The sequence below is a fragment of the Streptomyces musisoli genome, assembly GCF_016741855.1.
In the GTDB taxonomy this organism is placed as follows: Bacteria; Actinomycetota; Actinomycetes; order Streptomycetales; family Streptomycetaceae; genus Streptomyces; species Streptomyces musisoli.
On the sequence record NZ_JAERRH010000007.1, the window covers coordinates 286,229 to 343,899 of the forward strand.

Sequence of the window (57,671 nt, forward strand, 5' to 3'; positions counted from 1 at the left end):
GACGGCACGCTGAGCGCGGGCCGCATCCTGGACGCCATCGCGCAGCTCGTCGGCGAGGACCCGGTCCGGCTTCGCGACCGCACCCCCGCACAGATCCGGCTGCTGGTGGAGCAGGGCTTCCTGGAGCCGGTGCGCTGACGCCGGGCGCCCGTGCCGTCCTGGGCGGGCACCCGGTCATCCGTGGGTACGCGGGCATGGACGCGGGCATGGATGTGAGCGTGCTCGCGGACGCGGATGTGGACGTGCCTGCGAGCGTGCACGTGCCCATGGCCGCGGATGTGGACGTGCCTGCGGACACGCACGTGATCACCTGCCGCTCCGCACGTGATCACCTGCCGCTCCGGGCCCGGGCATCTTCCGACTCCGAAGCGATCATCTTCCTGCATCTTCCCGTCGTGCAGCGGACACTTTCCGCCCCAGCGCGGGCATTTCCGGCCCAGGGCGGGCGTCCTCCGATCGCGCGTGGGCGGCCCCGGGCCCCGGCCGCGAGCGGCGGCCGTATGCCGGAGGCACGAGCCCGGAGCGGATGCCGCCGGAGACGGGTGCGGGCCCGTCTCCGGAAAACGGCCGGAAAAATATGACCGACGAATCCCGGGCGTGCCCGTTCGGGCATGAGTTCGAATATGTGAGGACCTTCCGTTCACCCCGATGTCGCCCGCCCGTCTCCCGCGCGTGTCACCCTCCCGGCGCTGGGTGGAGCCGACGGCAGGGAAGGGCGGGCGGGTGATGGAGAGCGCACCGGCGATCTTCGCGGGAGTGGTGTTCGCCCTGTTCGGGGCCGGTCTGCTCGCCTGGACCGGGACGCGTCTCAGGCGCCGGGAACCGGTCGCCGTCGGTGTGAGCCGGATCGCATCGGCCACCGCCGCGAGCGTCGCCGGGACGGTCGCGCTGGCCCTCGGTGTGTACTGCCTGACCCGGCTCTGAGGCCGGCGGACGTCGTGTCCGGGGGGTAAGGGGAGCGTCACGCTCCGGACAGGGGTACGGGCGCGGTCGGGCAGTCCGGGCGGCAGGAATGCCGGTAGTCGGGTTACCGTTCGAGTGGCCGTTGTGGGCTTTTCCCGTTTGACACGGGGGCGGGATGTAGCGTCACACTCCGCAGCGTCACACGAGCCAGCAGCACGCCGCGACCCCGGGACCAAGGCCTGGGGAGGCCCCCCAGCGTCGACCGGAGAGAAGAGCGAAGTTGTCCCCGACCAGCGAGACCGCACAGGGCGGTCGCCGACTCGTCATCGTCGAGTCGCCTGCCAAGGCGAAGACGATCAAGGGCTACCTCGGCCCCGGCTACACCGTCGAGGCGAGCGTCGGGCACATCCGCGACCTTCCCACCGGCGCCGCGGAGGTGCCGGACAAGTACACCGGTGAGGTCCGCCGCCTCGGTGTGGACGTCGAGCACGACTTCCAGCCGATCTATGTGATCAACGCTGACAAGAAGGCGCAGGTCAAGAAGCTCAAGGACCTGCTGAAGGACTCCGACGAGCTCTTCCTCGCCACCGATGAGGACCGGGAGGGCGAGGCGATCGCCTGGCACCTCCAGGAGGTCCTGAAGCCGAAGATCCCGGTCAAGCGGATGGTGTTCCACGAGATCACCAAGGACGCGATCCGCGAGGCCGTCGCCAACCCGCGTCAGCTCAATCAGAAGCTGGTCGACGCGCAGGAGACCCGCCGCATCCTCGACCGCCTCTACGGCTACGAGGTCTCCCCCGTGCTGTGGAAGAAGGTCATGCCCCGGCTGTCGGCCGGCCGCGTGCAGTCCGTCGCCACGCGACTCGTGGTGGAGCGGGAACGCGAGCGCATCGCCTTCCGCTCCGCCGAGTACTGGGACCTGACGGGCGCCTTCGCGACCGGCCGCGCGGGGGACCCGTCCGACCCGTCGTCGCTGGTCGCCCGGCTTCAGACCGTCGACGGCAGGCGCGTCGCGCAGGGCCGCGACTTCGACTCCCTGGGCCGGATCAAGAGCGAGAACACCCTCCACCTCGACGAGGCGAACGCCCGCGCCCTCGCCGCCGCCCTGGAGAGCACCCGCTTCTCCGTGCGCTCCGTCGAGTCCAAGCCGTACCGCCGCTCGCCGTACGCCCCGTTCCGTACGACGACGCTCCAGCAGGAGGCCAGCCGCAAGCTCGGCTTCGGCGCGAAGGCGACCATGCAGGTCGCGCAGAAGCTGTACGAGAACGGCTACATCACGTACATGCGTACGGACTCCACGACGCTGAGCGACACCGCCGTCGCGGCCGCCCGTGCGCAGGTCACGCAGCTGTACGGCGCCGACTACCTGCCGCCGCAGCCGCGCACCTACGCCGGCAAGGTCAAGAACGCCCAGGAGGCGCACGAGGCGATCCGCCCGTCGGGTGATCGTTTCCGCACGCCCGCGGAGACCGGCCTGACCGGCGACCAGTTCAAGCTCTACGAACTGATCTGGAAGCGGACCGTCGCCTCCCAGATGAAGGACGCGACCGGCAACTCCGTCACCGTGAAGATCGGCGGCACCGCCGCCGACGGCCGGGACGTCGAGTTCAGCGCCTCCGGCAAGACGATCACCTTCCACGGCTTCCTGAAGGCCTACGTCGAGGGTGCCGACGACCCGAACGCCGAGCTGGACGACCGTGAGCGCCGGCTGCCGCAGGTCGCCGAGGGCGACGCGCTGTCCGCCGAGGAGATCACGGTCGACGGCCACGCCACCAAGCCCCCGGCCCGCTACACCGAGGCCTCGCTGGTCAAGGAGCTGGAAGAGCGCGAGATCGGCCGCCCGTCGACGTACGCGTCGATCATCGGCACGATCCTCGACCGCGGCTACGTCTTCAAGAAGGGCACGGCCCTGGTGCCGTCCTTCCTGTCCTTCGCCGTGGTGAACCTCCTGGAGAAGCACTTCGGGCGGCTCGTCGACTACGACTTCACCGCCAGGATGGAGGACGACCTCGACCGGATCGCGGCCGGTGAGGCCCAGGCCGTGCCGTGGCTGAAGCGCTTCTACTTCGGTGAGGGCACGGCGACGGGCGGCGCGGCCGAGGCCGGCAACGGCGACGGGGACCACCTCGGCGGCCTCAAGGAGCTGGTGACCGACCTGGGCGCGATCGACGCGCGCGAGGTGTCGTCGTTCCCGGTGGGCAACGGGATCGTGCTCCGCGTCGGCCGCTACGGCCCGTACATCGAGCGTGGCGAGAAGGACACCGAGCAGCACCAGCGCGCCGACATCCCGGACGACCTGGCGCCGGACGAGCTGACCGTCGAGCTGGCCGAGGAGCTGCTGGCCAAGCCCAGCGGCGACTTCGAGCTGGGTGCCGACCCGGAGACGGGCCACCAGATCGTCGCCAAGGCCGGCCGCTACGGCCCGTACGTCACCGAAGTGCTCCCCGAGGGCACCCCGAAGACCGGCAAGAACGCGGTCAAGCCGCGGACGGCCTCGCTCTTCAAGTCGATGTCACTCGACACGGTGACGCTCGAGGAAGCGCTGAAGCTGATGTCGCTGCCGCGGGTCGTCGGCACGGACGCCGACGGCGTGGAGATCACGGCACAGAACGGCCGCTACGGCCCGTACCTGAAGAAGGGCACGGACTCGCGCTCGCTTCAGGCCGAGGACCAGCTCTTCACGATCACGCTGGAGGAGGCGCAGGCGATCTACGCCCAGCCGAAGCAGCGTGGCCGGGCCGCCGCCAAGCCGCCGCTGAAGGAGCTGGGCCAGGACCCGGTCTCCGGCAAGCCGGTCGTGGTCAAGGACGGCCGCTTCGGCCCGTACGTCACCGACGGCGAGACCAACGCCACCCTGCGCTCCGGCGACAGCGTCGAAACGATCACTCCTGAGCGTGGTTTCGAGCTGCTCGCCGAGAAGCGCGCGAAGGGCCCGGCCAAGAAGACGGCGAAGAAGGCGGCGGCCAAGAAGACCGCTCCGGCGAAGAAGACCGCCGCCAAGAAGACGGCCGCGAAGAAGACGACGGCCGCCGCGAAGAAGACGACCGCCAAGAAGACCACCGCGAAGAAGGCGACGGCTTCGAAGACGGCGGCTTCCGGCGCGGAGGACTGACGCCCCGCCGGACCGGAGCACCCACCGCGGCTTCACCGAACGCACGCCCCGGCATCACTTTGATGTCGGGGCGTGCGCATGCCAGGACGGCGAGGTGTGGTGTCACCGGCTGCGGATAGGCTGAACGCATGACGCGAGCCGAGCAGCCAACGGCCCACCCCACCCCCCCGGACGACGCCCTGGTCGCGGATTCCCGCGAGCGCGCCGTCCGTTCCCTGCTGCGCCGACCGCAGCTGAGGCGCTTGTGGAGCGCGCAGCTGGTGAGCGGTGTCGGTGACGTTCTCTCCCTACTCGTCCTGGTCGTCCTGGTCCTCCAGGCGGCGATCGTCGAGGGGTCCTTCGGCGGTGGCTACCGGGGCGTCGCGTTCGCGGTGGCGACGGTCTTCGGCGCGCGCATCCTCGCCACCCTGCTCTTCGGGGCCGTCCTCCTCGGCCCGCTGACCTCGCTCACCGCGCAGGAGGGGCCGCTCGACCGTCGCTGGACCATGGTCGGCGCCGACGGCCTGCGCGCCGCGCTGCTGATCGTCGCGCCCCTGTGGATCGACTGGACCCCGGACGACGCGCTCGCCGTCCTGCTCGTCACCGCGTTCGTCACCGGTGTCGCCGAACGGCTGTGGACGGTGTGCCGGGAGAGCGCCGCCCCCGCCCTGCTGCCGGGCCCGCCGCCGGAGGGGGCGACCGTACGGCCGCTGCCCGACCACCTGGACGCCCTGCGCCGCCTCGCGCTGCGCACCGGATTCCTCGCGGTCCCGCTGGCCGCCGCCACCCTGGTCGTCGCCGCCCTGCTGAACAACCTGCTGGGCACCGGCGTGGCCTGGTTCGACCAGCACCAGGCGGCCCTCGCCTCGTACGTGGCGGCGGGCCTGTTCGCCGCCTCCCTGTCCGTGCTGACGTACCTGGAACTGCCCGACCCGCGCACCCCGCGCCCGCGGTCCCCGCTGGAGGGCCTGCGCCGCCCGCGCACCGGCGACGGCGTCGACAAGGGCCGTACGGGCGCCGTCCCGCTGCTGGTCCCGGCCTGTGCCGGGGTCGCCGGGGCGATCGCGGCGGCCGTCTCCGTGTGCGTGCTGCACGCCAAGGACCTGGGCGGCGGCCCGGTGCTCTACGGCCTGCTGGTGCTGGGCCTGACCGGCGGAGTCGCCGTCGGCATCCGCACCGCCCCCGCGCTGCTGCCCTCGCTGTCCCGCCGCCGACTGCTCGCCCTGGCGATCGCCGTCACCGGCATCGCGCTGCTGGCCGCCGGACTGGTGCCGGACGTCACCACGGTCCTGCTGATCGTCACGCTGGCCGGCGCCGCCGCGGGCGTGGCCGCCAACACCGGGCACACCCTGCTCGACCAGGAGACCGAGGAATACCGCCGGGTGCGCACCACCGAGCACCTGCACGCCGTGGTCCGCGTCTTCATAGCGCTCGGCGTCCTGGTCGCGCCCCTGGTCGCGGCGCTGATCGGCCCGCACCGGCTGGAGAACGGCAAGTTCGTCTTCGCGCACGGCGGCGCGGCCTTCACGCTGATGCTGGTCGGCGCGCTGCTGCTGCCGGTCGCCGCGCTGGTGCTCGCCAAGGTCGACGACCGTTCGGGTGTGCCGCTGCGCCGGGACCTCAGGGACGCGCTGCTCGGCGGCGACGACCCGGTCACCATCCCGGCGACGAACGGCTTCTTCATCGCCCTGGAGGGCGGTGACGGCGCCGGCAAGTCCACCCAGGCCGAGGCACTCGCCGAGTGGATCCGCGCCAAGGGTCACGAGGTCGTGCTCACCCGTGAGCCGGGGGCCACCCCGGTCGGCAAGCGACTGCGCTCGATCCTGCTGGACGTGTCCTCGGCGGGCCTGTCGCACCGCGCGGAGGCGCTGCTGTACGCCGCCGACCGCGCCGAACACGTGGACACCGTCGTACGCCCCGCCCTGGAGCGCGGCGCGGTGGTGATCTCCGACCGCTACATCGACTCCTCCGTCGCCTACCAGGGCGCCGGCCGCGATCTGTCCCCGACCGAGATCGCCCGCATCAACCGCTGGGCCACCAACGGGCTCGTCCCGCACCTCACCGTCCTGCTGGACGTCTCCCCGGAGACCGCCCGCGAGCGGTTCACCGAGGCGCCGGACCGGCTGGAGTCGGAGCCGGCGGAGTTCCACGCGCGCGTGCGGGCCGGATTCCTCACGCTGGCCGCCGCGGACCCCGGCCGCTACCTGATCGTGGACGCGGGCCAGGAGCCCGAGGCCGTCACCACCGTGATCCGGCACCGGCTGGACACCGTGCTGCCGCTGTCCGAGGCCGAGATCAAGGCCCAGGAGGAGGCGCGCAGGAAGGCCGAGGAGGAGGCCCGCCGCAAGGCCGAGGAAGAGGCCGCCCGCAAGGCCGAGGAGGAGCGCCTGGAGCGCGAGCGCCAGGAGCAGCTCGCGCGCCTGCGCGCCGAGGAGGAGGAGCGCAAGCGGCGCGAACTCGAGGAGGCGCAGCGGCGCGAGGCCGAACGGCAGGCGGAGGAGGCCCGGCAGCGGGCCGAGGAAGCGGCCCGGCGCGCGGAGGAGGAGCGGCAGCGGCTGCTCGCCGAGGAGAAGGCGCGCGCCGAGGAGGAGGCTCGCCGCAAGGCCGAGGAGGAGCGGCGCCGCAGGCAGGCCGAGGAGGAGGCCCGGATCCGCGCCGAGGAGGAGGCCCGGCAGGCCAGGCTGCGTGCCGAGGAGGAGACCCGGCGCCTGGAGGCGCAGCGCAAGGCCGAGGAGGCGTTGCTGCGCGCCGAGGAGGCCCGCCGGCAGGCCGCCGAGGCCGCGGCGGCTGCCGACGCGGCGGCCCGCAGGCCCAGTACGCCCCGGCCGTCGGCACCGGGCGTGGTCCCCGACGCCGCCACGGTCGCCACGCCGGTCGTCGCGCCGGACACGCCCCGGGGCGTCGAGGAGACCGTCCCGACGCCGGTGGTGTCGCCGGACGAGCAGGCGCCGGACGCACCGGCACCGGGCGCGGCGGAGCGCGGCACGGACGGGCCGGGCACGGACACGCGGGGGACGGACACGCGGGGCACGGACGAGACGACGGTGCTGCGGCCGGTGCGCGAGGAGCGCGGCGGGCGGGGGCGCCAGCCGGACTCCGAGGTGACCACCGAGCTGCCGCAGCCGCAGGTGCCTCCGGGCGCGGCGGACGAGACGGCCGTACTGCCGCAGGTGCCTCCGGGCGCGGCGGACGAGACGGCCGTGCTGCCTCCGGTCTCGGCGGAGCGTACGGCCGGGGCGCCGCAGGCTCCGGGTGCGGCCGACGAGACCGCCGTGCTGCCGCCCGTACGGGGTGACGATCCGGTGGACCGGGTGCCGCCCGGCTTCTTCCGGGACGAGCGGCCCGCCGCGGGCCCCGACGGATCCGAACCGCGCACGCGTGAGATGCCCCAGGTCGACGCCGACGGCACGCCCCGCCGCCGGCCGCGCTCCGACTGGGCCGAGGAGACCCCGCTGGACGACCTGCCGACGCTGGCCGACGAACTGCTGGGGTCGTACGACGAGCCGGAGTACGGCGACCAGGGCGACGGTGAGGAGCAGCAGGGCCGCAGGGGACGCGGCCGGGGCCGGCGCGGCTGACCGGCACGCGCCTTTCCGGCGGCCGTCCTGGACAGCCGCTTCGGACGGCCGTTCCGGACAGCCGCTTTGGACCGTTGTTCCGGACAGTCGCTTCGCACAGCGTTCCGGACGGCCGTTCCGGACAGTCGCTTCGGACAGCCGTTGCGGACAATCGCTTCGGACGGGGGCGCCCGCGGGCATCGGCGAGAGGCCGCCGCTCGGGGGCGCCCCCCTTTTTTCCGGTGAGGCATCCCTTCTGAGGGGTCGGGTCCTGCGAGAGCCCTCTTGCCGGTAGCCGCGCCGGTGGGGACTTCCCCGAGGTGCCCTTGCGAGCGAGGCCTCCTGCAAGGACCGTCTCGCCCGTGACGCTCACCGCGAGATCCCTTGCCGGTGAGCCTCCGTGCCCCTTGCCGGTGAGCTTTGTGAGGCTCCGTTTCAGTGGGGCCTCCGTGACGCCACCTGCCCGTGAGGCCCTCGTGTCGCGGAGGTGTCGCCGTCGGTGAGCCTCGTTGCCGCCGGGGCCTCGTCGTCCGCGGCATTCGTTGTCAGTGGCCACCCGCACAATGGATGGCGGTACGTGGAGTGTGACGGAAGGGCGGCGTGACCCATGACCGTGTGGGACGACCTCGTCGGACAGGAGAAGGTGAGCGCGGTGCTCGACGCCGCCGCGCGGGACGCCGACGCCCTCGTCACGGCCGCCGCAGCCCAGGAGCCACCGCCCGAGGCGTCGAAGATGACCCATGCCTGGCTGTTCACGGGCCCGCCCGGTGCGGGCCGGAACCAGGCGGCGCGGGCCTTCGCCGCGGCCCTTCAGTGCGTGAGCCCGGACCGCGCCCTCGGCGGCTCCCCCGGCTGCGGCTTCTGCGACGGCTGCCACACCGCGCTGCTCGGCACCCACGCGGACGTCACGACGGTCGCCGCGGTCGGCTCCGAGATCCTGGTCAAGGACATGCGGGACACGGTCCGCAAGTCGTTCACCGCCCCGGCGAACGGCCGCTGGCAGATCATCCTGGTCGAGGACGCCGAGCGGCTGAACGAGAAGTCGGCCAACGCCGTCCTCAAGGCCGTCGAGGAGCCCGCCCCCCGCACGGTGTGGCTGCTGTGCGCCCCCTCCGTCGAGGACGTCCTGCCGACCATCCGCTCCCGCTGCCGCCACCTGACCCTGCGCACGCCGTCCGTCGAGGCGGTCGCCGACATGCTCGTACGGCGCGACGGCATCGAGCCCGAGGCCGCCGCGTACGCCGCCCGCGCCACCCAGGGCCACGTCGACCGGGCCCGCCGCCTGGCCACCGACCCGGCGGCCCGCGAGCGCCGCGCCACCGTGCTGAAGCTGCCGCTGCGGCTGGACGAGGTCGGCGCCTGCCTCAAGGCCGCCCAGGAACTCGTCGACGCGGCGGCGGAGGACGCCAAACAGCTCGCCGAGGAGATGGACGGCAAGGAGACCGAGGAGCTGAAGGCGGCCCTCGGCGCCGCCCAGGGCGGCCGGCTGCCGCGCGGCACCGCGGGGGTGATGAAGGACCTGGAGGACATGCAGAAGCGCCGTAGAACCCGCACGCAGCGCGACAGTCTGGACGTCGCCCTCGGCGACCTCATCGCCTTCTACCGCGACGTCCTCGCCCTCCAGCTCGGCACGCGCGTGGCGATCGCCAACGCCGACGCGGGGGAGGCCCTGGAGCGGCTGGCCCGCGGCAGCGCCCCCGAGTCCACACTCCGCCGCATCGAGGCGATCTCCGCCTGCCGCGAGGCCCTGGACCGCAATGTGGCCCCGCTGCTGGCGGTGGAGGCGATGACGATGGCGCTGCGGGCCGGCTGAGAACAGCGACGGCCTCGGACCCGTATGACCCGTGCGGCGACCGGCCGAGGAGGAGGGCCCGTGAGGCAAGGAGCGAGAAGGAAGAGCCCGTGACGAGACGGGCCGGCCTCGTCGAGACCCGTGAGGGCGACGGGTCGAGCCGGCCGGGGACGCTGCCGTGTCCCTCGTAGGAGGCACCCATGTCCACGCACCGCACTCGATCCTTCGCGCAGCGTTACTCTCGCCTGATGCACACCAGGCCAGCTCCCCGCTCCCGCCCGACCCGGGTCCCCCGCGCCCGGACGACGGGCCGTCTCACGGCCACCCTCCTCACCGCCACCGCCCTGCTCGTGTCCGCCTGCTCCTCCGGCACCTCGACCACATCGGCCGGCGGGACCGTGGAGGCGGCGCTCGCCGCGCTGCCGCGTTCGACGCCGTCGGCACTCGCGTCGTACTACGACCAGCAGCTGCGCTGGCGCGACTGCGGTGTCCCCGGATTCCAGTGCGCGACGATGAAGGCCCCGCTGGACTACGCGAAGCCCGACGCGGGCGCCGTCCGGCTCGCCGTCGCCCGCAAGAAGGCCACCGGCAAGAGCAGGCCGCTCGGCTCGCTGCTGGTCAACCCCGGTGGCCCGGGCGGTTCGGCCGTCGGGTACCTCCAGGACTACGCGGGCCTCGGCTACCCGGCACAGGTCCGCGCCCGCTACGACATGGTGGCGATGGACCCACGGGGTGTCGCCCGCAGCGAGCCCGTCGAATGCCTCGACGGACGGCAGATGGACACGTACACGCAGACGGACCTGACGCCCGACGACCGCCAGGAGCGGAACGCGGTGGTCGCGGCGCAGCGGAAGTTCGCGGAGAGCTGCGGGGCCCACTCGGCGCGACTGCTGCGGCACGTCTCCACCGTGGAGGCGGCACGGGACATGGACATCCTCCGGGCGGTGCTCGGGGACCGGAAGCTGAACTACGTCGGAGCGTCGTACGGCACGCTCCTCGGGGCGACGTACGCCGGGCTGTTCCCCGAACGGGTCGGCCGGATGGTGCTGGACGGAGCGATGGACCCGTCCCTGGACGCCCGCAGGCTGAACCAGGACCAGACGGCGGGCTTCGAGACGGCGTTCCGGGCGTTCGCGGAGGACTGCGTCCGGCACACCGACTGCCCGCTCGGCGGGAAGGGCACGACGCCCGCACAGGTCGGCGACCACTTGCAGGCGTTCTTCCGCAAGCTGGACGCCCACCCCGTCCCGGCGGGCGACGCGAGCGGCCGCAAGCTCGGGGAGGCGCTGGCCACCAACGGGGTGATCGCGTCGATGTACGACGAGGGGTCCTGGGAGGCGCTGCGTGAGGCGCTGACCTCGGCGATGAAGGAGCACGACGGCTCCGGCCTGCTGTCCCTCTCCGACAGCTACTACGAGCGGGACGCGAGCGGCCACTACAGCAACCTGATGATGGCCAACGCCGCGGTGAACTGCCTGGACCTGCCGCCCGCCTTCAACGGCGCCGAAGCGGTCGAAAAGGGCCTGCCCGCGTTCGAGAAGGCGTCCCCGGTCTTCGGCTCCGGGCTGGCCTGGGCGTCGCTGAACTGCGCGTTCTGGCCGGTACGGGCCACAGGTGAGCCGCACCGCATCGAGGCGAAGGGGGCGGCGCCGATCGTGGTGGTCGGCACGGTCCGCGACCCGGCGACGCCGTACCGCTGGGCCCGGTCGCTGGCCGGCCAGCTCTCCTCGGCCCGCCTGCTGACCTACGACGGCGACGGGCACACGGCGTACGGCCGGGGCAGCGCCTGCATCGACACCGCGATCGACACCTACCTCCTCCGGGGCACCCCGCCGACCGCCGGAAAACGCTGCTCATAGCCCCTGCCACCCACCCCGGGGCCGCCCGCTCCGGGGTGGGTACGAAGCACCCCGGGAAACTGTGTAGACTTACCGACGTTGCTGATCGCACCATGGTGCGGACAGCGCGCCGCTTTAGCTCAGATGGCCAGAGCAACGCACTCGTAATGCGTAGGTCTCGGGTTCGAATCCCGAAAGCGGCTCCACTGAAACCCCGCGTCGGTCCCTTCCGGCGTGGGGTTTTCTCGTGCGGGGCACACGGCGGCGGATGCGGGCGCGGGCCGCGCGGCCGTCCGTCCGTGGTGTCGGCAAGGCTGGAGCGTGCCCGGTCGCCTCGGCGACGCCGGGACGGTCCCGGCCGCGGGCCGTGTCGCCGCTCGTTCCTCCACCGTCCGCTACCGCCCGCCCGGTCCCGGTGGTCCCTTCGGATGCCGGGAGCGCGGTGTGGAGGGGCGGCGGAGGCGGGCCGCGAGGAGGGCGATGTCGTCCTCGCACATGCCGTGGGTCAGCCGGCTCAGCAGGGTGTCCAGCAGGTGATCCAGCGAGTCGTCGGCCGACAGGCCCATCTCGCTGAGCGCGCGCACCGAGTCGTCGATGTCCACGCCCCGCTGCTCCACCAGGCCGTCCGTGTAGAGCAGCAGCACGGAGCCCGGCTCGAATGCGAACGTTGTCATCTCGTACTCGCCGAGTTCCGTGCCGATCGGGGGGCCTGCCGGCAGGTGCATCAGGCCGGTGCTGCCGTTGGGCCGGATGACGAGGGGCGGCAGGTGCCCGGCCGTGGCCGCCGTGCAGGTCCCGGCCTCGGGGTCCATCAGGACCAGCAGGCAGGTGGCGACCCGGTCGAGGCCGATGCGTGCCGCCCTGCGGTCCGCCTCGGAGAGCATGGCGTCCACGGGCAGCCCGGCGGCGGCGACCGTGCGCAGGACGGAGCGGTACTGGCTCATGGCCACGGCGGCCTGGAAGCCGTGGCCCATCACGTCGCCCATGACCAGCAGCGTGCGGCAGTCCGGGAGCGCGATGGAGTCGTACCAGTCGCCGCCGACGAGGGCGCTGCGGCCGGACGGCAGGTAGCGGGTGGCCACCTCGACGGTGGGGTGCGGGCTGTCGGGCTCGGACAGCAGGGCGCGCTGGAGTTCCAGCGTCATCGTGTGCTCATGGCTGTACCGGTGGGCGCTGTCGATGGAGACGGCCGCCCGCGCGGCGACGCCCTGCGCGGTCAGGATGTCGTCGTTGCTGAAGGAGGGAGACGCCCCCATCCGCATGAGGAGGACGACGCCGACGCTGCGGCCGGCCGTGGGCAGGGGGACGATGAGCACCGAGTGGACCCCGGCCGCCCGGTAGATCCTCAGCCGGTCGGGATCCGCGACGACCTTCTCGAACAACTCGTCGGAGGTCAGGTTGCCCAGCCACGGCCGTCCGCTGTCGATGCAGCGCCGGGGGGCCGAGCCGCGCGGGAGATCGATGTACGGCTTCGGCCCGCCGAGCTCGCTCAGGTGCCGTTGCAGTTCCGCCGGCACCGTCAGCTCCATCTTGCGCAGGCGCAGCATGCCGGGCGGCGGCGGGGGCACACCGAAGAACTCCTCCTCCACGATCCCGACCGCGGCGATGTCGGCGAGGGAGGGGGCGAGGAAGTGCGCCAGCTCGGCGCAGGTGGCCTCCACGTCGAGGGTCGTGCCGACCCGGGTGGTCGCGGCGTCCAGGAGGGCGAGCCGCTGGTGGGCGTTCTCCAGGTCGTCCAGGTACTGGCGCAGGTTGCTGACCTCGACGGCGATCCCGCACACGCCGACCACCTGACCCTGCACCTCCAGCCGGTGGAAGACGGCGCGCCAGAGCCGTCGCCCCACGGGTGAGGGGACGCGCGTGGTCCCGGACAGGGTGACCTCCCGGGGCCGGCCGTCGGCGAGCACCTCGATCAGCACGTCGTCCGGTCTCTGCACGTCGGGCAGCACCTCGGCGAGCGTCCGGCCGAGGAACGTGGTGGCCGGTACCCCAGTGACCCGGGACCAGGCCGGATTGACGTAGAGGTGGCGCAGATGACGGTCCAGGATGATCACGGGGGCGGAGGTGCCTTCGATGATCCCGCGCAGGAATCCGCACTCACAGACCGACTGGACGCCGTCGACCAGCCGGAGGAACGGGTCGGCTCCCATGGTTCTCGGCACGTGGGCGGCCTGGGCCGGGGGAAAGAGCCACGGCGGCGGGAGTTGTTCAGCGTTCACCGTCTTCTCCAGCGGTCCGGGCAGGTCGGCCCCTCTCCCATCGTGTGGGGGCGGCGAATCCGTCGCATCTTGGCCGCCATGCCGGTTGCGCCTTCAACAAGCTCGGGGGGAGGGGGACCGGGAAACGTGGTCATAAAACCGGATCAAAGACGCGGCAAAGTGAATCCGCGTCAGGTGAACCCACGGCCCTGAGGCAACATCTTGGTGAACGGCGGGCAGCGCGCGATCGGGCGGCGCTGCCGCCGTCGGCCGGATGGGAAGAGGGACATGGTGGAGCCGAGGATCGCCGTCGCCGTGGTGACGATGGGCAACCGGCCCGCCGAGGTCGACGCCCTGCTGGAGTCCGTGGCCAAGCAGGATCTCGCCCCCGCCCGCATCGTGATCGTCGGCAACGGCTGCCGACTGCCCGAGTTCGCCCGCCGGCTCTCCCTGCCCGGTGAGGTCACCACCATCGACGTCGAGGAGAACCTCGGCTGCCCCGGTGGCCGGAACGTCGCCCTGGCCCGGCTGCGGGCATTCGGTGACGTCGACGTCGTCGTGGAACTGGACGACGACGGGCTGCTCGTCGACCCCGACGTGCTGCGCCGGGTGCGCGACCTGTACGCCGCCGATCCCCGCCTCGGCATCGTCGGCTTCCGCATCGCCGACGAGCACGGCCGGACCCAGCAGCGGCACGTGCCCCGGGTGGGCAAGTCCGACCCGATGCGCGGCGGTTACGTCACCGGATTCCTCGGCGGCGGACACGCCCTGCGGACGGCGATGCTGGCCGAGACCGGGGACTGGCCCGCCGAGTTCTTCTTCGCGCACGAGGAGACCGACCTCGCCTGGCGGGCCCTCGACGCCGGCTGGAAGATCCTGTACGCCCCCGAGCTGCTCCTCCAGCACCCCTGGACCTCGCCGGCCCGGCACGCCATCTACTACCGGGTCAACGCCCGCAACCGCGTCTGGCTGGTCCGGCGCCGGCTGCCGCTGCCGCTGGTCCCGGTGCACCTCGGTGTGTGGACGCTCCTCACCCTCCTCCGCACCCGTTCCGTGGCCGGGCTCAAGGCGTGGTTCGGCGGCTTCGCCGAGGGGTTGCGGGAGCCGGCCGGCGAGCGGCGGCCGATGCGCTGGCGGACGGTGTGGCGGCTCACCCGGCTGGGACGTCCGCCGGTGATCTGAGCGGGATGCGAGGCCGGCGCCAGGATGCGAGGCCGGGCGCGACCAGGGTCGGGGACCGGCGCCGGGACGCGAAAAAACGGGACGGGGCCCCGGTCGTTCACCTCCGCCGGCCGGGGCCCTTGTCGTCCCCGGATCTGGCCTGCGGCGACACTCCCCCGAGTTACGCGACATACGCGCGCGCCGTCGGGCCGGATCCGATGGAATGATCACATCAGGATTCGCCAACGGATCGCTAACATGTGGCCAACGGTTCGTCGGTGGGGCGTGAGCCCGATGGCTGGAAATCGTTCAGCAGGGACGACAACAGCCCATCGGAGTAGCGGATTCCGGTGCCGGACCGGCAGGCGGAAGGTGGCGGGAAACCGTTGTGTACAGGGCGGGATTCCGCCAGGCGGCGGCGGGCACACGCCCGCCACGGAGCGCGGTCGGCGCTGATCGCGTGGGAAGGCTGTGGAGCGGCGTGATGCGGCGGTGCGAGCTGCGCTTCGGACTGCTGGGACCGCCGGTCCTCTACGACCGGCCGCCGTACGGACTCTCGTACGAAACCCCGTCCAGGACCGCAGGCGACCCGGCATCCGGGACCTTTGGCGACATGGCCGTCGGGCCCTCCGGCGACCCGGCGGCCGGTGTTCTCGGTGACACGGCTGCAGGGCCCTTCGGCGACCCGGCACCCGGACCGTCCGGTGACCCGGCACCCGGGGTCTCCAGCGACCCGGCACCCGGCGTCTCCGGCGACCCGGCCCCCGGGCTCTTCGGTGACAAGGCGCCCGGTTCCTCCGGTGACACGGTTTCAGGTTCCCTCGGCGGCACCGCGCGTGGCGCCCACGGTGGCACCTCTCCCGGTTCCCCCTCCCCGGGAGGCGCCGGCGCGCACTCCCCGGCGGCCCCGGGCGTTACCGCGCACGACGGTTCCGGCGCCGTCCCGCCGGGGACGTCCGGTGCCCGCTCTCCCGGCCGCTCCGCCGAGTGGGCCGGCGACGACGGCGCCGACAACTGCGTCCGCGCCATCGGCAGTCCCAAGGTCCGCGCCCTGCTCGCCGCGCTGCTGCTGGAGTCCGGCCGGGTCGTGTCCGTCGAGTCGCTGAAGGACGCGCTGTGGGGCGGCGCGCCGCCCGTCTCCGCGCAGGCCTCCCTGCACAACCACGTCACCCGGCTGCGCCGGCTCCTGGACGACCCCGAGCGCCTGAGGGCCGTACCACCGGGCTACGTGCTGCGGGTCGACCACGGTGAGCTGGACGTGCACGTCTTCGACGCCCGGGTCGCCGACGCGCGGGCCGCGCACGCCCGGCGGGACTGGGCGGGCGTGGTGCGGTCGTGCGCCGCCGCGCTGGCGCTGTGGCGCGGCACCCCGCTCAGCGGGCTCCCCGCCGACATCGGCGGCTACGCCCTCGTGCAGCGCCTGGAGCAGGCCCGGCTGTTTCTGCTGGAGTGGCGTTACGACGCCGAACTCGCCCTCGGCGGCGCCCGCCTGGCCGCCCTGGTCCCCGAGCTGTCGGCCCTGATCGCCGAGTATCCGCTGCGCGAGGCGTACCACCGTCAGCTGATGCTCGCCCTGCACCGCACCGGCCGCCGGGCCGAGGCCCTCGCCGTCCACCGTGACCTGCGTGCCCGCCTGGTGGAGGAACTCGGCATCGAACCCGGCGCGGCGGTCCGCGCGGCGCACGTCGAGGTGCTGCGGGGGAGCGGCGGGGGACAGCGGCGGGGCGAGACGCACGGTGTTCCGTGGCCGGCGGGCCGGAACGGTCGGCCGCTGCGGGAGGGCGGGTCGCCCGCCGGCGCCGTCGGGGATGCCTCGTCCCCGGTGGCCTCCGAAGGGTCCGCGTCCGCTACGGCTCCGACGGCCTCCGCGGATTCCGCGGCCCCGGCGTCCCCCGCGCTGTCCGACTCCCCGCAGGACGGTGCCGCCGCGGCCCCGCGGCCGGCCCCGCGCCCCGCCCAGTTGCCGGCCCCGCCTGCCCATTTCACCGGCCGGGCCGACGTGTGCGGCGAGCTGGCCCGGGCGCTGACCGAGCCGCCCGCCCCGGCCCCCGCCGTCGCGGTGATCAGCGGCATGGCCGGCGTCGGCAAGAGCGCCCTGGCCCTGCATGTCGCCCATGACCTGCGGGAACGCTTCATCGACGGCCAGCTCTACGTCAACCTGCACGGCGCCACCCCCGGCGTGACCCCGCTCACCGTCACACAGGCGCTCGCCGCGCTGCTGCGCGACCTCGGCGTCGACTCCCGCAGCATCCCGGAACACCCGGACGCTGCCTCCGCGTTGCTCCGCTCGCTGCTCGCGCCCGCCCGCATCCTGCTGGTGCTGGACGACGCGGCGAACGCGGCCCAGGTACGGCCCCTGCTGCCGGCCGGGCCCGGCTGCGCGGTGATCGTCACCAGCCGCTCGCCCCTCACCGCGCTCGACGGTGCCCGCCGCTTCCCGCTCTCCCCGCTGACCGGCGAGGACAGCGCGGCCCTGCTCCGTGCCGTGAGCGGACGCGCGGGACTGGACGCCGGTCACGCGCTGGTCGAGCTGACCGGCCGGCTCCCGCTGGCCCTGCGGGTGGTCGCCGCCCGGCTCGCCGCCCGCCGCGCGCTCACTCCGGACGTCCTGGCCGGCCAACTGGCCGCCACCGGGGGACGGCTGCACCACCTGGAGTACGACGACCTGAGCGTCCGCCGCTCCCTCGCCGTCGCCCACGACGCGCTCGCCGCCGCCGAGCGCGAGGCCGACCGGGATGCAGCCCTCGCGCTGTGCCGCATCGGCGCGCTCGACCTGCCGACGTACGGTGCCCCGCTGATCGCCCGCCTCACCGGCACCGACGAGCGGCGGGCCGAGGCCGCCCTGGACCGCCTGGTCGACGTCGCCCTGCTGGAGGAGACGGCGTTCGGCCGCTACGCACCCCACGACCTGGTCCGCGACTTCGCCCGGGAACTGGCGGACGCCGCCCCGAGGGCCTGTGCCGCATCCACGGCCGCCGACGGGCCTTCCGGCACCACCGGGACATCCACTGCCGCCGAGGCTTCCGGCAACCCGGGGACATCCGTGACCGCCGAGGTCTCCGGCACCACGGGGGCGCACGGCTCCGTCGTGCCCGCCGGCACGCCCACCCCCTCCGACCTCGTCGCCCTGCGCTGGTACGCCGCCGTCGCCGCGCGCATGCTCACGGCGGTGGTGGAGCCGGGGATCGACCAGGACGACCGGCGGCGGCCGACCGCCGCGCAGCCGGCCGGGCACGCGGCGGACGTGGCCGCCCTGGCGTCCTTCGAGTCGGCCGAGCAGGCCTTCGCCTGGGGCGAGGTCGAGCTGGAGAACGTCGTCGCCCTGGTGGAGCGGAACGCGGACACCGACGACCCGCGCGCGGCAGCCCACCTGTCGCTGCTCGCACGGCTGCTCTTCCCCTATGTGCAGCGCGGCGGCCGGGTCGCCGAGATGGAGGTGCTGGGGCAGGCCGCGCTCGGGGCGGCGCGCCGGCTCGGGGACGCGGCGGCCGAGGCGTACGCGCTGGGTGACCTCGCCGGACTGTACTTCCTGACGGGCCGGCAGAACGACGCCCTCGCCCTCACGGACGAGGCCCTGGAGATCTGGGTACGGCTGGGCACGGCCTCCAGGATCCGGCGCTGTCTGAACAACCGCGGGCTGCTGCTGGAGGGGCTCGGGCGGTTCGAGGAGTCGGGGGAGGCGCTGCGGCAGAGCCTCGCCTACTCGCGGTTGCTGAAGGATCCCTACGGCGAGGCCGTCACCCGCAGCCACCTCGGCAACCTCTACGAGCACACCGACCCGCGCGCCGCCATCGAGCAGCACCGGCGCTCGCTGGCGATCGGGGACCGGATCGGTGCGGTCATCGTGCGGCACTCGGCCCACTGCAACATCGGCTACGCCCATCTCACCCTCGGCGAACCGGAGGCGGCCGCCCGGCATTTCGAGGAGAGCCTGCGCATCCTCGGCGGCCACGGCGACTGGCACGGGGAGGCCCAGACCCGGCTCGGCCTGGTCCGCGCGCTGCGGCAGCTGGGGGAGACCGGGCGGGCGGCCGGCGAGTGCGTGGAGCTGCTGCGCCGCGCCGACGCCCGCGCCGACCGCTACATGGGCGGAAAGGCCCTGCACCAGCAAGGGTTCCTGCTGCGGGAGCAGGGGCGGCGGGCGGAGGCGTACGACGCCTGGCGCGCGGCACGGGCGGCGCTGGACGGCACGGACGAGCAGGCGGTGCTGGCGGAGCTGCGGGAGCTTCTCGAGGACTGACCCGGGCGTGCTGAACAGCTCACTTGGCGTCCGCGTAGCACTCCACCACCGCCGTCGTGAACGGGAACCGCACCGGGGTTTCGCCGAAGGTCAGCCGGCCGGCGAGGGCGGCGGCCTCGTCGATGGCCCGGACGACGGCGTCGGCCTCCTCGGCGGGGCAGTGCACGATCACCTCGTCGTGCTGGAAGAAGACCAGCTCGGCCCGCAGGTCCGCGCAGGCCCGGCGCAGCGCGGCGAGCAGCAGCAGGGCCCAGTCGGCGGCACTGCCCTGGACGACGAAGTTCCGCGCGAAGCGGCCTCGCGCGCGGGAGTTGGTGGAGGCGTACCCGGGGGCCCAGGCGGCCTGGCCGTCCGGCTCCGGCTCGCCGACCGGGATGCCCGCCTCCTCCGCCGCGTCCTCGCCCGCCCCGGCGGCCGGCGGGCAGGTGCGGCCCAGCCACGTGCGCACCAGCCGGCCCTCCTCGCCCGCGCGGGCCGCCTCGTCGACGTAGGCGACGGCCTTCGGGAAGCGGCGGCGGAGCGCGGCGAGGTTCTTCAGGCCGTCGCCGGAGGTCTGGCCGTAGACCGCGCCGAGCACCGCGATCTTGGCCTGGTCCCGGTCGCCGGAGAAGGCGCGGTCGGAGACGGACTGGTACAGGTCGCTCTCGCGGCCGGCCACCTCCATCAGGCCGGGGTCGCGGGAGATGGCGGCCAGCACGCGCGGCTCCATCTGGTCGGCGTCGGCCACCACCAGCCGCCAGCCGGGGTCGGCGACCACGGCCCGGCGGATCACCTTGGGGATCTGGAGGCCGCCCCCGCCGTTCGTCACCCAGCGACCGGTGACCGTGCCGCCGGCGAGGAACTCGGGGCGGAAGCGGCCGTCGCGCACCCAGTCCTGCAGCCAGGACCAGCCGTGCGCCACCCAGATGCGGTACAGCTTCTTGTACTCCAGCAGGGGTTCGACGGCCGGGTGGTCGACGGACCGGATCTCCCAGCGGCGGGTGGACTTCACCTTGATCCCGGCCTGCGCGAAGGCCTTGACCACGTCGGCGGGCAGGTCGGGGCGCACCCGGCGGCCGAAGGCGGCGGACACCTGGTCGGCCAGCTCGGCTAGGCGGCGCGGCTCGCCGCCGCCCGCGTACCGCTCGCCGAGCAGGGTGTGCAGCAGCTCGCGGTGGACCTCGGCGCTCCAGGGCAGACCCGCCTGGTTCATCTCGGCGGCCACCAGCATTCCGGCCGACTCGGCGGCGGTGAGCAGCCGCATCCGGTCGGGGTGGGCGGTCTTCTCGTGCCGCCGCAGCTGGTCGGCGTGGACCGCGAGCAGGTCCGGCAGGGGCAGCCGGGCGCCCGCGGGCTCGAACAGCGGGGACTGGGCGCCGGGTTCGGCCGCGCGCTGCGGCGGGTCGGGCGGGACGGGGCCGCCCCGGAGGCGGGCCAGGGCGGCGGCGGCCGAGCGCGGCTCGCCGTACCGGCCCTCGTGGCCCAGCAGGAGTGTCTCGGCGTCCTCGATGTCGTAGCACCGCTCCACTCGCACCCCCGTGGCGAGCAGACGCGGATAGACCTCGGCGGTCGACCGCCACACCCAGCGCGTCACCTCCGGGCGGCTCCGCACCGCCCCGGCGAGATCGCTCTCCCGCCGCACCGGCCCGGCGGGCAGCCCGTCCGGGCCGAGGGGGGCGACGTCCGCGCCTCCGTCCTCGGCCGGTGCGAGCGCCCACCGGTCGGTCATGGGTGCGAGTGTGGCAGGGGGGTCTGACAATGGGCCCGACCTGCGGCTCTACTCCTGCGCGCCGCCGGTGCCCGGCTTCCCTTCCAGCAGCAGCGCGAGCATTGCGGTCAGCTGCTGCTCGGTGGACTCCTTGGTGATGCCGAGGCCGTTGAGGACGCCCTGGCCGTGCTCGTGCTCCAGCAGGGCCAGCAGCAGGTGTTCCGTGCCGATGTAGTTGTGACCGAGCCGGAGGGCCTCGCGGAAGGTGAGTTCCAGGACCTTCTTGGCCTCGGGGCCGTAGGGGACGAGTTCGGGGACCTCGTCCGCGGCGGGCGGCAGGGCGGCGGTCGCGGCCTGGCGCACGGCGTCCAGGAGGACGCCCTGCGTGGTGATCGCCTTCGCGGCCAGTCCCTCGGGCTCGGCCAGCAGGCCGAGGACCAGGTGCTCGGGGCGGCCCTCGGTGTTGCGGGCGGCCACCGCCTCGTTGTGCGCGGCCATGACCACGTTCCGCGCGCGCGGGGTGTAGCGGCTGAAGCCCTGGCCGGGGTCGAGGTCGGCGGACTCCTTGGGCACGAACCGCTTCTGCGCCGCCTGCCGGGTCACGCCCATGCTCCGGCCGATGTCGGTCCAGGACGCGCCCGAGCGACGGGCCTGGTCGACGAAGTGCCCGATCAGGTGGTCGGCGACGTCACCGAGGTGGTCGGCGGCGATCACCGCGTCCTGGAGCTGGTCGAGGGGTTCGGGGTGGACCTTCTTGATGGCCTCGATGAGGTCGTCGAGGCGCACGGATGCCGTGATGTTCTGGTTGCTCGCCATAGTGTCAACCGTAGGTTGCCACCCCAGGGGTGTCAACCGATGGTTGACGCTGTCCTGGGGTGTCTCCTCCGGCCTGCTCGGGCGTGGCCGCCAGCCGGACCGCGAGCCTGTCCGGCCGGCTCCGCTACTCGCGGAGGGCCGCGGGCCTCCGTGCCCGGCCCGCTGTCCACAGGTTGTGGACGGGCGGCGCCCGCTGTCGGTGGTGCGTGGCACGATCGGCGGTGTGACCAGTACCGCCAGCACCGTCGAGCGGGCCTTCCGGGCGGCCATCTACGACGACACCGACACCGGCCTCGACACGGGTGCCTCCCTGCTCGCCGCCGACTCCGCCGCCGACGCCGAACTCGCACGGCGCGGCGAGGACCTCGTGGCGACGGCCTGGCGGCGCGGCTGGCAGCCCGCCGACGTCGTACGGCTGGTGCGGCGCGAGCTGGAGGACACGCACGTCCGGCTGGCCGCCGCGCTGATCCGGGCGCAGTCCGGGCAGGACCGCCCGCGCGGGCGCCGCTGGGCCGATCAGCTGGCGGCGCTGCCCGTCGCCCCCGAGCGCACCGCCGACCGCTTCTCGCACGCCACGGCCGTCCTGGAGCTGTACCGCCTGCTGCTCAGCCTGCCCGCGCTGGAGCCCCTGGAGGAGCCCCGCCGCGCATCCGGCCCGGCCGCCTCCCGCATGCTCACCCGTATCCGCGCGCTCCTCGCCAAGGCCGAGGCGACCGGCTATCCGGAGGAGGCGGAGGCGCTCAGCGCCAAGGCCCAGGAGCTGATGGCCCGGCACAGCGTCGACGAGGCGCTGCTCGCCGCCGAGGCACCCGCGCCGGACGCGCCCGGCGCCTGCCGCATCGGGGTCGAGCCGCCGTACGAACAGGCCAAGGCCGTCCTCCTGGACGCGGTGGCCACGGCGAACCACTGCCGGGCGGTGTGGAACGAACCGCTCGGCTTCTCCACGGTCGTCGGCTTCGAGACGGACCTGGAAGCGGTCGAGCTGCTCTACACCTCGCTGCTGGTGCAGGCCACGCACGCGATGACCAGGGCGGAGGCCGCCCAGCGGGCCGGCGGGCGCAAGCGGACCAAGACTTTCCGGCAGTCGTTCCTCGCGGCCTACGCCCACCGCGTCGGCGACCGGCTCGCGGCGGCCGCCGAGACCCAGGTGACCCAGGACCTGCTGCCGGTGCTGGCCACCCGCGCGACAGCCGTCACCGGCCGGCTGGAGCGCATGTTCCCCGAGACCACCACGACCCGGCTGCGCGGCGTCAGTGACGCGGCGGGCTGGACCGAGGGCGCACGCGCGGCGGACCGGGCCCAGGTCAGGGCGCGCCCGCGGCTCGAGTGAGGGTCAGTCGCCGACCTGCTGGAAGGCGCTGACGGAGGCGTCCGGTCCGCTCCCGTCGGCCTTGGCTGCGACCGGGCCGTACCTCCACGGGAAGCTCCGGCTGGTGTCCGAGCCGGGCAGGGTGATCCTCACGGTCTTCGCCGCCACCGCGTTCTCGTCGCCGTCCTTGCCGCGCACGTAGCTGATGGAGAAGCTCGCGGAGTCGCCCTTGGCGAGCTTCAGCGTCTGGGCCTTCGCCCCCTTGAGCACGGGCACCGTCTTCTCGGCGCCGCCGGCGCTCAGCGAGACACCCGGGAAGTGGTCCAGGGTGCAGGAGGCGCTCTGGTTGGTGATGCTGACCGGGATCTCTCCGCTGTCCCCGGCGGCCGGGGCCACGCTCGCCGATCCGATCTCCACGGAGACCCCGCCGATCTCGCAGGCCGAGCCGGCGCTGTCCCCGTTCTTTCCGCCACCGTCGTCGCAGGCGGTCAGCAGCAGGGCGGCGGCGAGGGCGGTGACGGTGAGCGGAATGACGCGCATGGGCAGTCCCTGTCCTGGTGGTGACGGTGCCCTTGCATCATGGCGCGTGCGCCCGGACCCCGCTCGCGCGCCCCTCCGGACGGCCACGCGCCCCGCTACCCCCGCGTCCGCCCCGAACTCACCGCGGCAGCGCCGTCGGCAGGCCCGACGGCAGCTTCCCGCCCTCCGCCTTGGTGTACGTCTCCTGACCGGTCTTGCCCGACCAGGTCACCTTCAGCGTCGTGCCGTCGACCGAGTCGACCGTGCCGGTGGTCCGGGTCTTGCTGCCGTCGGCGCAGGTCAGACGGATCATCTGCATGCCGTTCTCGGCTCCCGCGGTCCCGTTGCACATGGCCCCGCCGGTCTCGAAGCTGCCGGCCTGCTTCCCGTTGATCACCAGGGCCACGATCCTGCCGCCGGCGGTGGTGATCCAGCTGCCCTGGATGTCGGCGGACGCGCCGGTCACGGCCGGGGAGGACGTGCCGGCGGACGGGGCCGTGGACGTGCTCGGAGCGGACGGGGAACCGTCCTCGTCACCGGAGCCGCCGCTGCACGCCGTCAGCGCCAACACCCCCACCAGTCCCGCGGCCAGGGCCGCGCTCCGTATTCTCGCAGTCGCACACGTCACCGGAAGCCCCCAAGCGGTAGCGGTCGGCCGCCCGAGCCGGACGACCCGCAGCGCAAGTTACCAGCAGTCACCGGCAGGACCACCGGAAAGAGTGCCGGGAGAACCACCCGCCACGCGCCGGGAGAGCACCGAGAGGGCCGCGGGGCAAGCGCTGGAAGATCTGCCGGGCAAGCGCCGGAAGGCCCGCCGGACGAGTGCCGAACGAACCGTGCGGGAAGAGCGCGGGGCCCGCGCCGGTGCGGCAGTCGTCGGCGCGGGCCGACGAGAACGTCCGGGACACGGCTGCGTTGCCGCGTACTCCAGCAGCTGAAGAGCTATAGGTAGGCGTTTTCCTACGCTTGACGCGTAGGAAAACGCCTACCTATTATTCCGGCATGACCATCACGCACGCCTCGTTCGTCACGCTTCCCGTCTCCGACCAGGACCGCGCCCTGCGCTTCTACACCGGCGTCCTCGGTTTCCAGGTCACCGCCGACCGGGAGATGCCGCCGGGCCGCTGGCTCCAGGTCGCTCCCGAGGGCGCGCAGACGGTCTTCACCCTCTCCGGTCCGGGGATGGGCGGTTTCGAGCCCGGTTCCGCCCGGGGGATCATGTTGGTCACGACCGACGTCGACGCGGACTGTGCCCGGCTCACCGCGGCCGGCATCCAGGTGCAGGGACCGGACGAACTGCCCTGGGGGCGGATGGCCTCCTTCACGGACCCCGACGGCAACGGTCTGATGCTGCTGACGGAGAAGGAAGGCTTCTGACCGCTCCATGAACGGGACGGGTACCGCCGCCGAGGACCGCGTCTTCGCCGCGCTCGCCAACGCCACCCGCCGCGAGGTGCTGCGGCTGCTGCGCGAACGCGGGCCACAGGCCGTGCAGGCCCTGGCCGACCACTTCGACATGCGTCGCCCGAGCCTCTCGGAACATCTCAGGGTGCTCCGGGAGGCCGGCCTCGTCTCCGAGGAGCGCTCCGGACGGCAGCGGATCTACCGCCTCGAAGCGGCCCCCCTCGCCGACGTCCAGGACTGGCTCCATCCGTACGAGCGGTTCTGGCGCGACCGGCTGAAGGGCCTCGGCGATCTGCTCGACCGGATGCCCGACGATGACCAGCCATGAGACCGGCACCCGACGATGACGCGGACGACCTCACCACGATCCGCGTCGACCAGTTCTTCCCGCATCCGCCCGCCAAGGTCTGGCGCGCCCTGACCGACCCCGAACTGCTCGTGCGCTGGCAGATGCCCGGCGCGGAGGACTTCCGGCTGCGGGTCGGCCACCGGTACCGGATGACCTCCGTTCCCCGTCCCAACTCCCGCTTCTCCGGCGTCGTAGAGGTACGGGTGCTCGCCTACGACGCCGAGCGGATGCTGTCCCTCCGCTGGACGGACGCCGATCCCGCCAATCCCGCGGACTGGACCATCACCTGGACCCTGGAACATGAAGGGCGCGGTACGCGTCTCTTCCTAGTGCACGAGGGATTCGATCCGGACGACCCGGCTCAGATGATGGCGCGCACGATCATGGGCGGGGGTTGGCGGGGGCATGTCCTGCCTGCTCTGGGGCAGGCGCTGGAGCGGCTCGGGTAAAGGGCACGTCAAAGCTGTAACCGCAGGGCCACCCCTCGTGCACGTGCATTTGCTCATGCACCTGCACGTGAAGAGAGCTATGATCCGGGTCAGTTGACTACAGCATCTATGGCCTCACCAGCCAGTGCACCAGCGGGGAGCGACCTGTGGACCGCGACGTTGACAGCGTGTACGGGGGGTACGACGTGTACAACGGCATGGCTGCCACGCAGCTGGACGGAGTGGCCTGGCAGAAGAGCAGGCACAGCAACTCGCAGGGTTCCTGCGTGGAGTTCGCGCGGCTGCCGGGCGGCGATGTCGCCGTACGCAACTCGCGCTTCCCGGACGGCCCGGCGCTCGTGTACACGAGGGCGGAGATAGAGGCCATGCTCCTCGGCGTGAAGGACGGCGAGTTCGACCACCTGATCGTGAGCTGACCGCCGGCGCCGGCCGCCGGACGGTGGCAACGATGTCGGGCGGGCGCTCCGGCGGAGGGCTCGGGTCCGCGACGGGTGTACGCGCGTAGACACCGCGCGCGCCCGTCGGTGCGGTGCCCTCTCAGCCGGCCGTCTTGAGCCTGAACAGGGCCCAGACCACCTTGCCCTCGAGCGCCCCCGCCAGCGGGTGCCAGCCCCAGCTGTCGGCGAAGGAGTCGACCAGGAACAGACCGCGGCCCGACTCGGCGGAGAAATCGTCGGAGTCCCGCGGGACCGGGGTCTCGTGGCTCGGGTCGCGCACCGCGCACACCAGCCGTTCGGTCCAGCGCATCAGGTGCAGCCGCACCGACGGGTGGTGCTCGTCGGCGCGGCACGGGTCGGCCGGCACGGCGTGGCGCAGGGCGTTGGTGACGAGTTCGGAGACGACGAGGCATATGTCGTCGAAGCGGTCTCCGACGTCCCACTTGTCCAGGGTGTCCCGGGTGAAGCGCCGGGCCTCGCGCACGGCTTCGTAACGAGCGGGGAGCGCACAGGAGGCGGCGTCGGACACGGCCGCGGGATCCAGCGGCGGAAGGCCCTGCCGTAACGGCTTGAGCATGGTCGATCCATTCGTCCCCATGCGAGGCACTCCCGGGAATTCGCGGTCGTTGCGATGCAGCGGTGGCGCGGCTCCCATGGTTTCGGATGCGTAGAGCAGATGCAAGGGCAGATGCACGTGCACGAGACCGAAATGGCACTGCCCGTACCGCTTCTTGGCCATTTTTTCTGCCATCTTCACGGCCGTTCCCGCCAGAGGTCCGGACCTCTTCCCGGTCCGGACCCCGCAGAAACGGCCGAGGTCTTTCCGTTTCCGTAACCGGACGAGTACTGCTCGAAGTGTTTTAGTGGCAGACTTCGGCCCCTGAAGACGGTTGGGGAGGCTGGCGAACGTGAGCGCGGGAGAGCCCGGATCGGTGGTGCGGCGGATGCTGCTCGGCTCGCAACTCAGGCGACTGCGGGAAGCGCGGGGCATCACGCGCGAGGCGGCGGGCTACTCGATCCGCGCCTCCGAGTCGAAGATCAGCCGGATGGAGCTGGGCCGGGTGAGCTTCAAGACCAGAGACGTGGAAGACCTGCTGACGCTGTACGGCATCACCGACGAGGCGGAGCGCGAGTCGCTGCTCTCCCTCGCCCGGGAGGCCAACGTCGCGGGCTGGTGGCACAGCTACACCGACGTCCTGCCCAGCTGGTTCCCCACCTACGTGGGCCTGGAGGGCGCCGCGTCGCTGATCCGCGCCTACGAGGTGCAGTTCGTGCACGGCCTGCTCCAGACCGAGGAGTACGCCCGCGCGGTGGTCCGGCGCGGCATGCAGGGCGCGAGCGTCGCCGACGTCGAACGCCGGGTCGCCCTGCGCCTGGAGCGGCAGAAGTACCTCCTCTCCGACAACGCCCCCGAGTTCCACATCGTCCTGGACGAGGCCGCGCTGCGCCGCCCCTACGGGGACCGCGAGGTGATGCGCGGCCAGCTCCAGCACCTGATCGACATCTCCGAGCGGCCCAACGTACGGCTCCAGGTCATGCCGTTCGGCTTCGGTGGGCACTCCGGCGAGAGCGGCGCCTTCACCATCCTCAGCTTCCCCGAGTCCGACCTGTCCGACGTGGTCTACCTGGAGCAGCTGACCAGCGCCCTCTACCTGGACAAGCGCGAGGACGTCGCCCAGTACGAGCAGGCGCTCAAGGAACTTCAGCAGGACAGCCCCGGCCCGGACGAGAGCCGGGACCTGCTCCGCGGCCTCCTCCAGCTCTCCTGACCGGCTTCACTGCTCAACTCCCTTCTGTCGCAAGTACCATGACGTCCGATCAGACCTGGCGTAGATCCGGCGTCCGCTAGCGATTGAGGGATGACATGGCGTCCAGCTTCACCGACCTGGCCCAGCAGTACATCGACGGCGAGTGGCGCCCGGGCACGGGCTCCTGGGACGTCATCGACTTCAACCCCTACAACGACGAGAAACTGGCCGCGATCACGGTGGCCACGGCCGACGAGGTGGACGCGGCCTACCAGGCCGCCGCCCGTGCCCAGAAGAAGTGGGGTGAGACCAACCCCTACACCCGGCGCGCGGTCTTCGAGCGGGCACTGCGGTGGATAGAGGACCACGAGCAGGAGATAGCCGACCTGATCATCGCGGAACTGGGCGGCACGCGCGTGAAGGCCGGTTTCGAACTGCACCTCGCCAAGGAGTTCCTGCGCGAGTCGATCCACCTCGCGCTGCGCCCCGAGGGCAAGATCCTGCCCTCCCCGGCCGAGGGCAAGGAGAACCGCGTCTACCGCGTCCCGGTCGGTGTCGTGGGCGTGATCAGCCCCTTCAACTTTCCCTTCCTGCTGTCCCTGAAGTCGGTCGCCCCGGCCCTCGCGCTGGGCAACGGCGTGGTCCTCAAGCCGCACCAGAACACCCCGATCGCCGGCGGCACCCTGCTCGCGAAGATCTTCGAGGAGTCGGGGCTGCCCGGCGGCCTGCTCAACGTGGTCGTCACCGACATCGCCGAGATCGGCGACGCGTTCATCGAGCACCCGATCCCCAAGGTCATCTCCTTCACCGGTTCCGACAAGATCGGCCGGCACGTCGCCACCGTGTGCGCCAGGCACTTCAAGCGCTCGGTTCTCGAACTGGGCGGCAACAGCGCGCTGGTGGTGCTCGACGACGCCGACATCGACTACGCGGTGGACGCGGCGGTCTTCAGCCGGTTCGTGCACCAGGGCCAGGTCTGCATGGCCGCCAACCGGGTCCTGGTGGACCGCTTGGTCGCCGAGGAGTTCACCGAGAAGTTCGTCGCCAAGGTCCGCACCCTCAAGGTGGGCGACCCGCGTGACCCGCAGACCGTGATCGGCCCGGTGATCAACTCCGCGCAGGCCGGCGCGATCTCCGGCACCGTCGAGCAGGCGCTCGCCGAGGGCGCCACCGCCCTGGTGCACGGCGCCACGACCAACAACCTGGTCGAGCCCAGCGTGCTCACCGGCGTCCCCGCCGACTCCGCGCTGCTCCGGCAGGAGGTCTTCGGACCGGTCGTCTTCCTCGTCCCCTTCGACGGCGAGGAGGAGGCGGTCCGGATCGTCAACGGCACCCCGTACGGCCTCAGCGGCGCCGTGCACACGGGGGACATCGAGCGGGGCGTGGCCTTCGCCAAGCGGATCGACACCGGCATGTTCCACGTGAACGACGGCACCGTCCACGACGAGCCGATCGTGCCCTTCGGCGGCGAGAAGCACTCCGGCCTCGGCCGCCTCAACGGCGAGACGACGCTGGAGGCGTTCACGACGGTCAAGTGGATCTCCGTGCAGCACGGCCGCAGCGCGTTCCCGTTCTAGACGGGAACATTCCGCGGGCCACGGGCCAATGAGGACAGTTCCTGACCTCATTGGCCCGTAGCTTCTTCCATGTCGGGGAAACGGTCCCGGCGAACCGGTCGAAAGGCGGCACGCCATGGTCATGCACGTTCCGGCAGAGGCGAGGGGCGACGAGCGGGGAGCGCTGCTCGCGTTCATCGAGGAACAGCGCGGCGGGATCCGCCGGGCGCTGCTCGGGCTGACCGAGGAGCAGGCCCGTACCCGCCCCAGCGCCAGCGAGCTGTCCCTGGGCGGCCTGCTCAAGCACGTCGCCGAGGTCGAGCAGAGCTGGGTCGCCCGGGCCAGGCAGGAGCCGCCCGCGGTGCAGCGCGACGAGTCGAACTGGCAGGAGACCTTCCAGCTGGTCGGCGACGAGACGGTCGCCTCGCAGCTGGCGTACTGGCGGGAGGTGGCCGCCGACACGGAGAAGCTCGTCCGCTCCGCGCCCAGCCTGGACGACACCTTCCCGCTGCCGCCCGACCCCTGGTTCCCGCCGGAGGGCCGCGTCTCCCTGCGCTGGCTGTGTCTGCACCTGATCCGGGAGACCGCCCGGCACGCCGGCCACGCCGACATCATCCGCGAGTCGCTGGACGGGAAGACCGCCTTCGAGCTGGTCGCCCAGGAGCAGGGCACCTCCTGGGGCTGATCGCGGGGCCCTAACCTGGATCCCATGTCAGCGATCCGTCTCCTGGTGCTGGGCGCGGTCCGCCAGCACGGGCGGGCCCACGGCTACCAGGTGCGGAGCGACCTGGAGTACTGGGGCGCGCACGAGTGGTCAAACGCCAAGCCGGGCTCGATCTACCACGCCCTGAAGCAGATGGCCAAGCAAGGGCTGCTGCACGCGCACGAGATCGCGCCCTCCACGGCCGGCGGGCCGCCGCGCACCGAGTACGAACTCACCGGCAAGGGCGTCGAGGAGTACTTCACCCTGCTGCGTGACGCGCTCGTCTCGTACGACCAGCGCGGTGACATGAAGACGGCGGCCATCGGCTTCATGGTCGACCTGCCGCGGGCGGAGGCGGTGGCGCTGCTGAAGGAGCGGATCCGCAGGATCGAGGCGTGGCGGTCCGCGGTCACCGAGCACTACGTGCCGGAGGGCGGCCCCGGACAGCTCGGCCACATCGGCGAGATCATGAACATGTGGGTCCACACGGCCGACTCCGAGGCCGATTGGACCCACGGTCTCGTCGACCGCGTGGAGAACGGCGCCTACACCTTCGCGGGCGAGGGCGAGCCCTTCGTCGGCGTGCTCGCCGAGGGCCGGGAGAACCCGTACGCGACGGGGGAGCGGCACCCGGAGGACGACCGCTGACGGCGTGCGGCCGGGACGTCCCGCACCGCCGTGCGGCCGGCGCCCCGGGGCGGTGCCGCCGGCGGTGGTGCGTCCGGCGGTGGTGCCTCTGGTGGTGGAAGCTCGTGGCCTCTAGTGGTGGAAGCTCGTGGCCGCCCCCTTGTCGTGGGTGAGCGGCCGCGGCTGGCGGCGCAGCTCCGGCAGCAGCCGGGTCAGGTCGGCCACGAACAGGTCGGCCAGGTCGTGCGAGAAGCCGTTGCGGCACACGACCCGCAGCACGGACAGGTCCTCGCGATGGGCCGGGAAGGTGTAGGCGGGCACCAGCCAGCCGCTCTCGCGCAGCCGCCGGGAGACGTCGAAGACGTCGTACGCGGTGACGCCCTCGGCCGTGGTCAGCGCGAACACGGGCAGTTCGTCCCCGCGCGTGAGCAGGCGGAAGTCGCCGAGCGCCTCGATCTTCCCGGCGAGTGAGGTCGCCACGTCCCGCGTCGACTGCTGCACCGCCCGGTAGCCCTCCCGGCCCAGCCGCAGGAACGTGTAGTACTGCGCCACCACCTGGGCGCCGGGACGGGAGAAGTTGAGGGCGAACGTGGGCATGTCCCCGCCCAGGTAGTTGACCCGGAAGACCAGCTCCTCCGGCAGTGCCTCCCGGTCCCGCCACAGGGCCCAGCCGACACCCGGGTAGACCAGCCCGTACTTGTGCCCCGAGGTGTTGATCGAGGCCACGCGCGGGAGGCGGAAGTCCCACACGAGGTCCTCGTCGAGGAAGGGCGCCACCATGCCGCCAGAGGCCGCGTCCACGTGCACCGGGACGTCCAGGCCGGTGACCTCCTGGAGGCCGTCCAGGGCCCCGCACAGCTCCGCGATCGGCTCGTAGGAGCCGTCGAAGGTCGAGCCGAGGATGCCGACCACGCCGATGGTGTTCTCGTCGCACAGCGCGACGGCGGCCTGCGGGTCCAGGTGGAAGCGGTCGCCCTCCATCGGGACCAGCCGGGCGTCCACCTCCCAGAAGTTGCAGAACTTCTCCCAGCACACCTGGACGTTGACGCCCATGACCAGATTGGGGCGCGTGCCCGGATACCGGTCGGCGTTCCGCTTGGCCCAGCGCCGCTTCAGCGCCATCCCGGCCAGCATGCACGCCTCGCTCGACCCGGTCGTCGAACAGCCCACCGCGGTCGACGGGTCCGGCGCGTTCCACAGGTCGGCGAGCATCGCCACGCAGCGCCGTTCCAGCTCGGCGGTGCGCGGGTACTCGTCCTTGTCGATCATGTTCTTGTCCCGGCACTCCGCCATCAGCACCCCGGCCTGCGGCTCCATCCAGGTGGTGACGAAGGTGGCCAGGTTCAGCCGGGAGTTGCCGTCCAGCATCAGCTCGTCGTGGACCAGCTGGTACGCCGTGGACGGGGGCAGCGGGGCGTCCGGGAGCCGGTGCGTGGGCGGGGCCTCGGTCATGCCGCCGACCGGGTTGGCCTCCCCGAAGAACGGGTTGACCGACACCGTCCGCGCCTCGTGCTTCTCGGGACCTTTGTGCAGCGCCATGGGGTTTCCTCCAGGGGGAGTGGGGAGGGGGACAAGGAGTCAGCGCAGCGGGGTGCCGTCCTCGCGGAGCTGCATCTGCGGGCGGCCCGTCACCAGCAGCCAGGCCGGCAGCGAGGCGATGCACAGCAGGGCGATGATGCTGGGCGAGGCGACGAGGACGGCGGCGGTGAACAGGCTCACCCAGCCTTGCCGGGTGATCGCCAGGAGGATGCCGAGGACACCCGTCGCCACGGCCAGCGAGGGGTGCACGGCGGGCACGAGGGCATGGGCGCACAGGCCGAGGGCGGTGCCGACGAAGACCGAGGGGAAGATCCGGCCGCCGCGGAAGCCGCACGACGCGGCGACGAGCAGCGCGGCCAGCTTCACCACCGACATCGTGGCGAACTGCCCCGCCGTCCAGCCGTCCGGGTCGCGGGACAGCTCCCCGACCTCCGACAGCCCCTTGAACAGCGTCAGATGGCCGCCCAGGGCCCCCAGCGCGCCCAGGACGACCCCGCCGGCGGGAAGCATCAGCATCGGGTGCCGCAGCCTCCGGAAGACCGCGTGGACGTGAGGGAAGGCGTAGACGGCGCACATGCCGAGCACCGCGGCCGCCGAAGCGATCACCAGCCCGGCCAGCAGGTCCTTCCCGTCCGGGTGGCCCATGGGCGGCAGGCCCAGGTCGAAGCTCGGATGGGCCATCAGGGTGGTCGTGATGGCTCCGCAGGCCCCGGCGGTCAGCGGCGCGAACAGGTTGTCCCACAGCCGGCCCCGCATCGGCCGCCCCGCCAGCGACTCCGAGATGACCAGCGCCGCCGCCACCGGCGTGCCGAACAGCGCGCCGATCGTCGCCGCCTCGGCCAGCACCGGCCACAGGGCGCCCGGCGTACGGGGCAGGAGACGGCCGCCCAGCCAGGCCGCCAGGGCCACGTTCACGGCGATGATCGGGTTCTCCGGGCCGAGGCTCGGCCCGCCGGCCAGCATGAGCGCGGTGGCCAGCACCAGGCCGGGCAGCACGACCGGCGGCAGGACCGGGGCGTTCAGGCCGAGGGTGGCCGGGTCGGGACCGGCGTGGCCGGGGACCTTCCAGACCACCAGCCCCACGGCGATCCCGGTCGCGACGAGCATGGAGAACATCCACAGGACGGAGTAGCGGCCCACGCCGAGCGCGTCCGGCAGGGGCCCCCACAGCACGTGCTGCAACTGCTCCGCCGCCGTGCTCACCCCGATAAAGAGCAGGCTCGCGGCCACGCCCACCACGACGGCGGGCAGGATGAACGGCAGCAGCGCCCGCGCCGGCAGCGTCGGGGCGCCACGGGGCGCCTGCTGCGTCGTCTCCGGGGCCACGGGCTCACCATAAACGGACAAAACCCGCACAACATCCCGAAAGGAATCGGCTTGCACCTCACGTGACGTGAGGCGTCAGCGTGGAGGCGTACCGACCGAAGGAGCGGAAAAGTGAGCTACTCCGTGGGACGGGTCGCGGGGTTCGCCGGGATCACGGTGCGCACTCTGCACCACTACGACGAGATCGGCCTGCTCGTGCCCAGCGAACGCACGCACGCCGGGCACCGGCGCTACAACGACGCCGACCTCGACCGGCTCCAGCAGATCCTGTTCTACCGGGAGCTGGGCTTCCCGCTCGACGAGGTCGCGGCCCTGCTCGACGACCCGGACGCGGACCCGCGCGCGCACCTGCGCCGCCAGCACGAACTGCTGACCGCCCGGATCGAGAAGCTCCAGAAGATGGCCGCGGCCGTGGAGCACGCCATGGAGGCACGCACGATGGGGATCAACCTGACGCCCGAGGAGAAGTTCGAGGTCTTCGGCGAATTCGACCCGGACCGCTACGCGGACGAGGTGGCGGAGCGCTGGGGCGACACCGAGGCATACCGGCAGTCGCAGCGCCGCACCGCCTCCTACACCAAGGAGGACTGGAAGCGGATCAACGCGGAGATGGACGCGATCCACCACCGTATGGCCGGCCTGCTCGCCGAGGGCGTGCCCGCGGACTCGGCGGCGGCCATGGACATCGCCGAGGAACACCGCCGGTTCGTCACGGGCACGTACTACGACTGCGGGCACGAGATGCACGTCTGGCTCGGTGAGATGTACGTCGCCGACGAGCGCTTCACCGCGACGTACGAGGCCGTCCGGCCCGGTCTCGCCGTGTACATGCGGGACGCGATCGTGGCGAACACGGCCCGGCACACCACCGCCTGACGTCCCGGTCCGGGAGCGCGGAGTTCACTCCCGGGCCAGGACCACCGCCGTGCCGTAGGCGCACACCTCGGTGCCGACGTCCGCGGCCTCGGTCACGTCGAACCGGAACGCCAGCACCCCGTTGGCGCCACGCGCGCGTGCCTGCTCCACCAGGCGGTCCATGGCCTGGTTGCGGGTCTGCACGAGCGTCTTGGTGAGGCCCTTCAGCTCGCCGCCGATCATGGACTTCAGGCCGGCGCCGATCTGGCTGCCCAGGTGCCGCGAACGCACGGTGAGTCCGAACACCTCGCCCAGCACCGTCTGCACCCGGTATCCGGGCACGTCGTTCGTCGTCACGACCAGTACGTCCGGCTGGGGCCCCTGGCCGCCGCCGTAGTCATCGAGTCCCATGAGTCACAGCTTTCTCCCGGTCATCCCACAGTGCATCCTGGAGCGACCGGTGGAACCCGGGGTGGTCACCTCACGTTGATAGCTTTGTGCGGCACTCCAAGGACGCCGTAGCCGCCTTCACCCCCTCAGGAGCCCGGACCCGTGATGACACTCGCCCTAGGCCCGAGCTGGCTCGATCCCAACTATCTGCTCGACACCTACAGCATCTGGGGTCTGCTGCTCATCGTCTTCGCCGAGTCGGGCCTGCTCATCGGGTTCTTCCTGCCGGGTGACTCGCTGCTGTTCACCTGCGGTCTGCTGATCACGTCCGGGGACCTGAACTTCCCGCTGTGGGCCGCGATCGCCCTGATCTGCCTCGCCGCGATCCTCGGTGACCAGGCGGGCTACATGTTCGGCAAGAAGGTCGGCCCGTCCCTGTTCAACCGTCCGGACTCGCGCCTGTTCAAGCAGGAGAACGTCACCAAGGCGCACGAGTTCTTCGAGAAGTACGGCCCGAAGTCCCTGGTCCTGGCCCGCTTCGTGCCCATCGTGCGCACGTTCACGCCGATCATCGCGGGCGTCAGCGGCATGAAGTACCGCTCGTTCCTGACCTTCAACGTCATCGGCGGCGTCCTGTGGGGCGCGGGCGTCACCCTGCTCGGCTCCTGGCTCGGCAACATCGGCTTCGTCAAGAAGAACATCGAGGCGATCCTCATCCTGATCGTCCTCGTGTCCGTGGTCCCGATCGCGATCGAGTTCCTGCGGGCCCGCGGCAAGGAGAAGAAGGCCGCCGCCCAGGCCGCCCCGGCCGCGCCGCAGGCCCAGCAGCAGCCGCAGGCACCCCGGTTCCACCGCCCGCCGGCCATGGACACCGCGACGACCCAGCTGCGCCGCATCGAGCCGGACCAGCCGTACGAGCAGCAGACCGGCGACCCCTACGGGCAGCACCAGTACGGCGAGCGGTACGACCAGCAGCGGTACGACGACCAGCAGTACGGCCAGCAGCAGTACGACGAGCAGCAGTACGGCGAGCAGCAGTACGGCGAGCAGCAGTACGGCGAGCAGTACGACCACCAGCAGCACGAGCAGCACCAGCACCAGCAGCCCGGACAGCAGGACTGGAACCAGCAGTACTACGACCAGCAGCAGTACCCCCAGCAGGGGTACGACCCGCACCGGCCCGCCCAGCAGCAGTACGACCAGCACGGGCGGCAGCACGACCGGAACCAGGACCCGTACGGCCACCCCGGGCGGTAGCGGGGTGGAGGCCCCCTAGAAACCGCGGGTGCGCTTGGCGGCCCGGCGCTTGCCCCCGGAGCCGACCCGCAGGAACAGGCGGAAGACCTCCGACCCGAGGTTGACCCCGATCGCGATGGCCATGGCCAGCGATGCCGCGTTGGCCAGCGACACCAGGCCCTTGTCCACCTCGTTCTGCGCCATGCTCAGCAGCCCGAAGTACGTCGCCGATCCGGGCAGCAGCGGGCCGATCGCCGCCGTGGTGAAGGGCAGTGCGGACGCGAACCGGTACCGCGACAGCAGCTGCCCGAAAAGGCCCACCAGCCCCGCCGCCACGGCGGTGGCCGCCACCGGCGAGATGTCGGCGACGTAGTGCATCGCGCCGTACACCGTCCACGCCACGCCCCCGTTGAGGGTCACCCACAGCACGGTCGACCGCTCCTGCTGGAGCAGCACCGCGAACGTCAGCGACAGCAGCATCGACGCGGCGATCTGCACCACCGGCCGCTCGTTGATGATGAGCGCCGCGTCCGGGTTCAGCTTGCCGCCCACCTTGACGCCGAAGTACAGGACGATCAGGACGCCGGTGACGATGCCGACGAAGAAGTACATGACCTCCAGCAGGCGGGCGGAGGCGGTGATGTAGAAGCCCGTCAGCCCGTCCTGCACACCCGCCACCAGCGCCCGGCCGGGCAGCAGCGCGAACAGGCCACCGGTGACGACGGCGGACGCCTTCACGTCGACGTGCGCGAGCGCGAACGCCACCCCGATCGCCGCCGGCGGCATCGCGGCCACCGTGAACTGGTAGAACTCCGGCAGCCCGCGCCCCGCGCACAGCCACGCCAGCCGGTCGCCGAGCATCGCGCCGACGGCCGCCGCGAAGAACACGATCAGATCACCGCCGACCAGCACGGAGGCCGCACCGGCCAGCAGCCCGCTCGCCAGGGTCAGGGCCCAGCCGGGGTACGGGTGCCGGTTGCGGCGTATCTCCGCCAGGCGCCGGTACGCCTCCTCCAGCGAGACATGGGTCTCCGGGTCGGTCAGGTCGTCCACGAGCCGGAAGACGGCCGCGAGACGCGTGTAGTCGGTCCCCCGCCGCCGTACCGTCCGGGACGCCGTCACCGGGTCCTCCACCAGGGACGGCTGGTGCGAGATCGACAGCAGCGTGAAGGTGACGTTCGGCTCGCACCGATCCAGGCCGTAGGACCGGCACACCGCGAACATCGCGGCCTCCACGTCCTCCGCGCCCTCACCGCCGGCCAGCAGCAGCTCACCGATACGCAGGGTCAGGTCGAGCACGCGCGGGACGGCCGGGCCGCCCTCCTCCTCGCGCTGCACCGCCTCCGGAGCCGGCCGCTCGGTCACCGGCATGCGCAGCATCGTGCGCATCCGGTCCTGCCAGGGCGCGTCCTTGACCAGACTGACCAGCGGCACGCCGGTGGCCGGCGTGAACGCGCCCGGCGCGGCCTTCGCGTGGTAGGTGCTCGGCGTGCTGAACGCCGAGCCCTCCGGCTCGGCACTCGGCGGCTGCCGTGTCTCCAGCCCCACCGGCACCGCGAACTCGGACGTCGTCTCCGCCTCGACGACGCTCGGCGGAACGTCGAGACCCTGGGGAATGGCGAACTCCGACGTGATCTCCGGGTCGTACCGCGCCTCGTCCGACCGGGGCTTGCGGTCCTCCGCCTCCGTCACCTCGCACCGCTCCCTGAATGACGCATTCCGTAAGCCTCAGTATGCGCACACGTACCCAGACGAGCCGCACTCGTGCATACACGCGAACGCATACATGCGAACGGGCCGCACGCGCACGCGTGCGGCCCGTTCGCGGGAGACGGGGACTCAGTGGCCGCCCTGCTCCTTGAAGCGCTTGTACGACCGCTCGATCTCCACCTCGGCGTCCTGGCGGCCCACCCAGTTGGCACCCTCGACCGACTTGCCGGGCTCCAGGTCCTTGTACACCTCGAAGAAGTGCTGGATCTCCAGGCGGTCGAACTCCGACACGTGGTGGATGTCGCGCAGGTGCTCCACACGCGGGTCGGTGGCCGGCACGCACAGCAGCTTGTCGTCGCCGCCCGCCTCGTCCGTCATCCGGAACATGCCGATCGCGCGGCACTTGATCAGGCAACCCGGGAAGGTCGGCTCGTCAAGGATGACCAGCGCGTCCAGCGGGTCGCCGTCCTCGCCGAGGGTGTTCTCGACGAAGCCGTAGTCGGTCGGGTAGGCGGTCGAGGTGAAGAGGCGACGGTCCAGGCGGATCCGACCGGTCTCGTGGTCCACCTCGTACTTGTTCCGCGAACCCTTCGGGATCTCGATCGTGACGTCGAACTCCACCGGTGGCTCCTCCATGATCAGCACATAGTTCTGGTGGTTAAGTGTCCCTCACGCAGGTGTGTGATCGCGAAAGGGGCTGGTGGTCGTGCCAGAGCTGAGGCCTTGGCGTGCCGCGAAACCGCAGGTGACGCGGATCGTGGACGCCGTCCGACCGCGTCTGGCGAGCGCCGTGACGGCCGCCCGGCCGCGGATCGCACGGCTGGCGAAGGCCGTACGAGTCGGCCCTGTGCACCTCCCCCGTTCGCGCACCGCCAGGACCTGGAAGTACACCGCGGGCGCCGCCACCGCCGGCCTGGCGCTGGCCGCCGGCGTGGTGACCGTGGCCGGCCCCTGGGACGCCAACGGTCAGCGTACGGCCGAGCGGGACCGCGCCGCCGCCCTGGAGCGGTCAGGTGGCGCAGATCACGGCCGCACCGGCACGGCCGCGACGGCACCGCTGCCCGCGCCGAGCGCGGCGCCCGTCCTGACGGGCCTGGGCGGAGCCACGGCCGCCGTGGGCACCAAGAAGTCCGCCCCGGGCGGACAGGCCCTCTCCGACGTCCTGGGGCCCCTCCTGGACGCCCCCGAGCTGGGCGGCAGCCACGCGGCGGCCGTCGTCGACGTCGCGACCGGCGAACGCCTCTACGGCTCCGACTCAGGCAAGGCCCTCACCCCCGCCTCCACCACCAAGATCGCCACCGCCGTCGCCGCCCTGTCCGCCCTCGGCCCCGACCACCGCCTCACCACCCGCGCCGCCCTCGAACCCGACACCCGCGAACTGGTCCTGGTCGGCGGCGGCGACCCCACCCTCACCGCGCACCCCGACGCCGACGGCTGGGCGAGCCTGCGGGCGCTGGCCGCGGACACCGCGAAGGCCCTGGACAAGCGCGGCATCCACCGGATCACGCTGTCCTACGACACCACCCTCTACGCCGGCCCCGCCCTGCACCCCATCGGCGTCAACGACAACCTCGCCCCGGTCAGCGCCCTGACCGTCGACGAGGGCCGCACCGACGACTCCGCCGCCGGCCCCGTGCCCCGCGTGAGCGACCCCGCGGCGGACGCGGCGGCCAGGTTCGCGGGCTTCCTGAAAGACGCCGGCATCACGACCACGCCCCCCGGCCCCTCCAAGGCCAGCACGCGCGCGCAGATCCTCGCAGGCGTCTCCTCGCCCCCGCTGTCCGCGCTGGTCGAGCGGATGCTGACCAACAGCGACAACGACATCGCGGAGGCCCTGGCACGCCACACGGCCCTCGCCGGCGGCGAACCCGCGGACTTCGACGGCGGCGCCCGGGCGATCGCCACGCAGCTGCGCAAGCTCGGCCTGCCGTTGTCCGGCGCCTCCTTCCACGACGGCAGCGGCCTCGACCGCGAGGACCGGCTGACGGCCGACCTCCTCACCGGCCTTCTGGTCAAGGCGGCCGACCCGGACCGCCCCGGCCTGCGGCCCGTCCTCACCGGCCTCCCCGTGGCCGGCTTCACCGGCACCCTGAGCAGCCGTTACACCGACGGCGCGGCCGGCGTCGTACGCGCCAAGACGGGCACCCTGACCGGCGTGAACACCCTCGCCGGCACGGTCGTCGACCAGGACGGCCACCTCCTGGCCTTCGCCTTCCTGGCCTCCGACACGACGGACGCCCAGGAAGCCCAGTCGGCACTGGACGAGACGGCGACGGCGCTGGCGGGGTGCGGCTGCCGCTGACGACGCCGCTGCCGCTGACGACGCCCCCTGGCCGTGCCGCCGGAACCGCCCCGCGGCCGAAGCCGCGGTACCGCCGTGACCAGCCGGCCGTCGGAGCCGCGACACCGCCGCAGCCGTCCTGCCGTCGAAGCCGCCGTGCCGCCGGAACCGCCCCGTACCCGCCGGGCCCCACGGCCTGCCCCCGGCGGCGCCGCTCACGTACCGTTGACGCATGACTGGCTTCGGTGGCACCGCATCTCCCGGGATGGTCGACTGGAACCTCGCGGTGGCGACCGCGACACGGCTGGTACGACCCGGCCCCGACGTCAGCCGCGACGAGGCCAGGTCCGTCGTCGCGGAGCTGCGCCGGCACGCGAAAGCCTCGGAGGAACACGTCCGGGGCTTCACTCGTATGGGCACCGAGGAGATCCACGACACCCCCGTCCTCGTCGTCGACCGCCCCGGCTGGGTCCGCGCCAACGTCGCGGGCTTCCGCGAGATCCTCCGGCCGCTCCTGGAGAAGATGCAGGAACGCCGCGGCAGCAACCCGGGCAGCGCGGTCCTCGGCGTCGTCGGCGGCAAGGTCACCGGCGTCGAACTCGGCATGCTCCTGTCGTTCCTGTCCTCCCGTGTCCTCGGCCAGTACGAGACCTTCGCCCCCGCCTCCCGCGACCTCCCGGCCGGCGGCCCCCCCGATGCACCGAGTGGCGGCGGCCGGCTGCTGCTCGTCGCGCCCAACATCGTCCACGTGGAGCGCGAACTCGACGTCGAGCCGCACGACTTCCGCCTGTGGGTGTGCCTGCACGAGGAGACCCACCGCACGCAGTTCACCGCCGTGCCCTGGCTGCGTGACCACCTCGAGGGCGAAATCCAGTCGTTCTTGGCGGAGACGGACGTCGACCCGATGACCTTCCTGGAGCGCATCCGGGAAGCCGCCCAGTCCCTGGCCGGCGGCCGCCCCGAGGGCGAGGAGGACGACGGCGGGCGCTCCTTCGTGGAGCTGGTGCAGACCCCCGCCCAGCGGGAGATCCTCGGCCGCCTCACCGCCGTGATGTCCCTCCTGGAAGGCCACGCCGACTACGTCATGGACGGCGTCGGCCCCAGCGTCGTACCGTCCGTCGCGGAGATCCGCGAGAAGTTCCAGCAACGCCGCGCGAAGGGCGCCTCCCGCCTGGACATCGCCCTGCGCAAGCTGCTGGGTCTGGATGCCAAACTGAAGCAGTACCGGGACGGCGAACGGTTCGTCCGGGCCGTCGTGGAGCAGGTCGGCGTCGACGGCTTCAACCGCGTGTGGACGTCGCCCAACACCCTGCCCACCAAGGCGGAGATCGCCAAACCGGCGGACTGGGTCGCACGGGTGCACCGCAAGGCCGAGTCGTGAACGTTCCGGGGAAGTCGTGAACCGAATCCGGCCGACGGCAGGCGAACGCCCCTCCAATCACCCGTCCGAGGGACCGTGAGCCATGCGTAGGCGTGCGATGCTCGGGGAACGGCCCGCTTCTGTCACCATCTACACACTCTGAGTGACCGGCTCGGGCTCACCCCCCGAAAACTTCATGAAGGGAACCGGACATGGGTCCCCATCCTGCGGTCGCGGCGATACGCCTGGCGGTTCGCCGCGCCCTCCACGACATCCTGAACGACCACCAGGCCCCCCGCGCGCTCGCGGGCCGGCACCCCGGCCGGACGGCCGAGCGGCCCCCCTCCCCGCTCGTCCTCGTCGCGTGCTCCGGCGGCGCCGACTCCATGGCCCTCGCCTCCGCCCTCGCCTTCGAGGCCCCCAAGCTCGGCATCCGCGCCGGCGGGATCACCGTCGACCACGGCCTCCAGCCCGGCTCCGATCTCCGCGCCGACGAGGTCGTCCTGCGGCTGCGGGAACTCGGCCTCTCGCCCGTCGAGTCCATCGCCGTGACCGTCGGCCGCGAGGGAGGGCCCGAGGCCGCCGCCCGCGACGCCCGCTACGCCGCCCTGGACGCCGCCGCCGAACGCCACGACGCCACCGCGGTCCTCCTCGGCCACACCCGCGACGACCAGGCCGAAACCGTCCTGCTGGGCCTCGCCCGCGGCTCCGGCATCCGCTCCCTGTCGGGCATGGCCGCGGTCTCGGGGGCCGACGGCCGCTACCGGCGGCCCTTCCTGCAACTGGACCGGCAGACCGCCCGCAAGGCCTGCATGGCCCAGGCCCTCCCGGTCTGGGACGACCCCCACAACGCGGACCCGGCCTACACCCGCTCCCGGCTCCGGCACGAGGGCCTGCCCGCGCTGGAGAAAGCCCTCGGCAAGGGCGTCGTGGAGGCACTCGCCCGCACCGCCCAGCTCTCCCGCGACGACGCCGACGCCCTGGACGCCTGGGCCAGCCAGGCCGAGGCCTCCGTACGGGACGCGGCCGGCCTCCTGGAGTGCGCCAAGCTGTACGCCCTCCCGCCCGCCGTGCGCCGCCGGATCCTGCGCCGCGCGGCCATCGAGGCCGGTGCTCCGGCCGGTGCGCTGTTCGCCCGCCACATCGAGGAAGTCGACCGCCTGATCACCGGCTGGCGCGGCCAGGGAGCCATCAATCTCCCGGGCAAAGTCGTCGCCCAGCGGCAGGGTGGCAGACTGGTGATTCGGCAAGGCTGATTTCCGACCCCTCCCGGAGTGACCCTCCGGCGGGCCGGGCAGCGAGGCCGTACATGCGGCCGTAAGTGCGGGACGACCGAAAGTGATGCGGGTGGACGCGAAAGACATGGGTGCCGACCTCCAGCAGGTGCTCATCACCAAGGAAGAGATCGACGCGAAGCTGGCCGAGCTGGCCGCGAAGATCGACGCGGAGTACGCGGGCAAGGACCTGCTGATCGTCGGCGTCCTCAAGGGCGCGGTGATGGTCATGGCGGACCTTGCGCGTGCGCTGTCCACCCCCCTCACCATGGACTGGATGGCCGTGTCCTCCTACGGCGCGGGCACCCAGTCCTCCGGTGTCGTCCGCATCCTCAAGGACCTCGACACCGACATCAAGGGCAGGCACGTCCTGATCGTCGAGGACATCATCGACTCCGGCCTGACCCTGTCCTGGCTGATCAACAACCTCGGCTCCCGCGAGCCCGCCTCCCTGAAGGTGTGCACGCTGCTGCGCAAGCCGGACGCCGCCAAGGTCGCCATCGACGTGGAGTGGGTCGGGTTCGACATCCCGAACGAGTTCGTCGTCGGCTACGGCCTCGACTACGCCGAGAAGTACCGCAACCTGCCGTTCGTCGGTACGCTCGCGCCTCACGTCTACGGCGGCTGAGCCAGTCGGCCCAAGCCCGGCCGGACGATCGGGAACCCCAGCGGGTTCCGTGCCGTTGAAGCATGCAGAGACGGGTTTCCCAGCCGTCGAAACGGCTCCGTGCGGCTTCGCGCAACAATGCTGGGGTACCGTCAGAAGAACTGTCTTATCAAACTCACTATGGCAGGAGGGACGGGGCGGCACCGCTCCGTATGGATGGACGTGAAGCGATACTTCCGTGGGCCGGTCATGTGGATCGTGCTGGCCGTCCTTGCCGTGGTCGTGTTGATGCAGGTCGTCGGCTCGTCCGGCGGCTACAAGACGGTGGACACCGGCCAGGTCGTGGCGGCGATCAACGACAACAAGGTCGAGTCGGCCAAGCTCACCACCGGTGACGAGCAGAGCATCAAGGTCACGCTCAAGGACGGCTACAAGGTCGAGGGCAGCTCGAAGATCCAGGCGAGCTACATCGGCGACCAGGGCTCTCAGCTCGCCGGCAACCTGCAGAACAAGTACCAGGACAAGCAGATCCCGGACGGCTACACGGTTTCGCCGTCCAAGCAGAACCCGTTCGTCGGCGTCCTGCTCTCCCTGCTGCCCTTCGTCCTGATCGTGGTCGTCTTCCTGTTCCTGATGAACCAGATGCAGGGCGGCGGCTCCCGGGTCATGAACTTCGGCAAGTCCAAGGCCAAGCTCATCACCAAGGACACCCCGAAGACGACCTTCTCCGACGTCGCGGGCTGCGACGAGGCCGTCGAGGAGCTCCAGGAGATCAAGGAGTTCCTCCAGGAGCCGGCCAAGTTCCAGGCCGTCGGCGCCAAGATCCCCAAGGGTGTGCTGCTCTACGGCCGCCCGGGTACCGGCAAGACCCTGCTCGCGCGCGCCGTCGCCGGCGAGGCGGGCGTCCCGTTCTACTCGATCTCCGGTTCCGACTTCGTCGAGATGTTCGTCGGTGTCGGTGCCTCCCGCGTCCGTGACCTGTTCGAGCAGGCCAAGGCGAACGCCCCGGCGATCGTCTTCGTCGACGAGATCGACGCGGTCGGCCGCCACCGCGGCGCCGGCCTCGGCGGCGGTCACGACGAGCGCGAGCAGACCCTGAACCAGCTGCTCGTCGAGATGGACGGCTTCGACGTCAAGGGCGGCGTGATCCTCATCGCCGCCACGAACCGCCCGGACATCCTCGACCCGGCGCTGCTGCGCCCCGGCCGTTTCGACCGCCAGATCGCGGTCGACCCGCCGGACCTCCAGGGCCGTATGGAGATCCTGAAGGTTCACCAGAAGGGCAAGCCGGTCGCGCCCGACGTCGACCTGTCCGCCGTCGCCCGCCGCACCCCGGGCATGACCGGTGCCGACCTCGCCAACGTGCTGAACGAGGCCGCGCTGCTCACCGCCCGCGGCGACCAGAAGCTGATCGACAACAAGGCGCTGGACGAGGCGATCGACCGCGTGGTCGCGGGCCCGCAGAAGCGGACCCGGATCATGTCGGACAAGGAGAAGAAGATCACCGCGTACCACGAGGGCGGTCACGCCCTGGTCGCGGCGGCCTCGCCGAACTCCGACCCGGTCCACAAGATCACGATCCTGTCCCGCGGCCGCGCCCTCGGGTACACGATGGTCCTGCCCGACGAGGACAAGTACTCGACCACGCGCAACGAGATGCTCGACCAGCTCGGGTACATGCTGGGTGGCCGCGCCGCCGAGGAACTGGTCTTCCACGACCCGACCACCGGCGCCGCCAACGACATCGAGAAGGCCACCAACCTGGCCCGCGCGATGGTCACCCAGTACGGCATGACCGAGCGCCTCGGCGCGATCAAGTTCGGCGGCGACAACAGCGAGCCCTTCCTCGGCCGTGAGATGGCTCACCAGCGCGACTACTCGGAAGAGGTCGCCGCGCTGGTCGACGAAGAGGTCAAGAAGCTCATCGAGAACGCGCACAACGAAGCCTGGGAGATCCTGGTCGAGAACCGCGACGTGCTCGACAACCTCGTCCTCCAGCTGCTGGAGAAGGAGACGCTGGGCAAGGAGGAGATCGCCGAGATCTTCGCCCCCATCGTCAAGCGCCCGCCGAGGCCCGCCTGGACCGGCTCCTCGCGCCGCACCCCGTCCACCCGCCCGCCGGTGCTCTCCCCGAAGGAGCTGGCACTGACCAACGGTGCGAACGGCGCGACGGCGTCGATCAGCACGGCCAAGTCCACGGCCGCGGAGTCCGCCCCGGTGACGGAGCAGGCCCCGGAGGACCGCCCGGAGAGCTGACCGTGTCCGGCCACAGGGCCGGAATGAATGCCGCGCCCCCCAGGTTCTAGCCTGGGGGGCGCGGCATTTTCGTGTGTCCGCAGACGGAACGCGTGTCACACGCGCATGCACGGCAGAGGAACGAGGAACCAGATGACCGACCCGGTGACGCTGGACGGCGAAGGCTCCATCGGCGAGTTCGACGAGAAGCGCGCCGAGAACGCCGTACGGGAACTGCTGATCGCGGTCGGCGAGGACCCGGATCGCGAGGGCCTGCGGGAGACGCCGGCGCGCGTCGCCCGGGCCTACAAGGAGATCTTCGCCGGCCTGTGGCAGCGTCCCGAGGACGTCCTGACGACGACGTTCGACCTGGGGCACGACGAGATGGTCCTCGTGAAGGACATCGAGGTGTACTCGACCTGTGAGCACCACCTGGTGCCGTTCCGGGGCGTCGCCCACGTCGGCTACATCCCGTCCGAGACCGGCAAGATCACCGGCCTGTCCAAGCTGGCCCGTCTGGTGGACGTCTACGCCCGCCGGCCGCAGGTGCAGGAACGTCTGACCACGCAGATCGCCGACTCCCTGATGGACATCCTGGAGCCGCGGGGCGTCATCGTGGTCGTCGAGTGCGAGCACATGTGCATGTCCATGCGCGGCATCCGCAAGCCCGGCGCGAAGACCATAACGTCCGCCGTGCGCGGTCAGCTGCGGGACGCCGCCACGCGCAACGAGGCGATGAGCCTCATCATGGCGCGCTGAACGGCGTACCGAACCGCCCGTCGGTGAGCGGGGCCGGCCGTCAGGCCACCGGCTCCGCTCCCGGGGGGTTCTGGTCGTCGTCCTCGGGGAGTTTGCAGACCCTTTCCAGGAACAGGGCCGCCGCTATCACGCCGAGGCCGGCCAGGACCGAGAAGCCGCAGTAGATGGCCTGGTCCCGGCGGGCCGGGAAGTCCAGCAGCTCCAGCAGGAAGATGCCCGTCCCGCCGTACATACCGGCGACGAGGGCCGCGACCAGGGCGCTGGCCTGGCCGAAGACGACCGCCCGGGCGGCCATCAGCGGGTCCACGCCCTTGGCGCCGGGCCGGCGCTCGCGCTGGGCCTTGAAGCGGGCGCGCAGCGAGAGCGCCGTCGAGAGCAGCACCACCGCGATCAGCGCGAGGACGACGGGTGCGGCCAGGGGGACGCTGGGGAGGGTCCCGATCGAGTTCCAGAGGCGGGCGCCCGCCCAGGACAGGACGCCGGCCACGACGAACACACCCGCCAGCACCCTGATGCGCAGCTCTCTCACGGTGTCCCTTCAGTTCCCCCGGACCGCCCCGGACGGTGGTCGTCTTGGTCTTGACCCGTCTTGACCTTAACGACTACTCGGGCAGCCGGAGTTCCAGGTCCTCCCGGTGAGCCACACCCTCACGGGTGAGGGCCGACAGCAGATCGGCCACGGTGCCGCGGCCGGGGAGCTGCGCCTGCGGGTCCACGTCGTGCCAGGGCGCGAGCACGAAGGCCCGCTCGTGGGCGCGCGGGTGGGGCAGGGTGAGATGCGGGTCGCTCGAGGTGACGTCGGCGTAGGCGACGATGTCGACGTCCAGCGTGCGCGGGCCCCAGCGCTCGTCCCGGACGCGGTGGAAGGCCTCCTCGACGGCGTGCGCCCGCTCCAGCAGGGACGCCGGGGGCAGGGTCGTCTTGAGGACCACGACCGCGTTGAAGTACGACGGCTGGCTGCCCGGCGCCACGCCCCACGGCTCGGTCTCGTACACCGGCGAGACGGCCTTCACTCGGACGCCCGGGGTGTCCTCCAGGGCGTCGACGGCCCCCTGGAGGGTCTCCAGGCGGTTGCCGAGGTTGGCGCCGATGGAGATCACGGCCCATTTGGGGTTGCTCAGCGTCGTGTCGGCGGCGTCCACCTGCTCGACGACCGAGGCGGGCACCGGCTGGACGGTCGGGTCGCTGTGACCCTGGCGGAAAGGTCGGGTCATACTCGGCTCCGGGTGATGGTGACGGTCACGTCGTCGAAGGGGACGGTGATCGGCGCGTCCGGCTTGTGGACGCAGACCTCGACCTCCTGGACCCCCTCGTGCTTCAGGCAGGTGTCGGCGATCCGCTCGGCGAGTGTCTCGATGAGGTTCACCGGCTCGCCCTCGACCACGGCCACCACCTCCTCGGCCACGATGCCGTAGTGCACGGTCTTCGTCAGGTCGTCGTCGGCCGCGGCCGGCCGGGTGTCCAGGCCGAGGACGAGGTCCACGATGAAGGTCTGGCCCTCCTCGCGCTCCTTGGGGAACACACCGTGGTGCCCGCGGGCCTTGAGGCCGCGCAGCGCGACACGATCCACGCGAATCACTCCTGCAATCGTCGGGAACGACCGGCCCGTACCACGTGCGGGCGGCACACCGGCCTCTGACGAATCTACCTGCGGGCACCGACAGAGCCGGGCCGCGGGGGCGTGGGTCCTGGCCGGTACCTGGAGGGTTCACCGGGTGTTTCCCCTGGGGAACCCGGCTCTGTCATGGGCTGGTAGCCGCTCATACCCGGGGGTAGGTGATTCCAACCACTTCCCGGCCCCCGGGAGGACCGCGGCCGCCCGGCCGGGTCCGGTCCGCTCCCGGGTTGCTCGCGAAGGTGCTTCCACCCGGTCAGGCGAGCGGCTCGTCGTCCGGGTTCACGCCGTTCACCCCGTCGTCCCCGTCGTCGCTGTCGTCGCTCTCCGTCAGGACGGGCGAGGCGTGGTGCGACCAGAGCTTCCAGCCGGAGGGCGTGCGCCGGAACACGTTCGTGGCGACGACGAGCTGGCCGACCAGCGGGCCCAGTTCCGCGCCCTCCTCCGGGGCGGGGCCGCCGCTGAGGATGTTCTCCGTGCAGGTCACGAGGGCGGTGTCGCCGGTCACGGAGACGTGCACGTCGGTGAGGAAGAATTGGATGTAGTCGGTGTTGGCCATGATCAGGGCGTACGACCTGAGGACCTCCCCGCGGCCGGTGAGGACGGGCCAGCCGGGGTGCACGGCGGAGATCACTCCGGTGTCCGCGGGGTCGTGGTACTCCTCGTCCACGCCCAGGTCGGAGGGGGTCAGCCAGAGGGAGGAGACCTCCTCGAAGTCACCGCGTTCGAGTGCCTCGTAGAAGGCGGTGTTGGCGGCCTCCACCTGCTCTACGTCGGTGTGGGGGGCGCTCACCTGTCTCCTTCCGCACGGCGCTCGGTGTGGGCTTCCGGCGCGGACCCCGTCGCGCGCGCTCCCTCCACGGCCCGTGCCACCCGGACCGCGTCGGCCGTGGCGCGTACCTCGTGCACGCGCACCGCCCAGGCGCCGGCGTGCGCGGCGAGCGCGGAGATGGCGGCCGTGGCCGCGTCGCGCTCCCGGGCCGGCGGGGGCGCCCCTTCGGGCCCGGCGAGGACGCGGCCGAGGAACCGCTTGCGGGAGGCGGCGACCAGCAGGGGGTGGCCGAGGGCGCGCAGGCGGTCGAGGTGGGCGATGAGGGTGAGGTCGTGCCCGGCCTCCTTGGAGAAGCCGAGGCCCGGGTCGACGACGACGCGGTCGGGGGCGACGCCGCCGGCCAGGACGGCCTCCACGCGCGCGTGCAGTTCGTCCACGACTTCGGCGACGACGTCCTCGTAGACGCCCTTGACGTTGCCGCCCTCGAGGAAGCCGCGCCAGTGCATGACGACGAAGGGGGCGCCCGCGGCGGCGACCACCGGGATCATCGCGGGGTCGGCGAGGCCGCCGCTGACGTCGTTGACCAGGGAGGCGCCGGCCGCCAGGGACTGTTCGGCGACGGACGCGCGCATGGTGTCGACGGAGACGACGACACCCTCGGAGGCGAGGCCGCGCACCACGGGGACGACCCGCCGCAGTTCCTCGGCCTCGTCCACGCGCGTGGCGCCGGGCCGGGTGGACTCGCCGCCCACGTCGACCAGGTCCGCGCCCTCGGAGACCAGGTCCAGGCCGTGTTTGACGGCGACGGTCGTGTCGAACCAGCGGCCGCCGTCGGAGAAGGAGTCGGGGGTCACGTTCACGACCCCCATGACCGCGCACCGGTCCCATTCCGGAAGGCCGGCCACTCGGCCGCGCCCGCTGATGTTGTTCATACGTTCAGCGTAGGCCCAGGGCGGTGCCGGGAACGCGCGGCGGCCCGGGCGGAAGCCCCCGTGCCGGAGGGGGAGGGGCTTCCACCCGGGCCTGTCCTCGGGCCGCACCGCGGGTGCCTCAGGCCGCTCGGACGTCCCGCTCGGCCACCGCGTGCGCGCACGGGCGCCCGGCGGCGGACCGGCGCCGGCGCAGGAACCGCGGCAGGGGCAGCGCGAGGTCGACGAAGCCCTCCGCCTGCATGGCGGCGAAGCCGATGCGGGGCAGGTCGCCGGAGGCCCGGTAGACCACGAACCGCGGTTCCCAGCGCGGCTGGAACTTGGCGTTGAACTTGTACAGCGACTCGATCTGGAACCAGCGCGAGAGGAAGACGAGCAGCCCGCGCCAGGCGCGCAGCACCGGTCCGGCGCCGATCTTCTCACCGCGCGCGAGGGCGGAGCGGAACATCGCGAAGTTCAGCGAGACGCGGGAGACGCCGAACTTCGGGGCGGCCTGCAAGGCGGCGACGATGAGCAGTTCGTTCATGCCCGGGTCGGCGCTGCGGTCCCGGCGCATCAGGTCCAGCGACGCGCCGTCCTTGCCCCAGGGCACGAAGTGCAGGATGGCCTTCAGGTCGCCGTACTCACCCGGTTCGTCGTCGGCCTTGTGGGCGGTGGCGATCAGGCAGTCGCCGTCGGTCGGGTCGCCGATGCGGCCGAGCGCCATGGAGAAGCCGCGCTCGGTGTCCGTGCCGCGCCAGTCCTCCGCCGCCCGGCGGATCCGCTCCAGTTCGGCCTCGCCGAGGTCACGGATGCGCCGTACCCGGGTTTCGTAGCCGGCCCGCTCGATGCGCTTGACCATCTGGCGCACGTTGCGCATCGCGCGTCCGGCGAGCGAGAAATCCGCAACGTCGACCACCGCCTCGTCGCCCAGTTCGAGGGCGTCCAGGCCGGTCTCACGGGTCCACACCTCGCCGCCCGTCTCCGAGCAGCCCATGACGGCGGGTGTCCAGGAGTGGGCCCTGGCCTCGTCCATGAAGCGCTCGATGGCACCCGGCCAGGCCTCGACGTCCCCGATGGGGTCGCCGCTGGCGAGCATCACACCCGAGACGACCCGGTAGGTGACGGCGGCCTTGCCGCTCGGCGAGAACACGACCGCCTTGTCGCGGCGCAGCGCGAAGTGGCCGAGCGAGTCGCGCCTGCCGTGCTTCTCCAGCAGGGCGCGCAGCTTGTCCTCGTCCTCCTCGGTGAGGCGCGCGGCCGGGTGCTCCGGGCGGAAGGCCAGGTAGATGGTGGTGACCGCGGTGATCCAGCCGAGCGCGCCGAGGGAGAAGGCGACGGTCCAGGAGGTGTTGCCCTGGTAGTCGACCGGGCCCTCGAAGCCGAACAGTCCGTAGATGACGTGCGTCAGCCGGTCCGCCAGGCTGGGGTCGCCGATGGTCCGGTTCGGATGAACGCTTACGATGACCAGGCCGAGGGCGACGGAACCGGCGCTCATGAGGACGAAGTTGGCGAGCGCGCGCCACCTGCTGCGAGGATCGGGCAGGGCGGCGAACTGGTCACGGTGGCGCAGCAGCGGTACGAGCAGCGCGACCGCGATGAGTACGCCGATGAGCGAGTGCCGGTACGCGAACTGCGCCGCCGCACCCGCCGGAAGCAGTGCCACCGCGGCCCGCCAGGCCCGGCGCTTGTGCCGCTTGAGCCCGTGCGCGAGCAGCAGCAGCAGCACTCCCGCGCTGAGCGAGAGCGCCGCCGCGAACGGGCCGAAGGAGCCCGGCAGCACCTCGGCCACGGCGTGCATACGGCTGTGGCGGAATCGCGGGAACACGCCCGCGGCGATGTCCAGGAGGCCCACGAGCGCGGCCGCCCGGCCGACCAGAGCGGGAACGGCTTCGGGGCGGGGGCCGCGCAGTATGCGCCGCACCCGGCTTGATCGGCCCGGAACCTCGCCCGACATTTCCCCATCTATCCTGATAGACATCGCATCCCGTAGTTCTGCGAGAGACCTTGAACCCGGTGCCGATCGGGCATCCGGCGACATTGCGCCCTCTAGGACGGTGTCTTGGGGAGAGAGGTTCACTCCCCACCGGAAAGTCGGGTCAAAGGCCAAGGAAAGCCCCGGGCAAACCCTCGCGACGGGCGTGGGTACGACACGGGCGGAAAGCGCAGGCAGGAAGCAGCCATGGGTCTCACGAGCAACAAAGTGCTGGTGCTGGCGATAACGATCGCCGTCGTGCTGTTCATCGGCACGGTATGGCTGTGGCCGCGCCTCGCCCGGCAGAACTGGCGGGCCATCGGTGGACGGGTCGGTCTGATGCTGTTCACCCAGGTGGCGATCTTCGCCTCCGTCGGGCTCTTCGCCAACCAGGCGTTCGGCTTCTACGCGAGCTGGGCCGACCTGTTCGGCAAGGAGACCGACCAGGGGATCGTCGTCGACCACTCGGTCAACGGCAGCACGGGCGGGCCGCTCCAGGTGGTCTCCACCTCCAATGTGCCTGGTGTGCGCGCCACGCGGCCGGAGATGGGCGGGCAGGTCCAGAAGGTGGACATCGTCGGCCCCACCACGCACATCGGCGCACCGGCCTACGTGTACCTGCCGCCGGAGTACTTCCAGCCGCAGTACCGCAAGCGGACGTTCCCGGTGGCGGTCGTGCTGACGGGTTACCCGGGCACCGCCAAGTCGCTGGTCACCAAGCTGAACTACCCGAGCACCTCGCAGCGACTGGCCAAGGACGGTCGGATGCAGCCGATGATCCTGGTGATGCTGCGGCCGACCGTGGCGCCGCCGCGGGACACCGAGTGCGTGGACGTGCCGGACGGCCCGCAGGCGGAAACGTTTTTTGCCAAGGACCTGCCGGCTGCCGTCCAGTCGCAGTACCGCGTCGGCAAGCAGCCGGGCAGCTGGGGTGTCATCGGTGACTCCACGGGCGGCTACTGCGCGCTCAAGCTCGCCATGCACCACCCCAACGTGTACACGGCCGCCGCGGGCCTGTCGGCGTACTACAAGGCGCCGATCGACCCCACCACCGGTGACCTCTTCCACGGCGACGAGAAGCTGAAGAACCGTTCCGACCTGTGGTGGCTCCTGAAGCACGAGGCCGCGCCCGACACCTCGCTGCTCGTCACCAGCAGCAAGGTCGGCGAGAAGAACTACAAGGACACGATGAAGTTCATCGACCGTGTCCAGGCCACCAACCGCACCAGGATCTCGTCGATCATCCTCGAGAGCGGCGGGCACAACTTCAACACCTGGAACCGTGAGATCCCGCCGACGCTCCAGTGGATGAGCAGCAGGCTCGTCGACCACTGAGCCGGCCGCACCCCTGACGCCCCGTGAAACCGGCGGCATGGCCGTGTTTTTACGGGGCGGGGGTCCGCGATCCGCCTACTCGCGGTAAGTTTCTGGCCATGCCACGTGGACGCCACCGCCATTCCCCCCCTCTGCACCGGCTGTTGCCTCCCTCGGCGATCGCCGGCGTGTCCGTCGTCTGCGCGCTGGGTCCCTGGGCGTTCTCCGAGGCCACGGTGCTCCGGGCGCTGGCCGCCGCCGCCGCGGCGACGGCGGTCCTCGGCGCGGTCGTGATGCGCCGCTGGGACGCCCAGGCGGGCAGGCAGGTCGCCGAACTCACGCGCGCGCGTGCCGGAGACGAGTGGCGGTACGAGGAGCGGGTCGCCGAACTGGAGACCGACCTGGAGGAGTCCCGCGAGCTGCGCACGAAGCTGGAGCAGCGGCTGCGGGCCAAGCGCGCCGAACTCGCGGGCCTGCGCAACGAGCACGCCGCCCTGCTGCGCCGGTACGCCACCGCGGAGACCGAGCGGGCCACCGCCCTGGAGGGGCGGCGCCTGCTGGAACTCGAGGCGGCGCCGTCCGAACCGGAGCCGACGGCCTCGTCGGTGCCGGCCCTGCCGCCCGCGCGGAGCGGTGAGCCCGCGGCCGCCGGCACCTCCGAGTCATCCGAGTCGTCCGAGTCGTCCGAGTCGTCCGGGGCAACCGCGGTTTCCGAGGGCGTGCCGGAGGCGTCGGCGGTCTTCTCGGCCGAGGGCGCGTCACTGTACCGGCGGGCCCTGACGGCTCTTGCCCTGTTCGGCCGGGAGGCTCCGGCGGGGTCCGTGGCCGAGGCCGGGGACGAGCCGGAGGCGGACGGCGGTCCGGAGGACGAGCGCACCGCGGCCGCGACCGAGCCCCGGAGGGCCGGGTCCGAGGGGGACGAGCCGGGCGGAGACGAGCCCGGTGGGGACGAGCCCGAAGGGGGCAGGGCCGAGAAGGACGACGCCGAGGAGGACGAGGCCGGGGCGGCCGAGCCCGCGCTCACCCGCTTCGAGTCGCCGGAACCGGGCGAGTCCGTGACCGGCACGCCGGAGGCGTCCGAGCCGGAGACTCCCGAGGCCGCCGTGCCCGGGAACGAGGCCGCCGTCACCGAGCACGAGGCCGCCGTGCCCGAGGCCGGGACGGCGCTGCGCGAGGCCGGGGCGGCGCCGACCGGGGCGGGGGCGGTTGTGCCCGAGGCCGGGACGGCGCTGACCGGGGCGGGGGCGGTTGTGCCCGAGGCCGGGGCGGCGCTGACCGGGGCGGGGGCGGTTGTGCCCGAGGCCGGGGCGGTTGTGCCCGAGGCCGGGAGCACCGCCGGGGAAGAGCACACTGGGGAAGAGCGCGCTGCGGACGGTGTGCGGGACGGCGCCGGTGCGCTGCCCGCGGCCGAGCCCGCCCGTCCCGCGGGACAGCCGCCCGCCGGGCACTTCACGGTTCCGACCGCGGTGGCCGTCGTACCGGCCGCGCCCGCGCGGCGCCCGGTGGTCGAGGGCGGGTTCGACTTCTTCGGCACCCAGAAGGGGGCGTCGGAGGCCACGCTGGACTCCGTGCAGAACGAGGACCTCGCCGACGTCGTCGGTCCCGAGGCGCTCGCCGTGCACAAGGCCGAGTCCGAGGCCGGGTTCAAGGCCGCCGACGAGCGGTCCCGCGGGGTCGGCCAGGTCATCGACCTGACGGCGCACGACGAGACGGAGCAGATCGACGTCCAGAGGCTGCGCAGCGCGGCTTCCTGAGCTTCCGCCGCCGTACACCGCGACGGCGCACCGGGCCCGGCCTCCCCACGGGGGAGCCGGGCCCCACGCGTCGGTACGGCACCGTCGGCACGGCACGCGGACGCGCACGCGCACGCGCACGCGCACGCGCACGCGCACGCGGACGCGGCGCCGTCGGGACCCTTCCGGCGGTCTTCCGGTGGTCCGGGAGGGTGTTTGCCACGGGTACGGCGCGTGGGCGCGGGTCGGTCCGGCGGTCGGCCGGTGGAGCGGGAGGGCGTCCGCCGGGTCGGTCCGGCGGTCGGCCGGTGGAGCGGGAGGGCGTCCGCCGGGTCGGTCCGGCGGGCGGATGCGGGTTCGGCCGGTGGTCGTCCGGCGGTCGCCGGTGGCCGGGTGCGCTTCCGACGTGTCGGTGTGACGTGGGGGCTCGGGTTCGTCCGGTGGTCAGTCGGTGGTCATCCAGCGGTCCGGGAGGGCGGCCCGGCGGCCCGTACGGGACCTCTCCGCCTGCTCGCCGAGGAACCGCGCGGCCTCCTCCGCGCCCCGCAGACGGGCCGTCACGGTCTTGTCGGCCCCGGTGTCCACGTGGACGTCGGCGAGCCCCCAGCGGCGCTCCCAGGGCCCCTGGGTGAGCCGTACGCTCTGCACCTTGGCGTGCGGTACCAGCGAGAGCCGGCGGCACAGCAGGCCGCTCCGCGCGGCGAACACCGTGCCGGTGACCGCGAGCCGGTGCCCGCGCCACCACACCGGCAGGCACCATCGCGCCCCGCGCGCAGCCGGGGACATCTCCGCCGGCACCGTCACATCGGGCAGCACGCGCGCGACGACCGACTCGGCGATCGCCCGCGGGGCGACCGGTATCAGCACCGAGTTGGCGGACCCGGCCACGTCCAGTTCCACCCGCACCCAGCCGGCCCGCCGCCACAGCAGCGGTTCCACGATCCGCACGGTCTGCACCCGGCCGGGCGGCACCGTCTCGTGGGTACGGTCGAGCAGCCCGTGGTCGATGCGCAGTCCGTCCGGGGACTCGCTCACCGTCCAGTCGAACTCGGCGACGAACCGGCCCACGCTGCTCGCTCCCGCCGTACCGAGCAGCGGCAGGGCGCTGACGAGGACCGTCCACACGTTCTGGGTGGTGAGCCAGAGCACCGTGGGGACGATCAGCGCGGCGCACAGCGAGCCCCAGGTGGCTCCCGTCAGCAGCAGGGAGCGTGCCAGCTCGCGCGGGGGCACGTGCACCAGTGCCCGCGCCGGTGCCTCCCCGACCTCGCGGGCCGTCTCGGGCGCGAAACCCGCCGCGCGCGCGAGCAGCTCGGCCCGCAGGGCGCGCGCCTCCCGCTCGCCCAGATAGGCCAGCTCGTCCTTGTCGTCGGCGCCGACGACGTCGATCCGCAGCCTGGCGACGCCCGCCACGCGCGCGAGGAGCGGACGGGAGACGTCCACGGCCTGCACGCGCTCCAGCCGGATGTGCGCGGTGCGCCGGAACAGCAGTCCGGTGCGTATGCGCAGTTCGGTGTCGGTGACCGCGTAGTGCGTGAACCACCACGACAGGAAGCCGTAGAGGCCGGCCGCAGGCACCAGTACCGCGAGTCCCAGCAGGAGCACCGTGTCGGTGAGCCGCGCCAGCTGTTCCTGCGCGCCGTTCGGGTCGTGCACCGCCCAGCCCGCCAGCACGGCGAGCGGCGCCCACGCCCGGCGGAAGGGGGTGACCGGGTGCAGCCGGCGCTCGGTGACGGGTGAACGCTCAGATATGCCACCCTCCGCGTCCTCCGCGCGGTCCCGCGATGTCACAGGCCCGCCGATCGTGCCTGGCCCAGCTCGGTGAGCCGGTCGCGCAGGCGTTCCGCCTCGGCCGGGTCCAGGCCGGGGATGGTCGCGTCGGTCGCGGCGGCGGCCGTGTGCAGCTGCACGGTGGCCAGCCCGAACCGCCGCTCCAGCGGCCCCGACGTCACCTCCACCAGCTGCATCCGCCCGTACGGCACCACCGTCTCCTCGCGCCACAGGACACCGCGGCTGATCAGCAGGTCGTCGGCGCGCTCGGCGTACCGCCAGGAGCGCCAGTTGCGTCCCAGCAGCCGCCAGCACCAGGCGGCGGACACCGCCGGCAGCAGCGCGCAGAGCGCCCAGGCGGGCCCCGCGAGAAGCCCCGGCAGCAGGCCCGCGGCGACCGCGAGCACCCCCGTCCACACCACCAGCAGCAGCCGGCGCACCCGCAGCAGACCGGGCCGCAGCCCCCGCCACACCGGCTGGTCCGCCGCCGCTCCGGTTCCTTCCAGGCTCCCCGTCTCCATGAGGCCAGCGTACGTAGGGGAAACTGGGGCCATGACTCCCACGACGGAGACCACGGTCGGCATCGGCGGCGCGGCGGAGAGTACCGACATGGTGCTCAACATCGGGCCTCAGCACCCCTCCACACACGGCGTCCTGCGGCTCAGGCTCGTGCTGGACGGGGAGCGCATCGTGCGCGCGGAGCCGGTGATCGGCTACATGCACCGGGGCGCCGAGAAGCTCTTCGAGGCCCGGGACTACCGGCAGATCATCGTGCTCGCCAACCGGCACGACTGGCTGTCCGCGTTCTCGAACGAGCTGGGCGTGGTCCTCGCCGTGGAGCGGATGCTCGGCATGGAGGTCCCGGAGCGGGCGGTGTGGACGCGCACCCTGCTCGCCGAGCTGAACAGGGTGCTGAACCATCTGATGTTCCTCGGCTCGTACCCGCTGGAGCTGGGCGGGATCACGCCGGTGTTCTACGCGTTCCGGGAGCGCGAGGTGCTCCAGAACGTGATGGAGGAGGTCTCCGGCGGACGCATGCACTACATGTTCAACCGCGTCGGCGGCCTCAAGGAGGACCTGCCGGCCGGCTGGACGGCACGCGCGCGTGAGGCCGTCGCCGCCGTGCGCTCGCGCATGGACGTCTTCGACGACCTGGTGCTCGGGAACGAGATCTTCCGGGGACGCACGCGGGACGTGGGCGTCCTCACTCCGCAGGCCGTGCACGCGTACGGCGTGAGCGGTCCCATCGCGCGCGCCTCCGGCGTCGACTTCGACCTGCGCCGTGACGAGCCGTACCTGGCCTACGGCGACCTCCAGGACGTCCTGAAGGTCGTGACCCGCGGCGAGGGCGACTGCCTCGCCCGCTTCGAGATACTGCTGGAGCAGACCCACAACGCCCTGGACCTGGCCGACGCCTGCCTGGACCGGCTCGCGGAGCTGCCGCCCGGCCCGATCAACCAGCGGCTGCCCAAGGTGCTGAAGGCGCCCGAGGGGCACACGTACGCGTGGACCGAGAACCCGCTCGGCATCAACGGCTACTACCTGGTCAGCAAGGGCGAGAAGACCCCGTACCGGCTGAAGCTGCGCTCGGCCTCGTACAACAACATCCAGGTGCTGACCGAGCTGCT

47 protein-coding genes and 1 tRNA gene (2 of these 48 running past the window's edge) are annotated in these 57,671 nt (G+C 72.4%); 29 read left to right on the forward strand and 19 right to left on the reverse strand.

All coding sequences use genetic code 11. The features are described 5' to 3' along the window. The 7 genes from JK361_RS20935 to JK361_RS20965 form a co-directional block, all read left to right on the forward strand. A protein-coding gene (locus JK361_RS20935; protein WP_201820593.1) for a DUF7059 domain-containing protein crosses the window boundary here: on the forward strand, positions 1-138 show its 3' portion. 1,383 nt of this gene lie to the left of the window's left edge; 138 of the gene's 1,521 nt are visible here — the last part of the coding sequence; the start codon falls outside the window, past its left edge; its stop codon occupies positions 136-138. A 588-nt stretch (positions 139-726) separates the two neighbouring features. Next, positions 727-924: a hypothetical protein gene (locus JK361_RS20940; protein WP_201820594.1), complete on the forward strand. Its 198-nt coding sequence runs from the start codon at positions 727-729 to the stop codon at positions 922-924. Positions 925-1,183: 259 nt separating this feature from the next. Then, a complete protein-coding gene (gene topA, locus JK361_RS20945; RefSeq protein WP_201820595.1) occupies positions 1,184-4,015 on the forward strand; it encodes a type I DNA topoisomerase in 2,832 nt (943 codons plus the stop codon). Between the two features lie 128 nt (positions 4,016-4,143). Further along, entirely contained in the window at positions 4,144-7,572 is a 3,429-nt protein-coding gene (gene tmk / locus JK361_RS20950) for a dTMP kinase (RefSeq protein WP_201820596.1), read from the forward strand. A 586-nt stretch (positions 7,573-8,158) separates the two neighbouring features. Next, positions 8,159-9,364, forward strand: coding sequence for a DNA polymerase III subunit delta' (locus tag JK361_RS20955; protein WP_201820598.1), 1,206 nt, complete (start codon positions 8,159-8,161; stop codon positions 9,362-9,364). A gap of 227 nt (positions 9,365-9,591) precedes the next feature. Then, a complete protein-coding gene (locus JK361_RS20960) occupies positions 9,592-11,202 on the forward strand; it encodes an alpha/beta hydrolase (RefSeq protein ID WP_201820600.1) in 1,611 nt (536 codons plus the stop codon). Positions 11,203-11,310: 108 nt separating this feature from the next. After that, positions 11,311-11,387, forward strand: a tRNA-Thr gene (locus JK361_RS20965). A gap of 189 nt (positions 11,388-11,576) precedes the next feature. Here JK361_RS20965 and JK361_RS20970 read toward each other — a convergent pair. Further along, the gene (locus JK361_RS20970) at positions 11,577-13,400 is read right to left on the reverse strand and encodes a SpoIIE family protein phosphatase (protein WP_201820601.1); all 1,824 of its coding nucleotides are present in this window, start codon (positions 13,398-13,400) and stop codon (positions 11,577-11,579) included. A gap of 267 nt (positions 13,401-13,667) precedes the next feature. Here JK361_RS20970 and JK361_RS20975 point away from each other — a divergent pair, with 267 nt between their 5' ends. Both JK361_RS20975 and JK361_RS20985 read left to right on the forward strand, forming a co-directional pair. Next, entirely contained in the window at positions 13,668-14,561 is an 894-nt protein-coding gene (locus JK361_RS20975) for a glycosyltransferase family 2 protein (RefSeq protein WP_201820602.1), read from the forward strand. Between the two features lie 463 nt (positions 14,562-15,024). After that, positions 15,025-18,780: an AfsR/SARP family transcriptional regulator gene (locus JK361_RS20985; protein ID WP_236053285.1), complete on the forward strand. Its 3,756-nt coding sequence runs from the start codon at positions 15,025-15,027 to the stop codon at positions 18,778-18,780. 19 nt (positions 18,781-18,799) lie between these two features. On the opposite strand, the gene JK361_RS20990 is transcribed toward JK361_RS20985, so the two are convergent. Together JK361_RS20990 and JK361_RS20995 are read right to left on the reverse strand one after the other, a co-directional pair. Beyond that, positions 18,800-20,488, reverse strand: coding sequence for a bifunctional 3'-5' exonuclease/DNA polymerase (locus JK361_RS20990; RefSeq protein ID WP_201820603.1), 1,689 nt, complete (start codon positions 20,486-20,488; stop codon positions 18,800-18,802). A gap of 48 nt (positions 20,489-20,536) precedes the next feature. Beyond that, positions 20,537-21,283 (reverse strand): Clp protease N-terminal domain-containing protein, encoded by a 747-nt coding sequence (locus tag JK361_RS20995; protein ID WP_201820604.1) that lies wholly within the window; start codon positions 21,281-21,283, stop codon positions 20,537-20,539. Between the two features lie 223 nt (positions 21,284-21,506). Here JK361_RS20995 and JK361_RS21000 point away from each other — a divergent pair, with 223 nt between their 5' ends. Next, entirely contained in the window at positions 21,507-22,613 is a 1,107-nt protein-coding gene (locus tag JK361_RS21000) for a DUF2786 domain-containing protein (RefSeq protein WP_201820605.1), read from the forward strand. Between the two features lie 3 nt (positions 22,614-22,616). Here JK361_RS21000 and JK361_RS21005 read toward each other — a convergent pair whose 3' ends face one another. Then, on the reverse strand, positions 22,617-23,132 hold the full coding sequence (locus tag JK361_RS21005) for a DUF4232 domain-containing protein (protein WP_201820606.1): 516 nt from the start codon (positions 23,130-23,132) through the stop codon (positions 22,617-22,619). A gap of 118 nt (positions 23,133-23,250) precedes the next feature. Beyond that, positions 23,251-23,679 carry a hypothetical protein gene (locus JK361_RS21010; RefSeq protein ID WP_236053286.1) on the reverse strand — a complete coding sequence of 143 codons (429 nt, stop codon included), beginning with the start codon at positions 23,677-23,679 and terminating at the stop codon, positions 23,251-23,253. Positions 23,680-24,113: 434 nt separating this feature from the next. Here JK361_RS21010 and JK361_RS21015 point away from each other — a divergent pair, with 434 nt between their 5' ends. The 4 genes from JK361_RS21015 to JK361_RS21030 all read left to right on the forward strand — a co-directional run bounded on the left by JK361_RS21015 (position 24,114) and on the right by JK361_RS21030 (position 25,729). Beyond that, positions 24,114-24,488: a VOC family protein gene (locus JK361_RS21015; protein ID WP_201820608.1), complete on the forward strand. Its 375-nt coding sequence runs from the start codon at positions 24,114-24,116 to the stop codon at positions 24,486-24,488. A gap of 7 nt (positions 24,489-24,495) precedes the next feature. Then, a complete protein-coding gene (locus tag JK361_RS21020; protein ID WP_201820610.1) occupies positions 24,496-24,843 on the forward strand; it encodes an ArsR/SmtB family transcription factor in 348 nt (115 codons plus the stop codon). Continuing rightward, positions 24,840-25,313: an SRPBCC family protein gene (locus JK361_RS21025; protein ID WP_201820612.1), complete on the forward strand. Its 474-nt coding sequence runs from the start codon at positions 24,840-24,842 to the stop codon at positions 25,311-25,313. Before JK361_RS21020 ends, JK361_RS21025 begins: the two co-directional genes overlap by 4 nt. Positions 25,314-25,459: 146 nt before the next feature. Next, positions 25,460-25,729, forward strand: coding sequence for a DUF397 domain-containing protein (locus JK361_RS21030; protein ID WP_201820614.1), 270 nt, complete (start codon positions 25,460-25,462; stop codon positions 25,727-25,729). A 121-nt stretch (positions 25,730-25,850) separates the two neighbouring features. Here JK361_RS21030 and JK361_RS21035 read toward each other — a convergent pair whose 3' ends face one another. Further along, a complete protein-coding gene (locus JK361_RS21035; RefSeq protein ID WP_201820615.1) occupies positions 25,851-26,327 on the reverse strand; it encodes an ATP-binding protein in 477 nt (158 codons plus the stop codon). Between the two features lie 355 nt (positions 26,328-26,682). Between JK361_RS21035 and JK361_RS21040 the strand changes: the two genes are divergently transcribed. The 4 genes from JK361_RS21040 (at position 26,683) to JK361_RS21055 (ending at position 30,405) form a co-directional block, all read left to right on the forward strand. Further along, positions 26,683-27,519 (forward strand): Sco1979 family transcriptional regulator, encoded by an 837-nt coding sequence (locus JK361_RS21040; protein WP_502961500.1) that lies wholly within the window; start codon positions 26,683-26,685, stop codon positions 27,517-27,519. Positions 27,520-27,614: 95 nt separating this feature from the next. After that, complete coding sequence (locus JK361_RS21045) at positions 27,615-29,075, forward strand: aldehyde dehydrogenase family protein (RefSeq protein WP_201820616.1); 1,461 nt, start codon at positions 27,615-27,617, stop codon at positions 29,073-29,075. A 115-nt stretch (positions 29,076-29,190) separates the two neighbouring features. Next, positions 29,191-29,739, forward strand: a complete 549-nt coding sequence (locus JK361_RS21050) for a DinB family protein (protein ID WP_201820617.1) — start codon at positions 29,191-29,193, stop codon at positions 29,737-29,739. A gap of 24 nt (positions 29,740-29,763) precedes the next feature. Next, on the forward strand, positions 29,764-30,405 hold the full coding sequence (locus tag JK361_RS21055) for a PadR family transcriptional regulator (RefSeq protein ID WP_201820618.1): 642 nt from the start codon (positions 29,764-29,766) through the stop codon (positions 30,403-30,405). Positions 30,406-30,516: 111 nt separating this feature from the next. Here the strand turns inward: JK361_RS21055 and gad are convergent, their stop codons facing one another. Continuing rightward, complete coding sequence (gad, locus tag JK361_RS21060; protein ID WP_201820619.1) at positions 30,517-31,923, reverse strand: glutamate decarboxylase; 1,407 nt, start codon at positions 31,921-31,923, stop codon at positions 30,517-30,519. A gap of 39 nt (positions 31,924-31,962) precedes the next feature. Then, complete coding sequence (locus tag JK361_RS21065; RefSeq protein ID WP_201820620.1) at positions 31,963-33,249, reverse strand: ion channel protein; 1,287 nt, start codon at positions 33,247-33,249, stop codon at positions 31,963-31,965. Between the two features lie 111 nt (positions 33,250-33,360). Between JK361_RS21065 and JK361_RS21070 the strand changes: the two genes are divergently transcribed. Continuing rightward, entirely contained in the window at positions 33,361-34,125 is a 765-nt protein-coding gene (locus JK361_RS21070; RefSeq protein WP_201820622.1) for a MerR family transcriptional regulator, read from the forward strand. Between the two features lie 24 nt (positions 34,126-34,149). On the opposite strand, the gene JK361_RS21075 is transcribed toward JK361_RS21070, so the two are convergent. Continuing rightward, entirely contained in the window at positions 34,150-34,515 is a 366-nt protein-coding gene (locus JK361_RS21075) for a YbjQ family protein (RefSeq protein WP_201820623.1), read from the reverse strand. A 144-nt stretch (positions 34,516-34,659) separates the two neighbouring features. Here JK361_RS21075 and JK361_RS21080 point away from each other — a divergent pair, with 144 nt between their 5' ends. Continuing rightward, positions 34,660-35,751: a DedA family protein gene (locus JK361_RS21080; protein ID WP_236053287.1), complete on the forward strand. Its 1,092-nt coding sequence runs from the start codon at positions 34,660-34,662 to the stop codon at positions 35,749-35,751. A gap of 15 nt (positions 35,752-35,766) precedes the next feature. Here JK361_RS21080 and JK361_RS21085 read toward each other — a convergent pair whose 3' ends face one another. Both JK361_RS21085 and JK361_RS21090 read right to left on the reverse strand, forming a co-directional pair. Beyond that, complete coding sequence (locus JK361_RS21085) at positions 35,767-37,422, reverse strand: threonine/serine exporter family protein (protein WP_201820625.1); 1,656 nt, start codon at positions 37,420-37,422, stop codon at positions 35,767-35,769. 147 nt (positions 37,423-37,569) lie between these two features. Further along, the gene (locus JK361_RS21090) at positions 37,570-38,061 is read right to left on the reverse strand and encodes an inorganic diphosphatase (protein WP_184975399.1); all 492 of its coding nucleotides are present in this window, start codon (positions 38,059-38,061) and stop codon (positions 37,570-37,572) included. A 124-nt stretch (positions 38,062-38,185) separates the two neighbouring features. Between JK361_RS21090 and dacB the strand changes: the two genes are divergently transcribed. The 6 genes from dacB to folE all read left to right on the forward strand — a co-directional run bounded on the left by dacB (position 38,186) and on the right by folE (position 45,956). Continuing rightward, positions 38,186-39,742, forward strand: coding sequence for a D-alanyl-D-alanine carboxypeptidase/D-alanyl-D-alanine endopeptidase (gene dacB, locus JK361_RS21095; RefSeq protein ID WP_372448727.1), 1,557 nt, complete (start codon positions 38,186-38,188; stop codon positions 39,740-39,742). A 244-nt stretch (positions 39,743-39,986) separates the two neighbouring features. Next, entirely contained in the window at positions 39,987-41,102 is a 1,116-nt protein-coding gene (locus JK361_RS21100) for an Rv3626c family coenzyme F420 biosynthesis-associated protein (RefSeq protein ID WP_201820771.1), read from the forward strand. A gap of 191 nt (positions 41,103-41,293) precedes the next feature. Continuing rightward, positions 41,294-42,337: a tRNA lysidine(34) synthetase TilS gene (gene tilS / locus JK361_RS21105; RefSeq protein WP_201820632.1), complete on the forward strand. Its 1,044-nt coding sequence runs from the start codon at positions 41,294-41,296 to the stop codon at positions 42,335-42,337. Positions 42,338-42,422: 85 nt separating this feature from the next. Continuing rightward, positions 42,423-42,983, forward strand: coding sequence for a hypoxanthine phosphoribosyltransferase (hpt, locus tag JK361_RS21110; RefSeq protein WP_184975300.1), 561 nt, complete (start codon positions 42,423-42,425; stop codon positions 42,981-42,983). A gap of 195 nt (positions 42,984-43,178) precedes the next feature. Continuing rightward, positions 43,179-45,218: an ATP-dependent zinc metalloprotease FtsH gene (gene ftsH, locus JK361_RS21115; RefSeq protein WP_201820773.1), complete on the forward strand. Its 2,040-nt coding sequence runs from the start codon at positions 43,179-43,181 to the stop codon at positions 45,216-45,218. Between the two features lie 132 nt (positions 45,219-45,350). Further along, on the forward strand, positions 45,351-45,956 hold the full coding sequence (folE, locus tag JK361_RS21120) for a GTP cyclohydrolase I FolE (RefSeq protein WP_201820634.1): 606 nt from the start codon (positions 45,351-45,353) through the stop codon (positions 45,954-45,956). Between the two features lie 40 nt (positions 45,957-45,996). Here folE and JK361_RS21125 read toward each other — a convergent pair whose 3' ends face one another. From JK361_RS21125 to JK361_RS21150, 6 genes are all read right to left on the reverse strand, one after another. Beyond that, positions 45,997-46,485 carry a DUF3180 domain-containing protein gene (locus tag JK361_RS21125; RefSeq protein ID WP_201820636.1) on the reverse strand — a complete coding sequence of 163 codons (489 nt, stop codon included), beginning with the start codon at positions 46,483-46,485 and terminating at the stop codon, positions 45,997-45,999. Positions 46,486-46,558: 73 nt separating this feature from the next. Then, entirely contained in the window at positions 46,559-47,170 is a 612-nt protein-coding gene (folK, locus tag JK361_RS21130; protein WP_201820638.1) for a 2-amino-4-hydroxy-6-hydroxymethyldihydropteridine diphosphokinase, read from the reverse strand. Beyond that, positions 47,167-47,526, reverse strand: coding sequence for a dihydroneopterin aldolase (gene folB / locus JK361_RS21135; RefSeq protein ID WP_201820640.1), 360 nt, complete (start codon positions 47,524-47,526; stop codon positions 47,167-47,169). Before folB ends, folK begins: the two co-directional genes overlap by 4 nt. A gap of 301 nt (positions 47,527-47,827) precedes the next feature. After that, positions 47,828-48,364 (reverse strand): nuclear transport factor 2 family protein, encoded by a 537-nt coding sequence (locus JK361_RS21140; protein WP_201820642.1) that lies wholly within the window; start codon positions 48,362-48,364, stop codon positions 47,828-47,830. Further along, a complete protein-coding gene (gene folP, locus JK361_RS21145; RefSeq protein WP_201820644.1) occupies positions 48,361-49,275 on the reverse strand; it encodes a dihydropteroate synthase in 915 nt (304 codons plus the stop codon). Before folP ends, JK361_RS21140 begins: the two co-directional genes overlap by 4 nt. A gap of 118 nt (positions 49,276-49,393) precedes the next feature. Further along, complete coding sequence (locus JK361_RS21150) at positions 49,394-51,208, reverse strand: phosphatidylglycerol lysyltransferase domain-containing protein (protein WP_201820646.1); 1,815 nt, start codon at positions 51,206-51,208, stop codon at positions 49,394-49,396. Positions 51,209-51,433: 225 nt separating this feature from the next. On the opposite strand from JK361_RS21150, the gene JK361_RS21155 reads away from it, so the two are divergent. Beyond that, complete coding sequence (locus JK361_RS21155) at positions 51,434-52,561, forward strand: alpha/beta hydrolase (RefSeq protein WP_201820648.1); 1,128 nt, start codon at positions 51,434-51,436, stop codon at positions 52,559-52,561. Positions 52,562-52,659: 98 nt separating this feature from the next. Beyond that, the gene (locus JK361_RS21160) at positions 52,660-54,294 is read left to right on the forward strand and encodes a hypothetical protein (protein WP_201820650.1); all 1,635 of its coding nucleotides are present in this window, start codon (positions 52,660-52,662) and stop codon (positions 54,292-54,294) included. Positions 54,295-54,717: 423 nt separating this feature from the next. On the opposite strand, the gene JK361_RS21165 is transcribed toward JK361_RS21160, so the two are convergent. Further along, on the reverse strand, positions 54,718-56,064 hold the full coding sequence (locus JK361_RS21165; RefSeq protein WP_307787291.1) for a PH domain-containing protein: 1,347 nt from the start codon (positions 56,062-56,064) through the stop codon (positions 54,718-54,720). Beyond that, positions 56,061-56,564, reverse strand: coding sequence for a PH domain-containing protein (locus JK361_RS21170; protein WP_201820656.1), 504 nt, complete (start codon positions 56,562-56,564; stop codon positions 56,061-56,063). The genes JK361_RS21165 and JK361_RS21170 overlap by 4 nt, the downstream gene beginning before the upstream one ends. 31 nt (positions 56,565-56,595) lie before the next feature. Here JK361_RS21170 and JK361_RS21175 point away from each other — a divergent pair, with 31 nt between their 5' ends. Further along, positions 56,596-57,671: the 5' portion of an NADH-quinone oxidoreductase subunit D gene (locus JK361_RS21175; RefSeq protein ID WP_201820658.1), read on the forward strand. 76 nt of this gene lie beyond the right edge of the window; the window shows 1,076 of its 1,152 coding nt (coding positions 1-1,076); it begins with the start codon at positions 56,596-56,598; the stop codon falls past the right edge of the window.

Bases quoted from the DNA above. Each gene is read 5' to 3' on its own strand.
- JK361_RS20995 (WP_201820604.1), bottom strand. From the start codon at position 21,283: ATGGCGAGCAACCAGAACATCACGGCATCCGTGCGCCTCGACGACCTC.
- ftsH (WP_201820773.1), top strand. From the start codon at position 43,179: ATGGACGTGAAGCGATACTTCCGTGGGCCGGTCATGTGGATCGTGCTG.
- JK361_RS21020 (WP_201820610.1), top strand. From the start codon at position 24,496: ATGAACGGGACGGGTACCGCCGCCGAGGACCGCGTCTTCGCCGCGCTC.
- JK361_RS21050 (WP_201820617.1), top strand. From the start codon at position 29,191: ATGGTCATGCACGTTCCGGCAGAGGCGAGGGGCGACGAGCGGGGAGCG.
- JK361_RS20960 (WP_201820600.1), top strand. From the start codon at position 9,592: ATGCACACCAGGCCAGCTCCCCGCTCCCGCCCGACCCGGGTCCCCCGC.
- JK361_RS21025 (WP_201820612.1), top strand. From the start codon at position 24,840: ATGAGACCGGCACCCGACGATGACGCGGACGACCTCACCACGATCCGC.
- JK361_RS20940 (WP_201820594.1), top strand. From the start codon at position 727: ATGGAGAGCGCACCGGCGATCTTCGCGGGAGTGGTGTTCGCCCTGTTC.
- JK361_RS21150 (WP_201820646.1), bottom strand. From the start codon at position 51,208: ATGTCGGGCGAGGTTCCGGGCCGATCAAGCCGGGTGCGGCGCATACTG.
- folK (WP_201820638.1), bottom strand. From the start codon at position 47,170: ATGACCCGACCTTTCCGCCAGGGTCACAGCGACCCGACCGTCCAGCCG.
- JK361_RS21100 (WP_201820771.1), top strand. From the start codon at position 39,987: ATGGTCGACTGGAACCTCGCGGTGGCGACCGCGACACGGCTGGTACGA.
- JK361_RS21055 (WP_201820618.1), top strand. From the start codon at position 29,764: ATGTCAGCGATCCGTCTCCTGGTGCTGGGCGCGGTCCGCCAGCACGGG.
- JK361_RS21075 (WP_201820623.1), bottom strand. From the start codon at position 34,515: ATGGGACTCGATGACTACGGCGGCGGCCAGGGGCCCCAGCCGGACGTA.
- JK361_RS20955 (WP_201820598.1), top strand. From the start codon at position 8,159: ATGACCGTGTGGGACGACCTCGTCGGACAGGAGAAGGTGAGCGCGGTG.
- gad (WP_201820619.1), bottom strand. From the start codon at position 31,923: ATGGCGCTGCACAAAGGTCCCGAGAAGCACGAGGCGCGGACGGTGTCG.
- folE (WP_201820634.1), top strand. From the start codon at position 45,351: ATGACCGACCCGGTGACGCTGGACGGCGAAGGCTCCATCGGCGAGTTC.
- JK361_RS20975 (WP_201820602.1), top strand. From the start codon at position 13,668: ATGGTGGAGCCGAGGATCGCCGTCGCCGTGGTGACGATGGGCAACCGG.
- folP (WP_201820644.1), bottom strand. From the start codon at position 49,275: ATGAACAACATCAGCGGGCGCGGCCGAGTGGCCGGCCTTCCGGAATGG.
- JK361_RS21035 (WP_201820615.1), bottom strand. From the start codon at position 26,327: ATGCTCAAGCCGTTACGGCAGGGCCTTCCGCCGCTGGATCCCGCGGCC.
- JK361_RS21160 (WP_201820650.1), top strand. From the start codon at position 52,660: ATGCCACGTGGACGCCACCGCCATTCCCCCCCTCTGCACCGGCTGTTG.
- JK361_RS21045 (WP_201820616.1), top strand. From the start codon at position 27,615: ATGGCGTCCAGCTTCACCGACCTGGCCCAGCAGTACATCGACGGCGAG.
- JK361_RS21155 (WP_201820648.1), top strand. From the start codon at position 51,434: ATGGGTCTCACGAGCAACAAAGTGCTGGTGCTGGCGATAACGATCGCC.
- JK361_RS20990 (WP_201820603.1), bottom strand. From the start codon at position 20,488: ATGACCGACCGGTGGGCGCTCGCACCGGCCGAGGACGGAGGCGCGGAC.
- hpt (WP_184975300.1), top strand. From the start codon at position 42,423: ATGCGGGTGGACGCGAAAGACATGGGTGCCGACCTCCAGCAGGTGCTC.
- JK361_RS21080 (WP_236053287.1), top strand. From the start codon at position 34,660: ATGACACTCGCCCTAGGCCCGAGCTGGCTCGATCCCAACTATCTGCTC.
- JK361_RS20985 (WP_236053285.1), top strand. From the start codon at position 15,025: ATGCGGCGGTGCGAGCTGCGCTTCGGACTGCTGGGACCGCCGGTCCTC.
- JK361_RS21170 (WP_201820656.1), bottom strand. From the start codon at position 56,564: ATGGAGACGGGGAGCCTGGAAGGAACCGGAGCGGCGGCGGACCAGCCG.
- tmk (WP_201820596.1), top strand. From the start codon at position 4,144: ATGACGCGAGCCGAGCAGCCAACGGCCCACCCCACCCCCCCGGACGAC.
- JK361_RS21005 (WP_201820606.1), bottom strand. From the start codon at position 23,132: ATGCGCGTCATTCCGCTCACCGTCACCGCCCTCGCCGCCGCCCTGCTG.
- tilS (WP_201820632.1), top strand. From the start codon at position 41,294: ATGGGTCCCCATCCTGCGGTCGCGGCGATACGCCTGGCGGTTCGCCGC.
- JK361_RS21015 (WP_201820608.1), top strand. From the start codon at position 24,114: ATGACCATCACGCACGCCTCGTTCGTCACGCTTCCCGTCTCCGACCAG.